The 55390-nt window shown below is 61.1% G+C and carries 60 protein-coding genes and 8 pseudogenes; 33 read left to right on the top strand and 35 right to left on the bottom strand.

The window, feature by feature from the left end; all coding sequences use genetic code 11:
• Window positions 1–271: 271 nt before the first annotated feature.
• Window positions 272–1119, bottom strand: a pseudogene (locus JMY24_RS36130) (IS3 family transposase); the annotation flags it as partial.
• 548 nt (window positions 1120–1667) lie between these two features.
• Here JMY24_RS36130 and nodC point away from each other — a divergent pair.
• From nodC to JMY24_RS36115, 3 genes are all read left to right on the top strand, one after another.
• The gene (gene nodC, locus JMY24_RS36125; protein ID WP_201703905.1) at window positions 1668–3026 is read left to right on the top strand and encodes a chitooligosaccharide synthase NodC; all 1359 of its coding nucleotides are present in this window, start codon (window positions 1668–1670) and stop codon (window positions 3024–3026) included.
• Window positions 3027–4094: 1068 nt separating this feature from the next.
• The gene (gene nodI, locus JMY24_RS36120) at window positions 4095–5009 is read left to right on the top strand and encodes a nodulation factor ABC transporter ATP-binding protein NodI (protein WP_128598615.1); all 915 of its coding nucleotides are present in this window, start codon (window positions 4095–4097) and stop codon (window positions 5007–5009) included.
• Window positions 5010–5012: 3 nt separating this feature from the next.
• Complete coding sequence (locus tag JMY24_RS36115; RefSeq protein WP_201703903.1) at window positions 5013–5801, top strand: ABC transporter permease; 789 nt, start codon at window positions 5013–5015, stop codon at window positions 5799–5801.
• Between the two features lie 63 nt (window positions 5802–5864).
• Here the strand turns inward: JMY24_RS36115 and JMY24_RS36110 are convergent.
• Window positions 5865–6478 (bottom strand): annotated as a pseudogene (locus JMY24_RS36110) (ATP-binding protein); the annotation flags it as partial.
• Between the two features lie 44 nt (window positions 6479–6522).
• Between JMY24_RS36110 and JMY24_RS36105 the strand changes: the two are divergent.
• Window positions 6523–7119: a Mu transposase domain-containing protein gene (locus tag JMY24_RS36105; RefSeq protein ID WP_413231303.1), complete on the top strand. Its 597-nt coding sequence runs from the start codon at window positions 6523–6525 to the stop codon at window positions 7117–7119.
• Window positions 7120–7352: 233 nt separating this feature from the next.
• Here JMY24_RS36105 and JMY24_RS36100 read toward each other — a convergent pair whose 3' ends face one another.
• From JMY24_RS36100 to nifH, 14 genes are all read right to left on the bottom strand, one after another.
• Window positions 7353–7856, bottom strand: a complete 504-nt coding sequence (locus JMY24_RS36100; protein ID WP_236597715.1) for a DUF2325 domain-containing protein — start codon at window positions 7854–7856, stop codon at window positions 7353–7355.
• A gap of 53 nt (window positions 7857–7909) precedes the next feature.
• Window positions 7910–8398, bottom strand: coding sequence for a globin family protein (locus JMY24_RS36095; protein ID WP_328809332.1), 489 nt, complete (start codon window positions 8396–8398; stop codon window positions 7910–7912).
• Between the two features lie 313 nt (window positions 8399–8711).
• A complete protein-coding gene (locus JMY24_RS36090; protein WP_128598513.1) occupies window positions 8712–9272 on the bottom strand; it encodes a nitrogen fixation protein NifQ in 561 nt (186 codons plus the stop codon).
• Window positions 9269–9595: a ferredoxin III, nif-specific gene (fdxB, locus tag JMY24_RS36085; protein WP_128598512.1), complete on the bottom strand. Its 327-nt coding sequence runs from the start codon at window positions 9593–9595 to the stop codon at window positions 9269–9271. Before fdxB ends, JMY24_RS36090 begins: the two co-directional genes overlap by 4 nt.
• A gap of 25 nt (window positions 9596–9620) precedes the next feature.
• Window positions 9621–9821, bottom strand: coding sequence for a CCE_0567 family metalloprotein (locus JMY24_RS36080; protein ID WP_128598511.1), 201 nt, complete (start codon window positions 9819–9821; stop codon window positions 9621–9623).
• Window positions 9822–9844: 23 nt separating this feature from the next.
• On the bottom strand, window positions 9845–10330 hold the full coding sequence (locus JMY24_RS36075) for a NifX-associated nitrogen fixation protein (RefSeq protein WP_128598510.1): 486 nt from the start codon (window positions 10328–10330) through the stop codon (window positions 9845–9847).
• A complete protein-coding gene (nifX, locus tag JMY24_RS36070) occupies window positions 10323–10736 on the bottom strand; it encodes a nitrogen fixation protein NifX (RefSeq protein WP_128598509.1) in 414 nt (137 codons plus the stop codon). Before nifX ends, JMY24_RS36075 begins: the two co-directional genes overlap by 8 nt.
• Before the next feature lie 22 nt (window positions 10737–10758).
• Window positions 10759–12135, bottom strand: coding sequence for a nitrogenase iron-molybdenum cofactor biosynthesis protein NifN (gene nifN, locus JMY24_RS36065; RefSeq protein ID WP_128598508.1), 1377 nt, complete (start codon window positions 12133–12135; stop codon window positions 10759–10761).
• A gap of 24 nt (window positions 12136–12159) precedes the next feature.
• Window positions 12160–13641 carry a nitrogenase iron-molybdenum cofactor biosynthesis protein NifE gene (nifE, locus tag JMY24_RS36060; RefSeq protein WP_128598507.1) on the bottom strand — a complete coding sequence of 494 codons (1482 nt, stop codon included), beginning with the start codon at window positions 13639–13641 and terminating at the stop codon, window positions 12160–12162.
• A gap of 335 nt (window positions 13642–13976) precedes the next feature.
• Complete coding sequence (locus JMY24_RS36055; protein ID WP_128598506.1) at window positions 13977–14192, bottom strand: hypothetical protein; 216 nt, start codon at window positions 14190–14192, stop codon at window positions 13977–13979.
• 273 nt (window positions 14193–14465) lie between these two features.
• Entirely contained in the window at window positions 14466–14615 is a 150-nt protein-coding gene (locus JMY24_RS38960; RefSeq protein WP_236597714.1) for a hypothetical protein, read from the bottom strand.
• Window positions 14616–14630: 15 nt separating this feature from the next.
• Window positions 14631–16190: a nitrogenase molybdenum-iron protein subunit beta gene (nifK, locus tag JMY24_RS36045; protein ID WP_128598505.1), complete on the bottom strand. Its 1560-nt coding sequence runs from the start codon at window positions 16188–16190 to the stop codon at window positions 14631–14633.
• Between the two features lie 62 nt (window positions 16191–16252).
• Window positions 16253–17716 (bottom strand): nitrogenase molybdenum-iron protein alpha chain, encoded by a 1464-nt coding sequence (nifD, locus tag JMY24_RS36040; protein ID WP_128598504.1) that lies wholly within the window; start codon window positions 17714–17716, stop codon window positions 16253–16255.
• A gap of 103 nt (window positions 17717–17819) precedes the next feature.
• On the bottom strand, window positions 17820–18701 hold the full coding sequence (gene nifH, locus JMY24_RS36035; protein WP_018423167.1) for a nitrogenase iron protein: 882 nt from the start codon (window positions 18699–18701) through the stop codon (window positions 17820–17822).
• 54 nt (window positions 18702–18755) lie between these two features.
• Between nifH and JMY24_RS39480 the strand changes: the two are divergent.
• From JMY24_RS39480 to JMY24_RS36010, 5 genes and pseudogenes are all read left to right on the top strand, one after another.
• Window positions 18756–19472, top strand: a pseudogene (locus JMY24_RS39480) (group II truncated hemoglobin); the annotation flags it as partial.
• A gap of 63 nt (window positions 19473–19535) precedes the next feature.
• Window positions 19536–20144 carry a hypothetical protein gene (locus tag JMY24_RS36025; RefSeq protein ID WP_201703911.1) on the top strand — a complete coding sequence of 203 codons (609 nt, stop codon included), beginning with the start codon at window positions 19536–19538 and terminating at the stop codon, window positions 20142–20144.
• 77 nt (window positions 20145–20221) lie between these two features.
• Complete coding sequence (locus JMY24_RS36020; protein WP_201703899.1) at window positions 20222–20785, top strand: ankyrin repeat domain-containing protein; 564 nt, start codon at window positions 20222–20224, stop codon at window positions 20783–20785.
• A 184-nt stretch (window positions 20786–20969) separates the two neighbouring features.
• A complete protein-coding gene (locus tag JMY24_RS36015; RefSeq protein ID WP_201703897.1) occupies window positions 20970–21320 on the top strand; it encodes a thioredoxin domain-containing protein in 351 nt (116 codons plus the stop codon).
• Window positions 21321–21384: 64 nt separating this feature from the next.
• Complete coding sequence (locus JMY24_RS36010) at window positions 21385–21621, top strand: FmdB family zinc ribbon protein (RefSeq protein ID WP_128598502.1); 237 nt, start codon at window positions 21385–21387, stop codon at window positions 21619–21621.
• Here the strand turns inward: JMY24_RS36010 and JMY24_RS36005 are convergent.
• From JMY24_RS36005 to JMY24_RS35930, 17 genes and pseudogenes are all read right to left on the bottom strand, one after another.
• Window positions 21618–21830: a hypothetical protein gene (locus JMY24_RS36005; RefSeq protein WP_128598501.1), complete on the bottom strand. Its 213-nt coding sequence runs from the start codon at window positions 21828–21830 to the stop codon at window positions 21618–21620. The genes JMY24_RS36010 and JMY24_RS36005 overlap by 4 nt on opposite strands.
• 1124 nt (window positions 21831–22954) lie before the next feature.
• Window positions 22955–23727 (bottom strand): annotated as a pseudogene (locus JMY24_RS35995) (SIR2 family protein).
• Between the two features lie 10 nt (window positions 23728–23737).
• Window positions 23738–24901 (bottom strand): DegT/DnrJ/EryC1/StrS family aminotransferase, encoded by a 1164-nt coding sequence (locus tag JMY24_RS35990; protein ID WP_128598664.1) that lies wholly within the window; start codon window positions 24899–24901, stop codon window positions 23738–23740.
• Complete coding sequence (locus tag JMY24_RS35985; protein WP_128598663.1) at window positions 24888–25166, bottom strand: hypothetical protein; 279 nt, start codon at window positions 25164–25166, stop codon at window positions 24888–24890. Before JMY24_RS35985 ends, JMY24_RS35990 begins: the two co-directional genes overlap by 14 nt.
• Before the next feature lies 1 nt (window position 25167).
• The gene (gene nifT / locus JMY24_RS35980; RefSeq protein ID WP_128598662.1) at window positions 25168–25386 is read right to left on the bottom strand and encodes a putative nitrogen fixation protein NifT; all 219 of its coding nucleotides are present in this window, start codon (window positions 25384–25386) and stop codon (window positions 25168–25170) included.
• 41 nt (window positions 25387–25427) lie between these two features.
• Window positions 25428–25610, bottom strand: a complete 183-nt coding sequence (locus JMY24_RS38955) for a hypothetical protein (RefSeq protein WP_236597713.1) — start codon at window positions 25608–25610, stop codon at window positions 25428–25430.
• Window positions 25607–26119 (bottom strand): aminotransferase class V-fold PLP-dependent enzyme, encoded by a 513-nt coding sequence (locus JMY24_RS38950; RefSeq protein WP_236597712.1) that lies wholly within the window; start codon window positions 26117–26119, stop codon window positions 25607–25609. Before JMY24_RS38950 ends, JMY24_RS38955 begins: the two co-directional genes overlap by 4 nt.
• Before the next feature lie 155 nt (window positions 26120–26274).
• Window positions 26275–26544 (bottom strand): hypothetical protein, encoded by a 270-nt coding sequence (locus tag JMY24_RS38945; RefSeq protein WP_236597711.1) that lies wholly within the window; start codon window positions 26542–26544, stop codon window positions 26275–26277.
• A 22-nt stretch (window positions 26545–26566) separates the two neighbouring features.
• Complete coding sequence (locus JMY24_RS35970) at window positions 26567–26938, bottom strand: DUF3024 domain-containing protein (RefSeq protein ID WP_128598661.1); 372 nt, start codon at window positions 26936–26938, stop codon at window positions 26567–26569.
• Window positions 26935–27183 (bottom strand): nitrogen fixation protein NifZ, encoded by a 249-nt coding sequence (locus tag JMY24_RS35965; RefSeq protein WP_128598660.1) that lies wholly within the window; start codon window positions 27181–27183, stop codon window positions 26935–26937. Before JMY24_RS35965 ends, JMY24_RS35970 begins: the two co-directional genes overlap by 4 nt.
• Complete coding sequence (locus JMY24_RS35960) at window positions 27180–27560, bottom strand: nitrogen fixation protein NifZ (RefSeq protein WP_128598659.1); 381 nt, start codon at window positions 27558–27560, stop codon at window positions 27180–27182. Before JMY24_RS35960 ends, JMY24_RS35965 begins: the two co-directional genes overlap by 4 nt.
• Entirely contained in the window at window positions 27553–28128 is a 576-nt protein-coding gene (locus JMY24_RS35955; RefSeq protein WP_128598658.1) for a 4Fe4S-binding leucine-rich repeat protein, read from the bottom strand. The genes JMY24_RS35960 and JMY24_RS35955 overlap by 8 nt, the downstream gene beginning before the upstream one ends.
• Window positions 28125–28706, bottom strand: coding sequence for a hypothetical protein (locus JMY24_RS35950; protein ID WP_201703909.1), 582 nt, complete (start codon window positions 28704–28706; stop codon window positions 28125–28127). The genes JMY24_RS35955 and JMY24_RS35950 overlap by 4 nt, the downstream gene beginning before the upstream one ends.
• A gap of 15 nt (window positions 28707–28721) precedes the next feature.
• The gene (locus JMY24_RS35945) at window positions 28722–29126 is read right to left on the bottom strand and encodes a HesB/IscA family protein (protein ID WP_128598483.1); all 405 of its coding nucleotides are present in this window, start codon (window positions 29124–29126) and stop codon (window positions 28722–28724) included.
• A 50-nt stretch (window positions 29127–29176) separates the two neighbouring features.
• Complete coding sequence (locus JMY24_RS35940; RefSeq protein WP_128598482.1) at window positions 29177–29371, bottom strand: 4Fe-4S binding protein; 195 nt, start codon at window positions 29369–29371, stop codon at window positions 29177–29179.
• 41 nt (window positions 29372–29412) lie between these two features.
• The gene (gene nifB / locus JMY24_RS35935) at window positions 29413–31008 is read right to left on the bottom strand and encodes a nitrogenase cofactor biosynthesis protein NifB (RefSeq protein WP_128598481.1); all 1596 of its coding nucleotides are present in this window, start codon (window positions 31006–31008) and stop codon (window positions 29413–29415) included.
• 136 nt (window positions 31009–31144) lie between these two features.
• Complete coding sequence (locus JMY24_RS35930) at window positions 31145–31384, bottom strand: sigma 54-interacting transcriptional regulator (RefSeq protein ID WP_128598480.1); 240 nt, start codon at window positions 31382–31384, stop codon at window positions 31145–31147.
• 141 nt (window positions 31385–31525) lie between these two features.
• Between JMY24_RS35930 and JMY24_RS35925 the strand changes: the two are divergent.
• From JMY24_RS35925 to JMY24_RS35870, 12 genes and pseudogenes are all read left to right on the top strand, one after another.
• A pseudogene (locus JMY24_RS35925) lies at window positions 31526–32329 on the top strand (IS5 family transposase); the annotation flags it as partial.
• Window positions 32330–32524: 195 nt separating this feature from the next.
• The gene (locus JMY24_RS35920) at window positions 32525–33217 is read left to right on the top strand and encodes an aminotransferase class V-fold PLP-dependent enzyme (protein ID WP_236597710.1); all 693 of its coding nucleotides are present in this window, start codon (window positions 32525–32527) and stop codon (window positions 33215–33217) included.
• A gap of 89 nt (window positions 33218–33306) precedes the next feature.
• On the top strand, window positions 33307–33681 hold the full coding sequence (erpA, locus tag JMY24_RS35915; protein ID WP_128598479.1) for an iron-sulfur cluster insertion protein ErpA: 375 nt from the start codon (window positions 33307–33309) through the stop codon (window positions 33679–33681).
• A gap of 568 nt (window positions 33682–34249) precedes the next feature.
• On the top strand, window positions 34250–35386 hold the full coding sequence (gene nifV / locus JMY24_RS35910; RefSeq protein ID WP_128598478.1) for a homocitrate synthase: 1137 nt from the start codon (window positions 34250–34252) through the stop codon (window positions 35384–35386).
• A gap of 154 nt (window positions 35387–35540) precedes the next feature.
• Window positions 35541–35867 (top strand): annotated as a pseudogene (nifW, locus tag JMY24_RS35905) (nitrogenase stabilizing/protective protein NifW); the annotation flags it as partial.
• 30 nt (window positions 35868–35897) lie between these two features.
• Window positions 35898–36746: an electron transfer flavoprotein subunit beta/FixA family protein gene (locus JMY24_RS35900; RefSeq protein WP_167375357.1), complete on the top strand. Its 849-nt coding sequence runs from the start codon at window positions 35898–35900 to the stop codon at window positions 36744–36746.
• Window positions 36743–37846, top strand: a complete 1104-nt coding sequence (locus tag JMY24_RS35895) for an electron transfer flavoprotein subunit alpha/FixB family protein (protein ID WP_128598476.1) — start codon at window positions 36743–36745, stop codon at window positions 37844–37846. The genes JMY24_RS35900 and JMY24_RS35895 overlap by 4 nt, the downstream gene beginning before the upstream one ends.
• Window positions 37847–37857: 11 nt before the next feature.
• Window positions 37858–39168: an FAD-dependent monooxygenase gene (locus JMY24_RS35890; RefSeq protein WP_201703895.1), complete on the top strand. Its 1311-nt coding sequence runs from the start codon at window positions 37858–37860 to the stop codon at window positions 39166–39168.
• Complete coding sequence (locus tag JMY24_RS35885; RefSeq protein WP_128598475.1) at window positions 39165–39464, top strand: ferredoxin family protein; 300 nt, start codon at window positions 39165–39167, stop codon at window positions 39462–39464. The genes JMY24_RS35890 and JMY24_RS35885 overlap by 4 nt, the downstream gene beginning before the upstream one ends.
• 11 nt (window positions 39465–39475) lie before the next feature.
• On the top strand, window positions 39476–39802 hold the full coding sequence (locus JMY24_RS35880; RefSeq protein ID WP_128598474.1) for a (2Fe-2S) ferredoxin domain-containing protein: 327 nt from the start codon (window positions 39476–39478) through the stop codon (window positions 39800–39802).
• Window positions 39799–40278, top strand: coding sequence for a hypothetical protein (locus tag JMY24_RS35875; RefSeq protein WP_128598473.1), 480 nt, complete (start codon window positions 39799–39801; stop codon window positions 40276–40278). Before JMY24_RS35880 ends, JMY24_RS35875 begins: the two co-directional genes overlap by 4 nt.
• 11 nt (window positions 40279–40289) lie before the next feature.
• Entirely contained in the window at window positions 40290–41027 is a 738-nt protein-coding gene (locus JMY24_RS35870) for an IclR family transcriptional regulator (protein ID WP_128598472.1), read from the top strand.
• 529 nt (window positions 41028–41556) lie between these two features.
• Here the strand turns inward: JMY24_RS35870 and nifA are convergent.
• Window positions 41557–43323, bottom strand: coding sequence for a nif-specific transcriptional activator NifA (gene nifA, locus JMY24_RS35865; protein WP_201703893.1), 1767 nt, complete (start codon window positions 43321–43323; stop codon window positions 41557–41559).
• A 468-nt stretch (window positions 43324–43791) separates the two neighbouring features.
• Here nifA and JMY24_RS39795 point away from each other — a divergent pair, with 468 nt between their 5' ends.
• From JMY24_RS39795 to JMY24_RS35850, 3 genes are all read left to right on the top strand, one after another.
• Window positions 43792–44076 (top strand): group II intron maturase-specific domain-containing protein, encoded by a 285-nt coding sequence (locus tag JMY24_RS39795; protein WP_413231302.1) that lies wholly within the window; start codon window positions 43792–43794, stop codon window positions 44074–44076.
• A gap of 663 nt (window positions 44077–44739) precedes the next feature.
• Complete coding sequence (gene ltrA / locus JMY24_RS35855) at window positions 44740–46062, top strand: group II intron reverse transcriptase/maturase (RefSeq protein WP_236597709.1); 1323 nt, start codon at window positions 44740–44742, stop codon at window positions 46060–46062.
• A 204-nt stretch (window positions 46063–46266) separates the two neighbouring features.
• On the top strand, window positions 46267–46494 hold the full coding sequence (locus tag JMY24_RS35850; RefSeq protein ID WP_128598550.1) for a hypothetical protein: 228 nt from the start codon (window positions 46267–46269) through the stop codon (window positions 46492–46494).
• 788 nt (window positions 46495–47282) lie between these two features.
• Here the strand turns inward: JMY24_RS35850 and JMY24_RS35845 are convergent.
• A complete protein-coding gene (locus JMY24_RS35845) occupies window positions 47283–48230 on the bottom strand; it encodes a LysR family transcriptional regulator (RefSeq protein ID WP_128598551.1) in 948 nt (315 codons plus the stop codon).
• A 385-nt stretch (window positions 48231–48615) separates the two neighbouring features.
• On the opposite strand from JMY24_RS35845, the gene JMY24_RS35840 reads away from it, so the two are divergent.
• The 9 genes and pseudogenes from JMY24_RS35840 (at window position 48616) to JMY24_RS35800 (ending at window position 55264) form a co-directional block, all read left to right on the top strand.
• A complete protein-coding gene (locus JMY24_RS35840) occupies window positions 48616–49263 on the top strand; it encodes a response regulator (protein ID WP_128598552.1) in 648 nt (215 codons plus the stop codon).
• Window positions 49264–49298: 35 nt separating this feature from the next.
• Window positions 49299–49892 (top strand): NodA family N-acyltransferase, encoded by a 594-nt coding sequence (locus JMY24_RS35835; protein WP_128598553.1) that lies wholly within the window; start codon window positions 49299–49301, stop codon window positions 49890–49892.
• Window positions 49889–50581 (top strand): chitooligosaccharide deacetylase NodB, encoded by a 693-nt coding sequence (gene nodB / locus JMY24_RS35830; protein WP_128598554.1) that lies wholly within the window; start codon window positions 49889–49891, stop codon window positions 50579–50581. The genes JMY24_RS35835 and nodB overlap by 4 nt, the downstream gene beginning before the upstream one ends.
• A gap of 20 nt (window positions 50582–50601) precedes the next feature.
• Entirely contained in the window at window positions 50602–51207 is a 606-nt protein-coding gene (locus JMY24_RS35825) for a glycosyltransferase (protein ID WP_236597716.1), read from the top strand.
• A 45-nt stretch (window positions 51208–51252) separates the two neighbouring features.
• Entirely contained in the window at window positions 51253–51807 is a 555-nt protein-coding gene (locus tag JMY24_RS35820) for a type I glutamate--ammonia ligase (protein WP_328809331.1), read from the top strand.
• A 661-nt stretch (window positions 51808–52468) separates the two neighbouring features.
• The gene (gene nifV / locus JMY24_RS35815; protein WP_128598555.1) at window positions 52469–53605 is read left to right on the top strand and encodes a homocitrate synthase; all 1137 of its coding nucleotides are present in this window, start codon (window positions 52469–52471) and stop codon (window positions 53603–53605) included.
• A gap of 42 nt (window positions 53606–53647) precedes the next feature.
• Window positions 53648–53878, top strand: a pseudogene (locus tag JMY24_RS35810) (nitrogenase-stabilizing/protective protein NifW); the annotation flags it as partial.
• A 120-nt stretch (window positions 53879–53998) separates the two neighbouring features.
• A pseudogene (locus JMY24_RS35805) lies at window positions 53999–54097 on the top strand (nitrogen fixation protein FixA); the annotation flags it as partial.
• Between the two features lie 681 nt (window positions 54098–54778).
• A complete protein-coding gene (locus tag JMY24_RS35800; protein ID WP_128598556.1) occupies window positions 54779–55264 on the top strand; it encodes a hypothetical protein in 486 nt (161 codons plus the stop codon).
• Window positions 55265–55390: the final 126 nt, after the last annotated feature.

Genomic DNA, 55390 nt, shown 5'->3' with positions numbered 1-55390 from the left:
AGCACCACCCTCATAGCGCATTGAAGTACCGCTCGCCACGCGAGTTCAGGCGCAGGAACGATTTATCAACTCAAGTGTGAGGCGGTGTCCGGAGGTACGGGGGCAAATCCAGTGGCATGCCGCCACGATAGCGCTTCATCACATGTCCAAGTGATGGCGCACCCGGCGAGTACATCGCCTCTCGCCCTGTCAACCGATACACCTGCTTTGCACTTCGTTCCATGCAACACCTCCTTGATCAAAGGTGTTGCGACGACCGGTTGAATCCGCCCTGACTGCCACGATCCGTGTGCTGTATCAGACCGGCCGGTGGTCGGTGCGACGCGACAGCGCGAAACAGCGCCTGCATTACCAGCTGTTTTGTCATGCGCTCGCTCATAGCATAGCCGACGATCTCTCCGCTATACAGATCCTTGAGGCCGGCCAGATACAGCCATCCCTCATCGGTTGCGATGTAGGTAATGTCACCGCACTAGGCTTGATTCGGAGCGCTTGCACTGAAGTCCTGGTCCAGAATATTGGGTGCGACTAGAAGGTCTTGCATCGAATTGGTCGTCGCTTTGAACTTACGCTTTTGTTTGCAGTGTAGACCAAGCTTTGCCCGTAATCGCTTGATTCGGTGGACGCCAATCTGGACGCCGTGGTTCGCCAGGTCCTTCTGTAGCCTTTTCGGGCCAAACGTTTCTCGAGTCCGTTCGTGAGCCGCTCGCACCTGCGCTTCGAGCCGAGGCTCTTGCTGATCGTGCAACGACAGCGGCCGTTTGCGCCAGGCGTAGTAGCCACTGGCGGACACGCCCAGGAATCGACACATCGGCGGCACGGGGTAATGTTGTCGCATCTGCTCAATTACGCCGTACTTCACCGCGACTCCTTCGCAAAGTACGTTGCGAACTTTTTTAAGAGATCCGCGCTCCATCTTCACTTCTGCCAACTCTCGCCTGACCCGGCTTAACTCCGCCTCGATCTCCGTCTGTGGTTTCTGAGTTTGCCCGACGTTCTCCAGCTTGCCGTCCCTTGCGGAACAAACCCAGTTCGCCAACGTCTTCATCGAAATCGACAATCGACGCGCCGCTTCGGCACACTGACGCCGTCGGTCATTGTCAGCTTTACTGCTTCCATTTCTCGACGTATCCGCGTTATAGATGAAAGGCATCAACACAATCGATTTTACAAATCAGTCTTTGTGTTGCACAGTGAGACCCGTCGTTGCGGAACTGGAAAGCGAAGTCGATTGATCAATACTTCACATTTATAAACTAAGTAGTACGACGGATTTAGGCATGTCGCCGTGATGCCCGCAGTTTTGGACGTATCTCTCGACACGCCGCCTAAGCTTATCGAACCCGTGCCCCTTACTGAATATGGACGGACGAAGTGGTCGCTGAAGCGACAAAGGCGGGGCTGGCGGCTCTTGACAGGTCGGTAGACCCGCGTGACTGGTTTCGCCCGGCGTCGATGCGATTGTCAGCACGGTGCTGGCCTCCGTCCGGCCGGGCGCAATTGTGCTCTTGAACGACGGATGTCCTCCCGGCGAGTCAGGCACGGTGCTTTCATGCTGGGCTGCGCGACCAGTCCCTCATGGCGTTTTCCCGCCTGATTTCAGCACTGCATGACCGCGGATTTGTAATCAGTTCACTACCCCAACCACACTGAACAAACCGACATCTATGAATGCCATTGCCACAATCAGCACTGCCCCGGTTTTGTTGTATGCACTACTCTCGACTGTTTACAAAAGCGCACAGGCCCTCCATGGCCTACCGACGAGTGGCCCGCCGAAGTCGCCCAATGCCGCCGACTCCAACCTTCTGCCGGCCGTGGACGTCATCGTGCCGTGCTTTAACGAGCAACCGCGCACACTCTCGGCGTGCCTGGAGTCCATCGCAACCCAGGACTACGCCGGAGAACTGCGGGTCTATGTGGTTGATGATGGTTCGACCAATCTCGACGCCGTAAGGCCGGTATACGATGCCTACACACGCGACCCGAGATTCAACTTCATTACGCTTCCCCAAAATATGGGAAAGCGAAAGGCACAGATCGCCGCGATACGTTCTTCGTCCGGCGAACTGGTACTCAACGTCGACTCGGACACGACGCTGGCGCCCGATGTGGTCAAGAAGCTCGTATTGACAATGCGAGACACGAAGATAGGCGCCGCCATGGGGCAGTTGACGGCCAGCAACCGGAGCGACACTTGGCTAACCAGCCTGATCGATATGGAGTACTGGTTGGCTTGCAACGAAGAGCGCGCGGCACAGGCTCGCTTCGGCGCTGTTATGTGTTGCTGCGGTCCGTGTACCATGTACCGACGGTCCGTGCTTATGTTGCTATTAGACCAGTACGAGACGCAGTTTTTTCGCGGGAAACCGAGCGATTTCGGCGAGGACCGCCATCTCACGATTCTCATGCTGACCGCAGGTTATCGGACCGAGTACGTTCCGGACGCCATTGCGGCGACAGTCGTTCCGGACAGACTGGGGGCGTATCTGCGCCAACAACTGCGCTGGGCGCGCAGTACTTATCGGGACACGTTGCTTTCGCTGCGCCTGCTGCCCCGTCTCGATCGCTACCTTACGCTGGACGTGATCGGACTGAATCTGGGCTCGCTATTTCTCGCCTTATCGCTTCTAGCGGGGCTCGCGCAGCTCGCATTGACAGCGACGGTGCCGTGGTGGACTGTTCTGATAATCGCATCATTGACCATGATCCGCTGTAGCGTAGCATCGGTTCGCGCTCGCCAGATTCGATTTCTTGGCTTTTCTCTTCACACACCAATTAACCTCTTTCTCTTGCTCCCGCTGAAAGCCTATGCGCTGTGCACATTGAGCAATAGCGATTGGCTGTCGCGTGGCTATTCAGGCAACGTATCGAACATTCGAGAAAAGCAGCCCGATACTCCGGATCCGATTACGAAGCCGAACATGACTTCAGCGTCAAGAGTGGCGACTCCGCACGGTCGACCGGATCACGCGTGTGAGTCCTCAACGTTAACAACGTCTGACGAAGCATTCGATGGCAACTAGTGTCCTGAGTTAGAAATTCGCATACAAGGTATGCGTCATGTTGTCCATCGGCACGTCGTCAAGATAGTCCCCTGCGGATCGCGCGAAGTGATCGAATTTCTGGTGGCGCAAGCTGCGCGATGGCGATCGCAGCAAGCCACGTCAGCTGCACCGGGCTCGAGTTTGAGGGGGAGACCCATGGAAAAGGCGGAGAAGTCTTTGCGTACGCTGGTCGAAAAATGGTTCGCGCCAACGCCGGCGATGCCGGTTCGCATAACCCGATTCAGTCGGACAAGCTCGAGTGCGAGAGGGTATATCTGCGTCGAGGCATCGAGACCTGCAGGTTCGTTTGCAATTTTCTTCTTCCGCCATCACGACGGCACTTGGTGCGTGTTCCCGCCTGAGCCCAAGCGTCCGGCGATGAGTGTTTCCTAGGAGTGCAGCCCGATTGAGGCATCTGCGGGTTGATCTAACACCTGGCAAGTCCAGGAATGAGTGGAGTTCAAAAAATGCCTGATCAGTCGGAACCGCTAACGCTCGAACACGCTCGGGAGCTGGAGGTGTGGACGTGTGCCTGGTACGATGCAGCCGTCGCAGCGAATCTTGTGCGGCCGCCGTTTCACCCTGATGCGACGATCATAAAACGTCTCCGAGGCTACTTCCACTGCGGCCTGTCGCCGGCTGAGGCCGCAGATGCGTGCTTTGGAGGGAACCACTGAAATGTCTCCGTTATCGCGTCCTCGTTGGACAAGGATAGTTATGAAACGCCAAACAGCGATCTGGACAATTCAACGAATTTCTAACTCATGACACTAGTTAATCGTACATATAGGACCTCGACCCTTGCGCCAACCCAGAACCGCCCACCATCGGCAGTGGTCCGCTTGAGTGCGATCGTCTCATGCAATGGCTCAATTGGCGCCTTCCCAACGCGTGTGCATTCACCGGAATCCTAGTACTCCATTGTGAGTAACTCGTCCGCATGGCAGGCAAGGATCTTCTATCGGCCAGGGCGTTTTCAATCGGGCCGCGGCGGCAGAACGGCTTCTTTTTCTCCAAGACGAACGCGTAATTTTCCTTCTTATCCCCATGTCCAAAGCAGCAATCAGCTTCGCTAGCGTAAGGAAGTCATATGGCAACAAGATCGTAGTCGACGGATTGTCGTTCAGCGTTGCGCCTGGAGAGTGCTTCGGCCTGTTAGGGCCAAATGGCGCGGGCAAGAGCACGACGGTGCGTATGGTTCTCGGCATGGCGCCGCCCGACGCAGGCAAGATCATCGTGCTCGGGGAGCCAGTGCCGGCTCGCGCTCGCTCGGCACGTATGCGCATTGGCGTAGTGCCGCAATTCGACAACCTCGAGCCGGGGTTCACCGTGCGCGAGAACCTTCTGGTGTTTGGCCGCTACTTTGGCATGAGCACACGTGAAATTGAAGCGGTCGTGCCATCGCTGCTCGAATTCGCCCGCCTCGAAAGCAAGGTCAACGCGCGCGTCACCGAGTTATCCGGCGGCATGAAGCGGCGGCTGATGCTGGCTCGCGCGCTGATCAACGATCCACAGTTGTTGGTCATGGACGAGCCCACAACGGGTCTCGACCCGCATGCTCGCCACCTGATCTGGGAACGGCTGCGTTCCCTGCTGGCGCGCGGCACCACGATCCTCTTGACCACCCATTTCATGGAAGAGGCCGAACGGTTGTGCGACCGACTGTGTGTGCTGGAGGAGGGTCGAAAGATCGCCGAAGGCGGGCCTCGCAGGCTGATCGCAGAACAGATCGGGAGCCACGTGGTCGAGATCCACGGCGGCAATCCGCATGAGCTGCGCACGTTGATTGCGCCGCACGCGCAGCGTATCGAGGTCAGTGGTGAGACCCTCTTCTGCTATGTGTCCGATCCGGAACGGGTGTGCATGCAGTTGCGCGGGCGAACGGGGCTGCGCCTTTTACAGCGACCAGCAAATCTCGAGGATGTCTTTTTGCAGTTAACCGGGCGCGGGATGAAGGAGTGAACGATGAGAGAGTTTTATACAGCGGCCCTGCCCACGAATTTGTGGAACTGGGTTGCAGTGTGGCGCCACAACTATCTGGCATGGAAAAAAGTCGCGTTTGCTTCGATTCTCGGTAACCTTGCCGATCCTATGATTTATTTGTTCGGTCTCGGCTTTGGTTTCGGGATAATGGTAGGTCGGGTCGATGGCGCATCTTATATCGCGTTTCTCGCGGCGGGTATGGTCGCGACGAGCGCAATGACCTCCGCGACCTTCGAAACGATTTACGCGGCTTTCTCTCGCATGCATGTTCAGCGCATGTGGGAAGCGATCCTCTGTACACAGCTCACGCTCGGCGATATCGTTCTCGGTGAACTGGCATGGGCCGCCACCAGGGCCTTTTTTGCCGGCATTGCCGTCATGGTGGTAGCCACCGTGCTGGGTTATGCAGCGTGGTCATCCATTCTCTACGCAACGCCTGCCATCGCCCTGACTGGCCTCGCCTTCGCGAGTCTGGCGATGATCCTCGCGGCGCTTGCACCCAGTCACGATTACTTCGTGTTCTATCAAACGCTCGTTCTTACGCCCATGGTACTCCTGAGCGGCGTGATCTTCCCGATCAGTAAGCTACCTGCCGTTTTTTGTGACCTAGCGCGCTTCTTACCGCTGGCACATTCCGTCGACCTTATCCGTCCCCCGATGCTCGGACGCCCGGTGAGCTCTGTTGCCCTGCATATTGGCGCTCTCTGCATTTGCACGGTGTTGCCGTTCTTCCTGTCAGTGGCGCTGTTACGTCGACGCCTGATGTCTTGATGCTGCTACGGCCGGTACGAATGAGTGGGAAAACACAATGTGTTATCAACCCGGACGGTCACTTCAAACTCCCGCACTTGTGGTGGCGCAAATTGCTCCATCAGCCAGCAGGACAAGGTTGTTTTTTAGCTGGCTTTGGTTTTGCGCGCAAAGGGTTTCGGCAGCTTCCTTCAGGCGGTAACTGCGGCCGTCGAATTCGAGCGAGTGCCAGTGGTGCATGAGTCGACCGGAATGGTGCTACTCATGGTGTTGTCGCCGAGATACGCGCCCCAGTCCTGCACGATGCGGTTGGACGTGACCATGGCGCTGCGGCGTGGTTTGTATCGTTGATGAACGAGGGTTTGCAGTAGCGCACCAGCGGCATCCGGAATCGATCGTGACAGAAACAGGTCGTCCAGAATCAGTAGATCGCAGTCGAGAATGTTGCGCAGACGTTTCTCCTGCTGGCCGGGCTGCCTGAAACTGAAACGCGCAAAGAAGTCGTCTGTCTACAGATACTGGCCCTTGTAGCCTTGCAGAACGGCCTTGTTGGCGACGGCCTTCGCGATGTGCGATTTGCCAGTACCCGGTTTGCCGATGAGAAGCGCGTTCTCGCCGGCCGAAACGAACGTCAGCGTTCACAACTCCAGACACGCCTGACGCGGAAGTTTCGGGTTGAAGGACCAGTCGAATTCGGCTTGCCTGACGTTGCGCCGGTGCTGGCTGTTGGAGCAAAGTCAAGGTGCATACGGACGGACACGTCGTCTACAGGAAGGCGCTGTACTCCGTGCCGTTCACGCTGGTTGGCGAGAGCCTCTGGCTCAGATCGACCGATACGGTTGTACAACTGTTCCATCAGCACGAACTCATCGCAACCCATCCGCGACTGCGCAAGGCAGGCGAGCGCCACACGGTGCGTGACCACCAGCCGCCGGCGGCGCAGGCGTGGCTCGAACACGACCGGCAGTGGTGCCTGGCTCGTGCCAAGGAGATCGGGCTATCCTGTCCCGCGCTGGTTGTCGCGATGTTCAACGACACGGTGCTGGTGAACCTGCGTGGCGCGCAGGGCATCGTTCTATGCGCGAGAAGTTCGGCAATCAGCGACTGGACGCCGCGTGCGAGCGTGCGCTTGCATTCGCGAGCCCGAAGTGAGTCGCGTGCGCGGATGCACGAACCGTTCGCGTTGATCCCGGGCGGTCACCTGGACTCCTCCGGGTGTGGTCACTTCAAACTCCATGCGCCGACAATATCTCCGCAGCCCGATATGGCAACGGAAACGAGTCGCGATGTGGGCGCGAACAGCAGCGCTAGCGCGCTGCTGTTCGCGTACGACCTGTAGTTATGCCCGGCGAGTCACACCTCGTGGTAGCCGAACGTTCGGGCGGTCGGCGCGTTACGCACCGTTTGCGTCAGCGCATCGCGCGCGTCGCCGTCGGGGTCCTCAACGTTGAGGAAAAGACCGTAGCGTTATGCGGAATCCGACATGGCAGGCTCTCTTGTGGAAAGACCGAAAGACCACGTCAAAGGCAACTTTTGCGCCCACATCTCGCGACATGCAAAGTCATGACGACGTCAGCCATGCCTCAGGCAGAAACGCGACGCTGCGACCACTCCGCGTGCCTGGGCAGACCGAGCCCGCAACACACCCGCAATGAAGCTCGTCACGCTTGACGAACGCAAGGCGGACCACGGCGTGCGGTGACGCGCGCACAACCGCCGCAGCGCGACCAGCGAGTCCGGGTCGATCAGATCCAATGGGCACAGCACCCGGTAGGCGCCTGGCAGCAAAGCCTCGAAGCCTTCGGCACGGCCATCGTCGTCGATAGTTCCGGTGTGATGAGCGAACTCGCCTCCGGCCGCGTCCACCAGCGCACGCAGCACGGCGTTGATGCTTGGCCGCCCTCCTACATAAACCCATCGACGCCCGCTCAATGCACGCGTCAATGCGCGGCCATCGAGCAGCGCCTGCTCAACCGCGGACAATTCGTGCTGCAGGCTCGCGACATGTGCCCGTGCGCGTTCGAGCGACAGGCTAGCACTGCTGTCGGGAAGGCATGTGCCGCGGTTCTGATTCATGACGGGCTGGGCTTCGGATCGCATCTTCACGGCAACGGCAGGCCGCATGGGTTTCATGGCGAGCGCCTCGTGGCATGGCCCGCGAGGCGTTCGCCCGCTGCCGGCCCAAGAAACGAGCTACGCACCGTGTCGTACGTGTAGCGGGTCCGGCCGGCATGACGAGCGTGCGGCGCCAGCCGACGCTCGGACAGCGAGTCCGCCCCGCCCCGGAAGTCGGCGCGCAGCGCGGGCGGGAAACCGATGTCGTTGAACGCGTGCCAAGGTTGAACCAGCCAAGGTTCGCGGCCCTCTTCGTCAAGCAGCAACGGCGGCCCGGAGTCCGCCTGCAGATGCGCATGCCGCTCGCCGCAATACAGCGGCCCGCCCCAAGGCTCGACCACGAAGTCGGCCACCCGCGACGCGATACAATCGAAGCCGTGACCGACGCGTGCAACCAGCGGCATAAGCCTGAGGCCCTGCAAATGGTACAGCGCCAGATCGCGCCACCGCGCTTCGTCGCAGATCGCGAGTAACGGGTGCGGCGGTTGTGGCAGCGCGGGCACGCAGGCGGGCGGCAATGCCCGGGCGCGCGGCCCTTGCTGCTGCGACTCCGCAACGGGCCATTGCAGCGTCAGGCGGCAAGCCCGGGTGCACGGTGTACAGCGAGGGCGGGGCCCCGGGGACGCAGCAGGTCGGACCGAATCCATAGATCTGTAAGGTTTGTGGTTTGATTTTCTCGGTTGAATGCCTGGATACATAACGATGAGCTTCCGTACGCGAGTCCCGCGCCTTCTCACTGTAAATCCACCGAAGAAGCTTGGCGAAGCGGACCGGCGACGCACCTGCTCAACGGGGGCCCGAGCCGGGCATTGTTGCCTACTCCGCTCCAAAGCAAAGCGCATGGTCCGAACAGACGCCACAACTCGGCGCCTTGCAGCGGAACAGGTCCTCGCGCTCGCACAGTTGCTTGTAGAAGAACTTCTTCCACTTCATGTCACGCGTATTCATCGCGGCCAGCCGCGGAAACCAGTGGCCAATCAACGCTGACAGCTCGCGCCGCGATGGCAGAAGCAGGTCTTGCCAAAGGTGGTTTTGTCCAAGGCTCGCACAGGCCAAGGCATGGGCGACGCAGTTCGCCTCGTCTGCGGGGCCGGCGCGCGGATTGGCATAGTGATTAAGCAAGGCCACCAGATCTTCGAGTTCGTCATCGCGCGGCATCGTGGCGGGCGACAACGCACACCTAAGACCGAGCGCCGGCTCGGCACCCGGGAACCAGCGCGCGAGCATCGCGCGCGTCTGATCGGTGTCCAGTCCGCGCATCGGTAGCACATCGACGCCGTGGTGCTCGAACCCGCTTGCCAGCACGCCGGCCAGTGCCAGCACGGTGGGATCGCCCGCATCCACCGCGCACGCCATCAGGGTTGTATAGGCGTTCATCGCGTCATCTCTCGGAGAAAGGCCGCCGCGTGCGTGTAGCACTTTTTCGGGCAAATCTTCGCGCACGCGCTGCAGCCGACGCACAGTTCCCGATGCGCGATAGTCATCACCTTCTTCTCGTACTCGTCGTCTCCGTCTTGGTCGTCGCCGTCCAGTGCGATGTACGCGCCGTCCTCGTCAAGCCCGACGAGTTGCAGCACGCCACGCGGACAGACACGGAAACAGCGTCCGCAACCAATGCATTTTTCTTCGTCGAGCCTGGTGACGAAGGTCGGCGTCCAGGTGGCGCCGCTCGGCAGCGTAACGCTGAAGGTATCGCTCATGGTGTGGCTCCGTGGCTTCACTGGCTCAGGCCTCTGCTGCAGCGGCACGCTTGCGGGCTGCCATCAGCGCGGCGTGGGCGTCATGGCAGCGCTGGGCGACAGCGAGAATGTTCTCCCAGTTAGTCGGGAGTTCCTCTGAGAGGTCGTGCAGGTCCAACTTCGCCTGGGTCGCTTGCGCGTTGAGTTTCTTCAGGTGCGCCTTGAGTTCATCGGCATCGGTGCTCATCGTCTCTCCCCCTCACAATTCATTCAGGCACTGTACTGTGCGACGGCGGGGTACGTCCGGATCAGCTCGACCGCTTCGCCGAGAAGCTTTGCGCCAGCCTCGGCGAGCTTCTCCAGCGAAGGGAAGCCGAACCGGTGTACGTCGCGCAACTGCTTGTTGACGACAACGAGCCGCCCCGCGAGCAACACCATGCGGCCGAAGCCCTCGTTGCTCATCTTCATCATCGGCGAAACCATTTGGCCGGTCTCACGCTCGATCGCCACCGCAGTCGCGCTATAGAACAGCTCGAGCCGCCACAGCGTTTCGGGGTCGGGGTCGCCCACGATCGGAACCGCGCGGCGTTCCTCGGGCGTGTGGATGTACGGCTTGAGCAGTTGCAGGTCGGTCTTTCCGTCCCACACGCCGTGGGCATCCTGCGCGCGCAGTTGCCTTACGAGGTGCTGCACGAACGGTGCGCGCAGCAACATTTCGTCGCTGGCCTCGGACGGAATTGCGGATGATTCAGTCATGGGATACCTCATCGTCTTCAAAGTCGTATACTCGTTCGCCATCTTTCGCCAGCGCCTTGCGCAGCCACGGCGGCGGCGTGCCCTTCAGCACCTGTTGCAACTTGCCGAGAATCTCCTCGATGGACTCGGGCCGCAGCACCTTGATCGGGTGAATTTTCAGCGCAACCACTCGCGCCGCGGCCGAGCCGCCGATTGCGGCCACGTACAGGATCGCGCAATCCTTGACGGCTTCGAGCTTGGGCGCGAGCTTGTCCTCGTCGCCGTCCTCCTCCAGCTTGCCACCAAAGTCGAACACCTCGACGAACTGGTAGCCGTCCGGTTTGACGTTGTAGGTGACGATGCCCCTTGCCCAGCCAAAATGCGCATCGACGAACTGCCTGCCCTGGGTAGCGAACGCGATTTTCATACTGTGTGCTCCTTTAGGTGTGTCAGGCAGGGATGTTCGCTTTTCGCGTCGGACCGCGCGCGGCCAGATCGATAGCGGCCTGCGGCAACGGCCAGTCGCCCGGATCATGATGCGGAATCTGCTCGATCATCAGGTTCGTGATCTCAAAGATCAGGTTCATCGTGCCACGGTAGCCGACGTAGCGTCGATGTGCGTTTCCAACGCGGTCGAAGACCGGAATGCCGATCCGGAAGAGAGGCTTTTGCAGGTGCTCCGCCATCTGCCTGCCGTGCGAATGGGTGATCAGCAGGTCGCAGTCCGCCGCGGCGCGCTCCATGTCTTCGAGATCGCCGATCACGACCTGATCAGCGGGCAGCAACGCGTGCGCGGGCGATCGGGTCGTGCTGATGCAGCAGCGCAACTGCGCGCCCATCTCGTGCAGCATGCTGCCGACCGAGAACAGCAAATCGGGCTCTGCGCCAATTGCGACCCTGATGCCTCCGGTGTAGAAATGGGCGTCTAGCATCGCATCGAGCAATTGGCTGCGCTGACGCCGGTATTTCGCGGGAACGGGTCGTCCTGAGCGCTGCGCAAGCAAGTGCAACAGACGGTCGTTGGGTTCGAGTCCGGTGAGCCGCCCGAACACTTCGAATGGTGTGCCGGCGATAGCATGCAATGCCTCGGCACCGTCGCGCGTCTGCTCGCCCACACCTATCGTAAATGCCGATGCACCCGCGGCTCGGATCTCCGCGAGCGTGGTACCGCCCAGTGTGGTGCCGCGCCAGTCCGGCGCGATATGGCCGTCGAGCGAGCCGGAAATGTCGGGCAGCACAATGACATCAAAGCCGAACGCTTCGATGATCTCGCGAAGTTCGTCGATGTCGCCAGGCGACAGATGGCTGCCGGGCAGCAGCGTCACCTGATTGGCCACCGTTGGCAACGCCTTGACCAGCGCGGTGACGATGCCGGTAATCGCATGCCGGTAGCCGTCTTCGAATGCGCCGACATAGTCGGGGGTCGACACATAGACGATCTCAGTGTCCTTGAGTTCGGGCTTGCGTTTGCGCACGGTAACGAGATAGCCGTCCACGTCGTCGCCCTCGGTCTCGGTGAGGCCTGTTGAACAGATCGCGATGACCTTTGGCGCAGCGCGCTCGCGGATGTTGAGCAGCGCGGCCTCTATGTTCTCGTAGCCGCCGACCACCGCGCTGACTTCGTCCATGGCCGTCGTCTGCAGCGGGATCGCCTCCCTGAAGTGGCGCACCAGCAGCACGAGGCCGAACGACGTGCAGCCCTGCGAGCCGTGCATCACGGGCATGCAGGCATCGAGCCCCAGGAACGCGAGGCTCGCGCCCAGCGGCTGGCTCAGCTTTAGCGGGTTGACCGCACAGGCTTTCATAGATTCAACGACATCGGCCATGGAATGTTCTCGGGTTCAGGGGCATCAGGTCGGCATACCGGGTTCGAGGCTCATCGCCCACGCCGCGACGCTCGACAGCGGGCGCGCGGCTTGCGTCTGGACCACACCGAGCGCTCCCCCGTCGTCAGCCCACGGAGCAGGGATGCGCACCTGTTGCCACACCGGGTTGTAGATCGCGCGGTCGATCTCGTGCACTAGCTCGACCATCCCCTCGTAGCCGCCATAAGGGTGGTGGCGTTCCTGGTTGATGTCGAGCCACGGTATGCGGGCCTTCAGTGCGACGAACTGTGAGCGGCCACCCGACAGCATGATGTCGGCCCGCGCGTCCTTGAGCATCGCGTACATCTCGCGCGGCGTCATGCCGTCGATCATGTGGGCGTCGTCGCCCATGATCTCCTTGATCTTGTCCTTGTCTTCCTTAGTGCTCTTCTTGACGCTGGTGCCGACGATTTCGAGCCCTGCTTCCTGCAGCGCGGAAACCACCGACCAAGACTTCACGCCACCTGTGATGAGCAACACCCGCTTGCCGGTAAGGCGCGCTTTGTAGTGCGCGATGCGCTCCCACGCGCGCGCTTCCTCGACGGCGATCAGGCGCTCGGTCCGCTCGGGCAGATCGTCTGGCGCGCCCTGCTGCACGAGCAGGCTGGCGATACGGCGCAGCGTGTCGCTCATGTCGCCGATCCCATAGAACGAGCCCTCAAAGTAAGGGATGCCGTAGCGCCGCTGCATCTTTGTCGCGATGTTGATCATCGACTTTGAGCAGACCATCATATTGACCTTGGCGCGATGTGAACTTGCGATCTCGTTGTAGCGCCCGTCGCCGGAGATGCACGAGAGGATACGGATGCCTAGCGCGTCGAGCAGCGGCTTGCTCTGCCAGAGTTCGCCCGACAGGTTGTATTCGCCAATGACGTTGATGTCATACGGCGTCGTGTAATCGGGCTCACGCGTGCCGATCACATAGTTCAGGATCGCCTCGCCGCCAAGCTTGTTGCCCAGATTCTTCGGCCCGGCGAAACCGGGGGAAAGTACCGGAATCACCGGCTTGCCAAATTGTTCGGTTGCGCGCTTGCAGACTGCCTCGATGTCGTCGCCGATCAGCGCAGTGACGCAGGTCTGGTAGACGAACACTGCGGGCGGATCGTATTTCTCAATGATTTCGCGCAGGCTCCTGAACAGGCGCTTCTCGCCGCCGTACACGACGTCGAGTTCGTTGATATCGGTGGTGAATCCGGTGCGATAGAGTTGCGAATCGGACGAAGCGGCGTGCCGGTTGTCCCACGAGTTACCTTCACAGGCAATCGGCCCGTGCACGAGATGTGCGACGTCCGCCACCGGCTGCAGAGCGATCTTCGCGCCGTCGAACGCGCACCCTCCTGCGGCCGACCCCGGCGAAAGCCGCTTCGTGCAGCCTCTTTTGCGGTCCTTCTCGCTCTTGCCTTGATTCTTGTCGCAACCCGGCTCGTCGAAAACCTCGGCGATTTGGGCATTGAGCGAAGCAGACATGACATGCTCCTGATGGATGGACGTCTCTCTATTGGCAAGTTCCATACCACCCGGAAAACGCCTCGAAAACGAGCCGATTGACGCTGAAGCCCGTCGCTCGCGCATTGCCATGGCGGGTTTGAACGGTTTGCGACAGACGGTTCGCGACACGGAAAACGACAAAAATGCGTTCAGCGCCTCCTTGCCGTTCCGTACGGAGCAGAACCGGTGCGATCGCGTTCGCGCGCGCCTGCTCACATATCCTGTGCGCTGTCCCAGAACGTGTATGCGCCATTCGGGCCGCCTGCCCCGCTGGGCGGCCCAGTCGTCGTCGCCCAGCACTTCGAGGCCACCAGCTACTCATACTCGTCGCTAACCGCGCAGATCGACGGGTACGCTGCCCGTCCGTTCGGATCGGAATCGTGATCGACCAGCAGTCCGCGCGACGTTACCTCACCATGGATCTCCGCGGGGCTCAACGGGTCGGACGCTGCCACCTGGTGCTCAAGGCCGTCGCGGACGAACGGCGCACGCGGCGGCACCGAGTCAGACTGCTCGACTACATACATCATTCCCCGCCCCCTCGCTGAGGTTGGTCACGCAGGCTAGCTGCATACAGCGCAGCAGTTTCGTTTTTAGCTGTGCCCCGCTACTCGACATCCTTCGCCGCAATCTTCACCCACACCGCACGAGATAACCGCGGCTCGATGTCCGCCGGGCCCGCGTCGAACTGCCGCGGGGCCGCCGACATCGCACCCTGCTCAATTCGAATCTCCTCGTGCGTCAACGGCAACCGGCGGCCACATGCGCGGCCCCCGGCAGCACTTGGGCAATCACCTGCCGGTTCAGGCGTTCGAGCTGCGGGACGAGGTGATCGACTCGCCCCCACCGGCCAGGCAACCCCAGCCGTTGAAGCCCTCGACCTTTCGGCCGGTCTGCGTCATCTTGACCAGAAGTGCATCTACCGCGCCCGATGCATCTGGTGTGTCTGCCATGGCCACGCTCTCCTGTCACCGAATGATGTCGTAGCTGTAGTCGGTCTTCGCCACGTCCATCGTGTTGGCGTCGAGCGCTTCGAAGAACTCATCCAGCAGCGTGACCAGCACCCGCAACGCACCTTCATAGCCCCAGGTCGGGAAGCGATGGTAATGGTGGCGATCGAAGATCGGGAACACCATGCGTATCAGCGGCGTTTTGGTATCGCGTTCGAGATATTTGCCGTAGGTGTTGCCGATCACGAAATCCACCGGCTCGGTAAACAGCAGTGAGCGCATGTGCCACAGATCGCGTTTCGGATACACTTTGCAGCCGGCGCCGTAGGGCGACGCGTCGAACAGCGCCTGCACCTTTGCAGCCCAGGTTTCGTTGCCGTTGGTCGCCAGCACGTGAGCCGGCTCGGCGCCGAGTTCCAGCAGGAACTGCGTGTAGCCCAGCATCTGGTCCGGGTCGCCGTAGAGTGCAAAGCGCTTGCCGTGCAGGTGAGCCTGGCTGTCGGCCATCGCATCGACGAGCTGCCCGCGCTCCTTCTCCAGTTGCTCCGGAATCGGCTTGCGGGTCACGCGCGAGATTTCCATCAGGAACTGATCGGTGCCCGCGACGCCAACCGGGGAGTTCAGCACCACCACTTCCTGGCCATGCTCGCCAATAAACTTGCTGGTCTTCTCGCAGCAGTATTCCTGGAACACAAAGGTCGCCTTCGCGTTCAAGGCACGCTCGACTTGCTCCTTGGTCGTGCCGCCTTCGTACATCCGGAACTCGCCGTCGGTCGGCGTATTCCACGTTTCGGATGGGTCGCAGATGATGTTCACCGTCACGCCGAACAGATCGAAGATGCGGCGAATTTCCTTCATGTTGCCGACCACGTAGCCGTCAAAGCCGCCGATGAAGTTGACGCTCTCGTCGGACACCCGCTCAAGCGGCGTCGCTGTGCCGGCCTTGCCGTCCCAGAAGTGTTTGAGGATGCCGAGGAGCGCGTTGTCGTAGCCGGTCACGTGGCTGCCGACGAAGGCCGGCGTGTGCGCGAACGGCACGTCATAGTCTTCGGGCACGCTGCCCTTCTGCTTGCTGTTCTTAATGAGTGCATCCAGGTCGTCGCCGATCACTTCCGCCATGCAGGTCGTGGAAACCGCGATCATGTCGGGCTTGTACAGGTTGTACGCATTTGCGAGGCCGTCGATCATGTTGTTCATGCCGCCGAACACCGCCGCGTCCTCGGTCATCGACGAGCTGACGCACGACGTCGGTTCCTTGAAGTGACGCGAGAAGTGCGAGCGGTAAAACGCTACACAGCCCTGCGAGCCATGCACAAAACTGAGCGTCTTATGAAAGCCGTTGGCGACGTACACTGCGCCGAGCGGCTGGCAGGCCTTGGCCGGATTGATGGTGAGCGAGTCGCGAGCAAAGTTCTTTTGCCGGTAGTCTTCGCTCTTGGTCCACTCGACGATCTGCTTGACCTGCTCGTCTGAATGGTTGAACTCGAAATTTTCCTTTTTCGCGCGGAAAATCTTCTGGTACTCGGGCTCACGGAACAGGAGTTCCTGGTCGAGAATCTGGTCTGCGGATTGGGGCAAGGGATGCTCCTAAAATTCAATTCAATGGCCTGCCGGCCGGTGATCAGTGCGGTGGCCGGCGCCTAGGTTTTTTCCTTCCATGGCGCCTTGGCGAGCCCCCACACCGGGCTGGAAATAGCCATATCCATATCGCGCGCGAAAATGGCGAAGCCGTCGTAGCCGTGATATGGACCAGAATAGTCCCAGCTGTGCATCTGGCGAAACGGCACGCCCATCTTCTGGAACACGTACTTTTCCTTGATGCCGGAGCCGACCAGATCGGGCCGGACCTGTTCGACGAACCTCTCGAACTCATAGCCGGTCACGTCGTCGTAAATCAGTGTGCCGTCCTTCACGTAGTGCGTGGTGCGTTGATAGTCGTCGTTGTGACCGAATTCGTAGCCGGTGCCGACCACGTTCATGCCGAGGTCTTGGTAGGCGCCGATCACGTGGCGCGGACGCAGGCCGCCGACGAACAGCATCACGGTCTTGTCCTGCAGGCGCACTCTGAACTTCGCGTTCACCGCGTCGACCAGGGGACGATACCTGGCGATCACCCTCTCCGCGTTGGCTTTGATGGTGTCGTCGAAGTGGCTAGCGATCTCGCGCAGGCTCTTCTCGATCATCGACGGGCCGAAGAAGTTGTACTCCACCCACGGAATGCAGTACTTCTCTTCCATGTGCCGACTGATATAGTTCATCGAGCGGTAGCAATGCAGCAAATTGAGCTTGGCCTTGGGCGTGTTCTCAAGCTCGGCGATCGAGCCGTCCCCCGACCATTGCGCGATCACGCGCAGGCCGATCTCTTCGAGCAGAATCCGGCTCGACCAAGCATCGCCGCCGATGTTGTAATCGCCGATGATCGCAACATCGTAAGGCGTCGAAACAAATTCGGGCCGCTTGTCCGGATCGGACTTGTCGAATATCCAGTCTCGAATCGCATCGTTAGCCAGATGGTGGCCCAGCGACTGGCTGACGCCGCGAAAACCTTCGCAGCGCACTGGCACAATGGTGTGCTCTTCATACTGCGCACTCTTCTTCTTCGAGACGGCCTCGATGTCATCTCCGATCAGGCCGATCGGGCATTCACTCTGGATCGAGATGCCCTTGTTCAGCGGAAAAAGTTCCTGAATCTCGTCGATAAGCTTGTCGAGCTTCTTGTCTCCGCCGAAAACGATGTCCTTTTCCTGGAAGTCCGACGTGAACTGCATCGTCACGAAGGTGTCAATACCCGTAGTCCCGATGTAGTAGTTGCGACGCGCGGCCCACGAGTACTGGCCGCAACCAACCGGACCGTGACTGATGTGGATCATGTCCTTTATGGGCCCCCAGACCACGCCCTTCGAGCCGGCGTACGCGCAACCGCGAATCGTCATCACGCCCGGCAACGACTTGATGTTTGATTTCACGCCACAGTCGGGCTTGCCGTCCTCGAAGGTGCCCAAATGCTTGGCGCGCCGTTTGGCCATCTTCTCCGGATAGGCCTTCAGCACTTCATCGATCAGGGCCTTGTTCGCGGCCTTGCGCTCTTCAACAGTGACGCTCATGGGAATGCTCCATAGGTTGAGTATCAAGCTTGGCAGCGGGTGGCCGGCGCGGCCCGGTTCATCGCGTGAAGAAGAACACCGGGCCGCGAGCAGCGGCGTTCGCTCAGGCGGTCAGTTCCGCTGCAGGCTTGCCGACTTGCGATTCGTCGATGGACGTCATGATTCCGTGCTCCATTAACAGGTCTTCCAGTTGATCCATCGTGATCGGCGTCGGGATCGTGCCGTTGCCCGCGTTGTTGTGCACCTTGGTGGCGAGCTGGCGATACTCTTCCGCCTGTTTGGATTCGGGCGCGAACTCGATCACCGTCATGCGGCGCAACTCGGCGTGCTGCACGATGTTATCGCGCGGCACGAAGTGGATCAGCTTCGAACCGAGCATCTTCGCCAGCGCTTCGGCGAGTTCGAGTTCCTTGTCGGTTTGACGCTCGTTGCACACGAGCCCGCCGATCCGCACACCGCCGCTGTTCGCGTATTTCAGAATGCCCTTTGAAATGTTGTTGGCCGCATACATGGCCATCATTTCGCCGGACATCACAATGTAGATTTCCTGCGCCTTGTTCTCACGAATCGGCATTGCGAAACCGCCGCACACCACGTCGCCAAGCACGTCGTACGACACGTAGTCCACGCCGTCATAGGCGCCGTTTTCTTCGAGGAAGTTGATCGACGTGATGACGCCACGGCCCGCGCAGCCGACGCCCGGTTCCGGACCGCCGGACTCCACGCAACGGATGTTGCGGTAACCGATCTTCATCACGTCCTCGAGTTCGAGGTCCTCCACCGAACCGGCTTCGGCCGCTAGCGACAGGATGGTGTCCTGCGCCTTTGCATGCAGGATCAGACGGGTAGAGTCCGCCTTGGGATCGCAGCCGACGATCAGGATCTTCTGCCCGAGTTCAGTCAGGGCGGCCAGGGTGTTCTGCGAGGTGGTCGACTTGCCGATACCGCCTTTACCGTAGAACGCGATTTGCCGAAGTTTAGACATTGCATTTCTCCATTCAGGAAGAAGGGTTGAAACCAGGGTTGCGTAACCGCGACCATGTCAGCCTGTCGTGCCTGTATGGGTCTTCTTATATCGAGTCACGCATCGGCCGGACCTGTGTCCGCGCTGCACTCCAGATGCAGCTTCTGTGCCACGCCACTAGCGGTACTGCGTCGCGTACGCCCCGCCGCGCTGCGGCGGTTGGTTCGGGACTTTTGTGGACTCCCCTCTGTCCTGTCGATTTCGCGACAAACCACATTAACTTCGTCGCCAATGAAACGTTTCGGGCGCGTTTGTCGTGCGATTTCTGTCGCATTGGCCTGCGTGCAGCCGGACAATGGCCGAGTTGCGGCCTGGTTCGGTTATTGCATTGATCACGCCATGGACGCATCAGCCAACCAACCTTCGCGACCCGTGCCGCGCGAGACGGACTTCAACCGTCTAGGCGGCGAGACCGCCGTCATCCGCCTGGTCGACGCGTTCTATCGGCGCATGGATACGCGGGCCGACGCGCAGCGCATTCGCGCGATGCATCACCCGGACCTGTCTTCGACGAAGGCCGTGCTGGTGCTTTATCTGTGCGAATGGCTCGGCGCCGACAAGCGGTACTCGGCACAGCGTGGCCAACCACAACTGCACATGCGTCATGCCCCATTCGCGATCGGCACCGCCGAACGTGATGCGTGGCTAGCTTGCATGTGCGCCGCGTTCGAGGACACGGGTGTCGCTCCGACGCTGCGCGACGAACTGATGCAGGCCTTTTTCAAAATCGCCGACCGTGTGCGCAATACGCAGACGGGAATCCCTTTTCAACGCTGTTTAACCCAAGGATCTGTGATGACCGAAAGGCTCGCCCACAAGGAGATCGACGACACCGCGTTCGCCCGTCTCGAACACGAAGGCCGTCTGCTCAACCCGGTTCTCAAGGGGCTGACGAACAAGTTCGGCCGGGTCGGCTTCCGCGGCGAACTTGCGCTGCGGTTTGCCCCAAAGCTCGCCGACGAAGCGCGGCCACCGGAGCTGACCTGCGATCAGGTGATGGCATGCGCCACGGTCGGCCATAGGCACTTGCCGTTCTTGGCCGGGTACCTGTTGAGCTTCGAGCATCTGAAGGACGTGGCCGAGGTGCTCAGCGACACCCTCTCGGCGGGTGGCAAGTACTTTCTTTTTTGCGACAACATCGATCTGAGCAAGCGATATCAGGTGCCATACAAGAACGCGATGTTCTATGTGTTGCCGATTTTCGAGTCCACCGTCTACAACGAGATGCTCGAGCTGCTGCATCTCGAAAAGAACGAATTGAAGAAGAAGGACTCAGGCGGCAAGCTGGATGCGGTAGCGGACGTGGCCATCAAGTTCGACGCGACCTTTGACATGATCACCTACAGCGAAGGACTTGTATTGATGGGGCCGGTGCGCAACCCCAACGAGAACCGGCCCGTCTGAAGCGCGGGTCCCGACGGCTGCCGCCCGCGCCGCTGCGCCAACCGATGTTCCCTTGCACCCGAAGGCGACCAATAATCATGCATACCGACACTGCTTTCGTCGTCCGCGAATGCCTGGCCTCGCGCGTTGACCGGAACGCCGATTCACACCTTGAAAAGGTCGTGCCCGCCGCACTTTCCGCGTGGCTGGCGTCCCACGGCTTCCCCGATCCGCATTCGCGGAGCGTGAACGGCGAGACCCCGTTGATGCGCGCCGCGCAACATGGCGAGGACGCGGTGGTCGAAGCGTTGCTCGAACTCGGCACACGCGCCGACGCGCTCGATGACAACGGCAACCATGCACTCTGGTTCGCGTGCCTGCACGGCGGCCCCGCGACCATCCTGCGGCTGATCGACGCGGGCGCGCCGATCGACCATGTGAACGACGAGGACATCACCTGCCTGATGCAGGCAGCCGCGAGCGGTCGCCTCTGCGTCCTGCAGATGCTGCTTGCGCATGGGGCGAAGGCAGAACTGTGCGCACCGGATGGCCGCAGCGCGCTCGACATGGCAGCCGACCTCGGGCTGCAGTTGCTGCAAACGGCCCGCCAGATGGAAGGCGCGGGCACGCAACGTATCCTCGCGGCACCGGTCCTCCCCTGAGATGTGGGCCATCGGTCAACGAGCCCATCGGCAGGGAACCCGGTACGGCCGGCATCGTCGACATGAGATTGCAGGATGACGGGCCAACGCGTGTTTCGTCGCCTCACGTTCGACGATGCCGCGCGTGACTGGCGCGACGGCCAACCTCGGCTGCCTGCACTGCGTCAAACCTGGGAACCCGGCAATGGGCCACCTCATCCAAAGAAACCGGGCTGCTCGACGTGCGCAACTCACTGAACTGGCCCTGGACCGTCGAACGCCGCGGGCCTTCATGGCGCCGCGGCCGGTCAGCGAGTGGTTCTACCGCGCGGAACCGCGCGTCAAGTCGAGGGAAGCGGTGCCGGAAACGATCGACGCCGATGTGACGCTGGCGCTGTTGCTGGCCGAGCCGCTGCTCATCCGCCGGCCGCTGATGTCAATCCGACGAGCGTTGCATAGTCCGCTCCAATGCGGCCACGGTGCACGGCTGCATCGCGCTCGGCGCGCACGCACCGGCCCCGGACATGCCGCTCGAAGGCTGCGCCGCAGTGACTGACAACAGCTTGCACCAACGCGCGATCCGCTGCGCCCTATCCACCTGAAACGGAGATCAGATCACCATGCCCCTGTACGACTACCGCTGCGCGGCCTGCGGCCACGCATTCGAAACGCTGGTGCGCGCCGGCCACACTCCCGTCTGCCCGCAATGCGGCGGCACTGCGCTGGACAAGCAGGTCAGCGCGCCGGCCTCGCCGGGCAAGAGCCGTGCGATCATCTCCTTGGCGCGGCGTCAGGCGGCCCGCGAAGGGCACCTCAGCCACTATTCACCGGCCGAGCGCTGCAAGCTGCTGCGCTAAGCCGAGCGGGGAATCGCGCTTTCGATGTATGTGAACTTCGAGGGCGCCTTCCTGATAGCATTCAGTCTCACCGTCGTCATGTGGCCGGCATGCCGGATCAGGCCACTGCCGACGGCCGGCTGGAACGCGCGAAGGGCACCTGCTCCTATCTCGACGCTATCCCGATCCACGCCTTCGATAGGATCATCGCCACGGGCGTTGAGGGTCATGCCGGCACCGCCGGAGGATCGATGTCCGGACACGCAAGCACGAGACGCGCGTTCAATTCGAGCGCGATCGCACGTAGCAGAGCCGGGTCCGGCTGGTGCTCGCCAGGGAAGTCGACAACGCAGGACGTGTTGTTGAACGCCAGCGCCGCGCTCAGCAGGGTCGGTGCGGCCGCAAGCGCGTCAGCAAGCAGCGCGGGCAGCGGCGGATCGAACCCGACATGCTCCGCCCGAGCCGCCGCGGCAACGCAAGTCCAGCCCGGCGGCCACGCAGCACGCGTGTCGCAGCGCTACTTCCGGTTTGCAGCTCGAGCCAGGCGCCGCGCTCGCGCAGCCTCAGCAACGCGCTGCCGGTCCGCACGTAGACTGCCGGGAGCGCAGCAGCCCGCGTATCCACCAGACGCGCGGAGCCCCCTGCGATGCGGCGCGCCCCGGCATGCGCCCCACGCGGCCGCTCGCCCCGCTGCGGTTCGCGGTTCGGAGCGGTGAGCCAAAGCGCATGGCCGGGGTCGTGCTCCAGCACCCTCGGCATACCAGTTCGCGTTCGTCGAGCAGCGCGCCGATGCGCGGCTCGACATCTGGCCAGAACTAGGCCGGACCTCGACCCAGCGTCTGGCCGGGGCCTTGGCAACCTTGCGTCAGCACGGCCGCCCTCGCGCGCTTCGATGACCACGACCTAAACGCCCTGCGCATGCCGTACGCGCGCCAGCGCGAGGCCGCGTAGACCCGCGCCGATGATGGCCACGTCGACCACCAGCGATTCGATCGTGGCCATCTCGCCGCCCAGACGAAGTGAGCAGCTCGATGGTCACCGGCGCTTCGGCCAGCATGGCTTGACGGGCGAGGCGGGACTTGTAGCCATGCCGACGAGCGTATTGAGCTTGTCGTTTTCGAGCCGCTGGACCTTCGATATGCTCTTGCGCCCTTTCTGTACGAACAGGTGGCACGATCCGTAGTCGGCCTTGCCGTTGCACTAAATGCTCTCGCCTACGGCGAGCAGTGTCTGCAGCAGGGTCGCGTCGGCGGCAACGTCGTAGATCTTGCCCGAAGGCAGAACGGTCAGTGCGGTCATGATGGCGAACTTGATAAAAGGCTACCGATAAGGAACGCTGGATAGCAGCCACGCTTCACGCGGCCAGTGCGGGTTGCAAGGCATCCACCAACGCTTCGGCGAACCCGCCCAGCGGCATCGCGATGCAGGTAATGCCCTGCTCTTCGAGAAAGCGCGCCTCCATGCGCGTCGGTTCGGGTCGTCAAAAGGGCAGCCCAGAAACAAAAAACTTCGACCACCGCGCCACGCCTGCACGGCAGGCGGAATGGGCGTTTGGATATCGATCTCGCTCATGACTTCGACGAAGTCGCTGTCAGAGACCAGATAGTTAGAGGCTGGCGCGTGGCCGCCAATCGGCTTGTAGAGTAGCGGGCCCGAGGCCGGCACGGCATCCACCAACGCGCCGTCTGCGCTATAGGCCGCGAACCAATGGCCGAAATGCTCGGCCTGCGACAGCCCCTGCAACTGCGCCCAGCCGCCCCGCGGCCGCGCCTGCGCGAGCGCGCGGGCGAAGGTGTCGTCGTACCAGCTGTCGACAACCAGCCTGGCGCCGATCGTCGCCAGCGCGCGATGCAGGGCCGATGGCGTCGACGTCATGGCGAAGGCCTCATTCATGACGCTCACCAGCGACCTGCGATGCTTGAAGTTTTCGATTAACTGCGCCGCTAGTGTCAGCCGGGTGCGGATCTTGTGCAGCACGCTGACCTTGGCCGCGAGGATTTCGGCGAGCGCGAGCGGCGTAGCAGGGACCGCCGTATCGGGGCACAGCGCGAGCAGTGCTGGTCCCAGGTACGGAATGACGCCGCCCGCACACAGGCGTTCGGCGATGGTCTGGACCGAGACGGTCATGAAATGTCCCTCACAGATAAATGGCGGCGCCGGCGCCCACGTTGGTCGCGGTGTCTTTCAGCGTCTTGACGATATACTTGACCTGGTCGGTGTCGAGCAGCGTGTGCAGCGGCAGCGCCAGCGCGCGATCGCCGATGCGCTCGGTGTCGGGCAACAGGCCGCTCTTGCGGCCGATCGCATCGCCCGCGTTCATGTAGTGGAACTGCCGATGCAGCGGATGGCTGTAGGCCACCGTCTCAATGCCACAAGATTTCATGTCGTCGATCATCTGGGCGCGCGCGCTCTGCGTAAAACGCTTGCCCAAATGCACAACGTAGAGCATCCAGTGCACTTCTTCGACGTCCTCGGCCACGTAGGCCGGCTTGATCCCTTCGAAGCTTTGCATCTCTTCGTGATACCAAGTCTCGACCTGCTTTCGCTGCACGAGGCGCGCGTCGAGTTCGGCCAATTGTGCGAGACCGAGAGCGGCGGTCAGATCACTGATGCCCGCCTGCAGCGGCACCCACGAGCCGACCGAGACGGACGCGCGGTCTGTGACGCGCCGCTCGCGCAGATAGCGCAGTTCATGGACGAGTTCGTCATCGTCGGTGACGAGCATGCCGCCCGCTCCTGTGCACAGCGCGGACGGGCTGGAGAAGTCGAACACTGATACGTCGCCGAAACAGCCGACGTTGCGGCCCCGGTAGCGCGAGCCCAACGCCTCGGTACTGTCTTCGATCAGCCGCAAGCGCTGCGCGTCGGCCAGTTCGCGCAGCAGCGCCCACGCGGCCGGATGGCCGTTGGTATTGCCGGCGAGGATCCCGCGCGTGCGAGGGCCGATCTTCTGCGCGACTTTTTCGACGCTCAGACAACCGCTCCAGTAGTCGATGTCGGCGAATACCGGCACGGCCCCCGCCAGCGTGATCGCATGCGCCACCTGATGCCAGGTGTGGGACGCGCAGACCACCTCGTCTCCCGGGCCGATCCCCATCGCGCGCAACGCAATCCAGGTCGCGAGCGTGCCGCTCGCGACCGCGACCGCATACTCCCGGCCAACCCAGCGCGCAAACGCGCCCTCGAACGAAGCAAGCATCGGCCCGTGGCTCCAACGCGAGGATTGCAGCACAGCGTTGACGAAATCGATCTCGCGCGCCGCGCAAGCCGGTTCGCTCAGCGCGATCTCATCGATTTCCATGCGCCTCGTCCTCGGTCAGGATCAACGCATTGGCCTCTTCAGGCCGCTGCGTGATGGACCTGCAATGCCCGGCCGACATCGCAAAATAGATACTGCGCACACCGAACCGAAGCGTTGCTATATCGTCGCGCATCACCGATGCGCTGACATGCATTGTGGGCACCTCGGGATAACGTTCGTGCCATCGCGTGGCGGCGTCTCGTAGCGTCGGTGCAGTGCGGAGCAGGTCCGCAGCGAAGTTTAATTGCTCGGCGTTCAGGCTCATCTCACTCCTCCACGCCCGCAATGCGCCGCGCTTCGACCGTGATGGGCAGCGGCGTATCGTCGGCCATCGCGGGCAAGTCGAGTTGCCAGCCGTTCGCGAGCGTGACGAGACCGCCCCACATCCCGGGCTGAGCCATCGCGACAATGGGCTCTTCCAGGTCCTTCTTTGGCAGGTAGGCGCTCAGCGCGCCCTTGCTGTCCTTGCGGATCATGACTTTCATGGTTGTGGACTCCGGAGATTGATGACAGGTTCAAATCACGTTCATGCGGGATGCGTTGCTTCCTCCTGCAGTGGACGAAGCAACGGCGGCGGATAGGCGAGCACGTACTCAATGTCGTGCGCAGTAGTGGTTTCGCCGAGCGACAGCCGCACCGCCGCCAGCGCCTCATCGCGCGGCACATCGCGGCAAGCACGTGCGACGGCTCGCTGCCCCCGGACGATCATGCCGAGCCTGAGGACGCGGCAACGCCGAGCAGTTCGAGCCGCTGCAACATGACCTCGGCGGGAACCTCGCCGAAGCGCAGGTAGCTGGTGCCGGGCAGACGCGATGCCTGGGCCGAGAACACGTGGACGGCCGGCAGCGCGCACCGCAGCCTCTGCTCCAATGCGTCACACAGCGCGGCCACGCTCGCCGTTTCGCTGATACGCTCGGGCGCCGCTGTAAAACCGGCGATGGCTGGCAGGTTCTCTGTGCCACCGCGCCGATGCCGCTTCTGCCTGCCCTGCGCCTGCGGCACGCCGTGGCGCACGAGCAGCTCACCGATGCCCTTCGGCCCGCGCAGATTGTTGGCCGAGAGCGACACCGCATTGATCCCGCTCTGCTCGAAATGGAACGGCATCCTGCCGGTGAACCGCGCCGCATCGACATGGAGCCGCGCGTGGGCCGAGGGCACGAGATCGCGCACGTCGGCGACCGGCGTCAATACGCCCGTCTCGCTGTTGGCCGCGATCACGAGACCACCGGACGTCAGATCTGATCAGCGCGGCGGCGCTGTCAAGGTCCAGCGTCCCGTCGGGCCGCACCGGCATGCGGTCGACCGCAACGTCGCGTGCAGCTAGCGCACGCGTCAGCTTCAGATGCGCCGCATGTTCGACCGCCTTGAATACGCTACGGTGCCGGCCCTCCAGCGCTACCGCGTGTGGCCCGCACACGCCCAGTGATTGACTTCGGTGCGCCGCTAGTGAAGGTCAACTCTGCGGGCTCGCAACCGAGCGCTCGCGCGCTCGCCGCGCAGGCCGCAGCGAGCGTGCCCGTCGCCTGCTGCCCGACGGCATGGTGCGACGACGCGTAGCCCCACCCATACGTCAGGATGGACAGCATCGCCTGCGCCACGGCGCAGGCTGGCGGCATGATCGCGTTGTGGTCGAGATAGATCATCGCCCGGCTCCGTTAGTTTGTTTCACGGCCAGAACACGCATTTGCGATCGATGGACAGCATGTCCAGCAGCTCGGCCAGATCGGTGCTCTCATGCTGGGGCATCCATCGGTGCGACGTATGATCGCGCGCGCTCAGGTGCCACATACCGTCTTCATTGCGCGTAAGCCGCGCTATGTCGATCAGCCCGCCATTCACGTCGACATTGCGGGAGCAGCACGGGCTCTCGACACGGAAACCCTGCCCATCGCGCAGCACGCGCGGCAGCACATAGCGGTAGCGCGTACGCTCGCGCAACGCTTGCTCGATCTGGCGCTGGGTCAGGTCGAACAGGCGGCCCGCGCGCAAACCGTCGCGCGGCGGCGCCGCTCTTGGCGAGCTCGCCTGAACCGTCATGACACGGCTCCTTCTTCGGCTAGCAGGCCGTCGACTGCGGGCGCAGTTTCATTCTTCGTGCATCCGACGACACAGTTGCCGCTCTTAACCACCTCGCCGACGTCGACGATTTCGCAGACCGTACCCGCCCCGGCCAGCCAATCGTTCTCGCCGCGCTCCGTAAAGCTGCCGTCGTTGCACAGGTCATCCAGCGCGATCATGCGCATGCCCCACTGGTAAGCAGGCTGAACCGGTTCGATACTCATGCTGATGGCTCCTGCGGCTGCGACGGTTCCGGCTGGACCCGCGTGCCGATCTTGTGCAGCGCTTCGGCCCGCTTGCCCAAGCCTTGCAGCACGTCGTCCGGCAGGTTGTCGAGCGTACATAGCTCTTTCGCGCGCATGCCGACACGGTGGCCGCTCTCGACGAAATCCACAGCGTAGATATAGAACTGCTGAAGGAAGGTGTCGATGCTGGTAACGTAGCCGATCTCGCCCTTGTTCACCAGCACTTCGCCGATGTCCTTGCCGTTGTATGTACCGTCGTTGCGGATAACCGAGCGCGCGATCACGCGCTCGCCGTAGTTGAAGCGAGGTGGAAACGCGACCTCGATCAGGTCGTCGTCGCGGTTGATGTCAGCCATGCTTCACTCCTGCTGATCGTTGCGTCTGTCCAGTGGTCATCAGGTTCGCGACCTCGCCCGACTGCCGGCGCTGCCGCACGAGCGCGCGCACCTCTTCGTCCGCGTCATCCGCCAGCGACGCCACGATTTCGCCAGCGGCGCGCCGCGCGAGTTGCCAGCGCACTCGCCAATCGGGACCGGACGCGAGGCCTCGCGACGCGCATCGTGGATCAGTCGCGCCAGGTTGCGCCTGCGGCAGTCGCAACGCGAGCTCCAGCTGGCCCACCTCGTCCTGGTCGCCGAGCAATGGCGGCAGACAAAACACATCGGCGTGACTCGCAACGACTGCGCGCACCTCGAAGCACGGATGCGCAAGCTGCTCGTTGGTCACTTCGGGATGCGAGCGAAAGAAGCGCTCGATGCGTCGCGCGTACCCATCCTGCGTGCACTCGTGATCTGGCCCGCAATCGTGCTGCGCCGGCAACTCGCGGAATCGCACGTAGCCGCAGCCGGCGCAGTCGAGCGAGCCGCCCTGCCAGTGGCGCGGTGCAATGTCGCCGCCTGGTACGCGCACGTTCTGTGCGCTCATCGTCGCGTCCCTGTCCAGCCACGCGTTGGATACGCACTGATCGCATACATTGAATCGTCGGACCCGGCGCCGGCCTCATGACGATCCAAGACATGCGAAAGCAGCGCGCCCCCCACCCGATCTTCGGGATCGAGCCGGCGCAAGTCGCGCAGTAGCATGCGCGCTTCTTCAAAGTCGCCGAGACGCATGTTGAGATACACGAGGCCCTTCAGCGTGAACAGATAGAAACGCGCGGCCGCGTCATAACGCGTGGCCACGTTCGCGGGCGCAAACGGTTCCTCACCGGCATCTGAGCCCAGCGCGGTGCGGGCGACCGCCAGCGCGTCTTCGCCGATCGCACGCGCCTGCGCCAATTGATGGCCGTAGAAGTAGAAGCGGTACAGCGCGACCAACGGCGCCAGATGGTGGGGCGCGGCGGCGCGGGCGCGTTGCAACAGCGCGAGCGCCTCGTCGGGGCGCTCGCGCAACCGACCCGCCTCGGCGATCAATGCATTGACGCCTGACGGCAAGCCGCCGCCAATCGCGCTCTGCGCAAACGCGGTCATTGCGTTGTCGAGGGCACGGCCGCCGGACTCCATCGTCATCGCTCCCCTTCAGGAGATCTGACGCGGCAGCGGCGGCCGCCCGAGACCAATCGCGCTGACATCGATTGTCGCCTCGCCCGGCGGCACCGACTCCGCACTGCTGCAACCACAAGCGGCCCGATTGGGATTCACGAAGATCAAGCCGGACCGGGTTGGCGTGTCGGCGAAATCGATCGTTATGCCTTCGAGCATCAGCCGACTCACAGCAGGCAGGAATTCGCGCAGGCCATCGATGTCGAGTTCCTGTTCGCCGGGTTGAAGCGCCGGCTCGGCGGTGAATTCCGCGGTATGGCCGCGGCAGCCGCCGGCGCTCATCACCAGACGAAAGCCGGCGCCAGCCGGCAGCCCCGCAAAGCGCACGACACGGCGCATGAAATTTTCGGCGGCGCTCGTAATAGTCACGTTGGACAGCATGATGCGTACTCTCCTGATGGATGAATGGCCAGCCCGGCCACGAGCCAGACTCAGACCTGAACGATGCAGCCGTCCACGGGACACACGGCGACGCACTGCGGGTCGTCGAAGTGGCCTTCGCATTCGGTGCATTTCTTGGGGTCGATCGCGAACACGCCGCCTTTCTCATTGATCGCGACATTGGGGCACTGCGGTTCGCAGGCGGAGCATCCCGTACAGGTGGACGCAATAATCTTCAGCGGCATGGAGGCTCTCCGGTTGTCCTGTCTGGCAGGGTGTGGGGTCGTCACGCCGCTGAGGCTGACGAGGTGTAAGCGCCCTGGCGGATCGAAGCATCGCCGCGGTCCCAATGCACGATGGCGCCGCTGGCGATTCGACTGCGGTAGTCGTTGAACCAGGCAAGGACCGCTGTTTCGATAAATTCGCCGACGTACTGATCGACAGGCTCGATGCCCGCTTGCGCCAGTTCGTCTTTGGGGCAGGCGCCGATCTTCGCGACAAGCACCGCGTGACAGTCGTGGAGCGCGCGCACGACCGACGGTAGTTGCTCGTCGTCGCCGTAACCGCCCCGGCAATACAGGTCCACCCGGCGATGGCCGACGAACAGCGCTTCGGTTGCCGACACCTCGAATATCTGAAACTCCGTGACGTGGCCAAAGTGCTCGTTGACCCGGCCGCCGCCCTTCGTTGCGACCGAGACCAGCACCTTCATGTCGTCGGCGACGTCGATCTCGCGAGAGACAGCCAGCGCATCTTGCTTCGCATCGTGCTGCGCTTGACGCTCGGCTTCGACGCGCTGCTGGTATTCACGGCGGCGGTCGAGGTCGTAGACCACTTGCATCTGCTCGATCTTGTCGAGCATGAATTCCTCGCTGCGGTCCTCGCCCAGCAGGCCAACCGCATCCGCGCGACACTGGCGGCAATGACGCATCAGGCTCGCGCCGCCCATGCAGGCGTCCTGCACTGCCTTGAGTTCCTGCGCAGTCGGTCCGCGCTGGCCGCTCAGGCCAAAGTGAGTGCCGTGCTCGGGCTCGGCGATCAGCGGCATGATGTTATGCAGGAATGCGCCGCGTTTCTTCACCTCGCGGTTGACCTCGCTCAGGTGCTCGTCGTTGATGCCGGGAATCAACACCGAATTGATCTTGGTTAGCACGCCGCGTGCGGTGAGCATCTCGAGACCCTTCATCTGCCGGTCATGAAGGATGCGGGCTGCTTCGTAACCGGTCACGCGCTTGTGCTGCCAGAAAATCCACGGATAGATTTTCTCGCCCACCGCCGGGTCGACCATGTTGATGGTAATTGTCACGTGGTCGATGTTGTACTTGCAGATTTCGTCCACGAGGTCGGGCAACGCCAAACCATTGGTTGAAAGGCACAGCTTGATGTCCGGGGCGTGTTCCTGCAGCATCCGGAACGTCTCGAAGGTCTTCGCCGGGCTCGCCAGCGAATCACCGGGACCGGCAATGCCAAGCACCGTCATCTGCGGAATCTCGCTTGCGACGGCCACGACCTTCTTCACTGCCTGTTGCGGCGTTAGCTTCTGAGAGACCACGCCAGGGCGCGACTCGTTCGAGCAGTCGTATTTGCGGTTGCAGTAGTTGCACTGGACGTTGCAAGCCGGCGCCACCGCCACATGCATGCGCGCATAGTGATGGTGAGCTTCTTCGGAGTAGCACGGGTGATTCTTGACCTTTTCCCGGATGTCCGGCGGCAAGTCGTCGAGACTACCCGACCCGCCCCAACCGGGGTTACCCTCACCACCGTGCGTGCCACAGCCGCCGCCGGTGGACGGGTCTTCGATCTTCACGCCAAGAGGTTTAAGCCGCCCGATGCCAATATATGCCGCTGCCGGCAAGTCGCTCGCATTTGAACCCGTTTGCATGGATATCTCCTCGCAACCGACGGCGGCCGCGCGCAAGCCATAAAGCCAGATCCATGCCACTCGACAAGAAAGCCAAGAATCAACGTGTTAGGGGATGTTTCGCAGTTCTGTATGATCCGGCGCGCGACGTATCTGTTCAATTTTGTTGCGTCATGTCGATGTTGCGACAAATCTCACACGACCTGGAACGCATGCGCCGGACCAGCGAGTCGCTGCTACGCGGCGACAACTCGTGGATCGCATGTGCAATGACTTCGTTGCCAGTGCCACTCTCGTCGCGCAACAGCAAGGTGGTACATGCGGGGGCGAGCTGATGAACCTGAGCGAACACTTGCGCATCGCATCCGCTGCCCAAGATCATGAACACGATATCCATAACGCCCGTGCGTCAAACCCCGTCTACACAGGACTCAATTTCAAGCCTGCCAGGGTCCTCCTTCAATTGGCCGGTGTAAGTTAGGTCGCTGGTGAATGACGCGTTGAAACGACGGGCAAGCTGGAGGACTTCGTCCCGGCAGATCACCCGTGGGACCACTCGGTGTTCTCGAAGAACCGCGACCGGTTGCTGGAGCATGAAGTCGTTGAAGCGTTCTTCACCGAAGTCATGACCCTAGCGGGCAAGCGGGCCTTGCTGTCCAAAGACCATTTCTCCGTGGACGGCACGCTGATTCAGGCGTGGGCCATTCACAAGAGCTTCCGCCGCAAGGACGGCCCGGACGATGGTCCGCCAGCCGGCGGTGGCCGCAACGCCGACATTGACTGGAAAGGCGAGCGACGTAGCAATGCCACGCACGAGTCGACTACTGATCCGGAGGCGCGAGTTCATGAAGAGCCACAAGAGCCCGGCCATCCTGTGCTGCCACGGGCACATCCTGATGGAGAATCGCTCGGGGCTGGTGGTCGGCGCCGTGGTCAGTCACGCGGATGGTTTCGCCGAGCGGGCCAGCGCGTTGCAATTGCTCGATTGCGTACCAGGCGCTCATGCGAAGACAGTCGGCGCCGACAAGGCGTATGACACCCGCGACTTCGTGAACGAGTGCCGCGCTCGCAACGTGACACCGCATGTCGCGCGCAACGATGAGCGTTTGGGCGGCAGCGCAATCGACGGTCGCACTTCGCGGCATGCGGGCTACCGGATCAGCCAGATCATCCCCAAACGAATCGAAGAGCATTTCGGCTGGGGCAAGACCATCGGACGGATCGGCAGACGGTCTATCGCGGCATCAAGCGCGTCGGTCAGCACTTCAAGCTGACGATGGATGCGAGCAATCTGACCCGCATGGCTCGAATGCCAGGTATGGTGCTGCAAGGAGCGACGCGATCAGCCGCCACGGCGCGAAGACTGCGCGCCAGAAGGGCTGCATGCGTGCGCATGCCCCGCGCAGATCGCGCGGCGAACCGGTAATTCAGCGGGAATTGCACGCGCAAGGCTCCTGAACATAGCTTCGGTCGTCATCACGGCGCGCTTTTCAACAGCCTGCTGGAGCGTGAGAACTCCATTGGCATGAAAGTTGCCATGAAGTTCGCGCTACCCCGCTTTCAGGAGCCTGCGATGTCGGATTTCCAACACGTCAGTACCAGCCCGCGAGCAGATCAGCTCGCTCGTCAGCACGGACCCGCGCGAGATGGTCTGGACCTCCGGAGCGACGGAATCGAACAACGTGGCGATCAAGCGTCTCGCGCACTTTCATCGCACCACAGGTGTGACGCTCTCGGCGCGATGCTCGAACTTGATCGCGAAGGCTTCGAGATCATAGTGTCGCCAGTCCAGGAAAGCGGCCTCGTGGAGCTCGCCGTATTTAAGGCAGCGCTCCAGCCGGGGGCCGTGTTCGCATCGGTGACGTTCGTCGACAAAGACACGCGCGTGACCCAGGACATCGCCGCGATCGGCGCGCTCTGCCGCGCCCGGGACATCCTGCTGCGCGTCGACGCCGCGCATGCTGCCGACAAGATATCGATCGATCTCGCCGCTTTCCCGGTCGATCTGATGTCGTTCGCCCGCTCACAAGATCAACGGATCCAAAGGCATTGGCGCACTGTATGTGGGGCTCCGCCGCGCATGCGGATCGGTGTCAACTGCACGGCGGCGTCCACGCATCAGGTCGTCAAGGAACTGCTATTGCCCCGGTCGAGATCCACTGCTCGATTCTCGCCGAGGACGCGATCAAGACGGACATGTCTGACTTTCGCTCGCGCCAGACGATTCTAGGCGCAGCAGCCGACGACCAGTAACTCGCCGAGCAACCGACCTGTTCGTCTAACCCGAAGTAAGGCCATTCAAGCCTGAGAGGAACCTTCATGGAAACGCTCACCCAACCGGCTTCCCCCGCACCCGGCGTCGTGCTCTGCCCGCTAGAATTCACGCCCCGGGCCGCTGCGAAAGTGGCCTCACTGATCGAGGAAGAAGGCAATCCCAACCTGAAGCTGCGACTGTATGTGTCGGGCGGCGGCTGTTCGGGCTTCCGGTACGGCTTCGCGTTCGACGACCAGGTGGCGGACGACGACATGCAGACCGTCACGGACGGCGTCACGCTACTGGTCGATTCGATGAGCCAGCAATACCTGCCCGGCGCGCGCGTCGACTACGAAGACGGCCTTGAAGGTTCGCGCTTCGTCATTCACAACCCCAATGCGCAGAGCACCTGTGGCTGCGGCAGTTCGTTTTCCGTTTGAGGCGATCATGAAAATCTCACTGACTGGCGCCTCCCGACGACGAGCAAAACAACTAGTTCGACAATGCGTGAGGCCTTGACGTGCAATCCCGTCTCGCGTGCTGCGTGAAACTGCGCGACGCCGACCGGACGATCGAACTGCCGCCACATATGCGCGACCTCGCGCCCGAGCATGAGGGAGTGCGTCTTTAGCGCTGTGCGGCTTCTTCAAGCGCCGTAGCGCTCATCGCCGAGAGCGCATAGCCGCGCTGATGGCCGCCGCCTGTGTTTATCTTCCCGCATCGCCGTTGCTATGGATAGCCCATCCCTACAGCGTTTGCATCGCGCCGACCGCGTCCGCACATCCTGGCTGACCATGCCCGTCGCATCGCGCATCGCTTTCTGCAGCGCCGTGTTCATCCCTACATCTGCTGTTCGAAACAGGACATTGGCGACAGTTCTTCGTTGGAACCGCTTCATCACAACGCCAGCGAACATCGGAAAGCCCCGCGGCAAGCGGCTATTCGCACTAGCCGCGCTTGGCGCAGTACTTGCAACCCGTATGATCAAATGGCTAAGGATAACTGCCCGTGTCGAATCCGATCATCAATGACACCACACTGCGCGACGGCGAACAGACCGCTGGCGTCGCATTCACGGTTGCCGAAAAATGCGCGATTGCCGAGGCGCTCTCAAGCGCCGGAGTACCCGAACTGGAAATCGGTATCCCCGCGATGGGCGCCGAGGAAATCAATTGCATCCAGACCATCGTCGCGCTGAACCTCGACGCCGATCTGATAGTCTGGGGCCGTCTCACCGACACGGACCTGCCGTCGGCCTTGTGCTGCAATCCCGACATCATTCATCTGTCGATTCCCGTGTCCGATATCCATCTTCAACACAAGTTGCGCCAGCCGCGCTCATGGGTGCTCGCGCAGGTGAGTCGCGTGATCGGCGCCGCCGCCAAAAGCGGCCGCAGGGTTTCGCTGGGCGCGGAGGATGCCTCGCGCGCGGACCCCTCGTTTCTTGCCGACGTGGCGCGGCGCGCGCAGCAGTGCGGTGCGCAACGCATCCGATTTGCCGACACGCTTGGCGTCCTCGATCCTTTCTCGACCTATGATGCGATTGCGCGATTGCACGACGCGGTCGACCTGGAAATCGAAATCCACGCGCACAACGACCTCGGGCTAGCGGCCGCGAACACCCTTGCCGCACTGCGCGCCGGCGCAACCCACTGCAACACGACCGTCAACGGTCTCGGCGAACGCGCCGGAAGTGCCGCGCTGGAGGAAATCGTAATGGGCGTGCGTCATATCATGGGTCGCAACACGGGCGTCGACACGACCGCGCTGTTGCGCATCTCGCGGCTTGTCCAACGGGTTTCAGGACGCCCGGTCGCGCTGAACAAAAGCATTGTCGGCGCCAGCGTATTCACGCACGAGTCCGGCATCCATACAGCCGGGCTCGCCGAAAATGCATCGAGCTATGAGGGCTTCGATCCCGCCGAACTCGGTCGCGAATGCTCGGTCGTGCTCGGCAAGCATTCGGATTCGCAAAGCGTGCGCCGGGCTTATGACACGCTCGGCCTGCCCGTCAGCGAAAGGCTGGTCGTGCTGCTGCTGAGCCGTGTCCGCCACCATGCCACTCAGCACAAGCAAGCGCCCAGTGCCGCCGACCTGTTTCGCTTCCTGATCGAGTTGCGCTACTCCGCCGGAGAATTGTCGTGAGTGGCGCTGTGGTCGGCTTTACGAAGTGCGTCGTGCGACCCGATCAGTCGAGCACGACGCCGCGGTGCGCCACCAGCCACGCCTGCGACAAGTACTTCGCCGAGCCGACGTTCTGTCCGCACCTATCCTCATCCGCTTGCAAGGAGTAAACGCGATGAAAAGCTTTGTCCAGCAACTCAAGGCACTGTCCTCAGCCGAGGAATTTCTGCAGTTCTTCGGCATTCCGTTCGACCAGAAGATCGTCAACGTGAGTCGGCTGCACATCCTCAAGCGCTTCTTTCAGTACATCCAGCAACAGGACGCGTTGCCGGAGAGCGACGAAGCCGCGCTGTTCGCGTCATATCACGCGCTGCTGCTCAAGGCTTACGGCGACTTCGTCACGTCCACGCCGGCCCAAGAAAAAGTGTTCAAGGTGTTCGGGGACAAAAATGGGCGGCAGCACGTTTCACTCGACAGTCTGCGCGCGTCGCTGCCCCCACGCGCACCGTTGCCTGACAGGCGGAGCAAGGCCATGCACATCGTCGTCTGCATCAAGCAGGTCCCGGACTCGACACAGATCCGCGTTCATCCGGTCACCAACACGATCATGCGCCAAGGTGTTCCGGCGATCGTCAACCCTTATGACCTGTTTTCACTCGAAGAGGCCCTGCGACTGAAGGACCGCTTCGGCGGCAAGGTCACGATGCTTTGCATGGGTCCGCCGCAGGCCGAGGAAGCGTTGCGCAAGTGCATCAGCTTCGGTGCGGACGACGCCGTGCTACTCACCGACCGCGCATTCGCGGGCGCGGATACGCTCGCTACGTCGTACGCGCTGGCAGCAGGTATCCAGCAGATCGCGAAGGATCAGGCGGTGGACATCGTGTTCACTGGCAAGCAGACGATCGACGGCGACACCGCGCAGGTCGGCCCTGGCATCGCCAAACGCCTCGGTCTGCAACTGCTGACCTATGTGTCGCGCATCGTCGAGACCGCTCTCGATGCGCGCACGATCACCGTCGAGCGGCGCGCTGAGGGCGGCGTGCAGGTGCTCAGGACTGCGCTGCCGTGCCTGATCACAATGCTGGAGAACACCAACGAACTGCGCTTCGCGACGCTGCCCGCGATGATGCATGCAGCCGGCTGTCCGGTGCGCAAATGGAACTGCGAACAGGCCGGCATCGAAGACCTCAGCAAAATCGGCCTGAAGGGCTCGCCGACAGTGGTCAGCAAAGTCTTTGGACCTACGCCGCGCAGCGAGAAAGCGGAGATTCTCGACCTCGACGCATCGAGTCTTTGCGACGTGTCGGTGAACCTGCTGCGAAAGATTTTCACGCGCCATCCCACCTTGGAAGCTGACCTGCTGATGAAGGAGGGGTCATGAACGCACCCGCATCCCCCGCGAAGAAACCTGCCGGCCGCGCACGACGCAACCTCGAACTACCGGAACACCTGAAGGCCTACAAAGGCGTCTGGGTCTTTATCGAGCACGACCGCGGACACGTGCACAGCGTCTCGTGGGAACTGCTCGGTGAAGCGCGCAAACTGGCCGACACGCTCGGCAGCCGAGTGGGCGCCGCAGTGCTCGGCGGCGCGACCGAACCGCTCGAACAGTTCGCCGCAGAAGCCTTCACTTACGGCGCGGACGATGCGTACATCATCCACGACCCGGTCTTGCAAGGCTATCGCAACGAGCCATTCACGAAAGGGCTGACCGACCTCGTCAACCGGCATCAGCCTGAAATCCTGCTGCTGGGCGCGACGTCGATGGGGCGTGACCTCGCGGGCTCAGTAGCGACGACCCTGCTGACCGGGCTGACCGCCGATTGCACCGAACTCAACATCGATCCCGCGTCGCGGGCGCTCGCGGCCACGCGCCCCACCTTTGGCGGCTCGCTGTTGTGCACGATCATGACGCTCGCGTACCGTCCGCAGATGGCGACGGTGCGCCCGCGCGTGATGCCGATGCCGCTGCGCGACGCCGAACGCACTGGCAACATCGTCCATGGAACGCTGGGGATGATCGAGACGGACATCGTCACGAGGTTGCTTGACTTCATCCCGGACGCTAGCAGCGACCGGATCAATCTGCCCTATGCCGATGTGATCGTGAGCGGCGGCAAGGGGTTGAAGAGCCCGGAGAACTTTCAACTGGCGTTCGAACTGGCGAACGTGCTCGGCGGCGAAGTGGGTGCGACCCGGCCATGCGTGCAGGCCGGCTGGGTCGACGGGGAGCGCCAGGTGGGACAGACCGGCAAGACGGTGCGGCCCAAGCTCTACATCGCCGCCGGCATATCCGGCGCGATCCAGCACCGCGTGGGCATGGAAAGCGCGGACGTGATCGTGGCGATCAACACCGATCCCAACGCACCCATATTTGATTTCGCGCACTACGGCATTGTTGGCAATGCGTTGCAAGTCTTGCCCGCGCTGAAGCAGGCTTTTGCGGAGCATTTGTCGCGGCGCCGCAAGCACGCTGCCTGAGGAGAATCACGATGAAAAAGCTCTCACACTTCGATGCGATCGTGGTCGGTGCCGGTCCGTCCGGCAATGCTGCCGCTTACACGATGGCCAAGGCAGGCCTGGAAGTGCTGCAGATCGAGCGGGGCGAATATCCGGGCAGCAAAAACGTTCAAGGTGCGATCCTGTACGCGAAGGCGCTCGAAGAGATCATCCCGGACTTCCGCAACGATGCGCCGCTGGAGCGCCACATCATCGAGCAGCGAATTTGGATGCTCGACGACACGTCGTTTGTTGGTACACATGTGCGCAGCGAGGATTACAACAAGCCGCCCTATAACCGCTATACGATCATCCGCGCGCAGTTCGACAAGTGGTTTTCATCGAAAGCGCGCGAAGCTGGCGCACTGCTGCTCTGCGAGACCACGGTGAAGGAACTCATCATGGACGGCGACCTAGTGGTCGGCGTGCAGTGCGACCGCGAGCACGGCGATGTGTATGCCGACGTGGTGATACTTGCCGACGGCGTGAATTCGACGCTCGCGCGCAAGGCGGGCTTTCATGGAGAGATCGTGGCCGGCAACGTTGCGCTCGCCGTCAAGGAGATTCTCTTCATGCCCGAGGAGACGATCCGCCAGCGCTTCAACGTCGGCGAAGACGACGGCGTCGTGATCGAGATGGTCGGCAGTATCACCGACGGCATGATGGGCACTGGCTTCCTCTATACCAACAAGGAATCGCTCACCATAGGCGTGGGCTGCATGCTGAGCGACTTCAAGAAAAACCCCAACCGCACGAGCCCCTATGTGCTCCTCGAAAAGATGAAGCAGCACCCGTCGATCGCACCGCTGATTGCGGGCGGCGAGATGAAGGAGTATTGCGCGCATCTGATTCCCGAAGGCGGTTTCCACGCAATCCCGCAGCTCTACGGCAACGGCTGGATAATCGTTGGCGATTCAGGCGGTTTCGTGAACGCCGCGCACCGAGAAGGATCGAATCTTGCAATGACCACGGGACGCCTCGCCGCCGAAACGGTGATCCACGCGAAAGCCGCAGGACACGGCTACCGCGCCGGCACGCTCAAGGCCTACAAGGCCGCGCTCGATCAGAGCTTCGTGATGAAAGATCTGCACAAGTACCGCGACATGCCAGCAGTGCTGCATAAAAATCCGCAGTTCTTCACGACCTACCCCGACCTCGTGGCGCGCGCCGCGCGCACGATGATCACGGTCGACGGTAAGGACAAGAAAAGCAAGGAGCGCGAGATTTTTTCGAGCTTCCGCAAAGCCCGTTCGCTTTCTGGCATCGTGGGTGACGCCTACAAACTGCTGAGGGCCTTCCGATGAGCAACCTACCCGTCAACGTAGAGGAAAAGCTGTTCCAGAACCGTTACCGCGTCGACGCAGGACGGCCGCACGTCCACATCAAGGATGCCGACGTCTGCCAGAGCGAATGCAACACGAAGAGTTGCACCTTCGTCTGCCCGGCCTCGTGCTACAAGGCCGAAGGCAACGGCGCGGTGACGCTTATCACCGACGGCTGCCTCGAATGCGGCAGTTGCCGCATCATCTGTACCGACCACCAGAATATCGAGTGGGACTACCCGCGCGGTGGTCACGGCATCCTGTTCAAGTTCGGTTGAGGAACATCGTCATGGCAAGACTAGAACGACATGTGTTTGCTTGCACCCAGAACCGGTCGCCGCAGCATCCGCGCGGCGCCTGCGCAGGCGGCAAGGGCTCGCCCGCGCTGCTGAAGGCATGCTGGGCGGACCAGCAGAAACGCCAGGCGCCCGATACCGTCGCGATCACGTATTCAGGCTGTCTCGGCCCGTGCGATCAGGGCGCGAACGTGCTCATCTATCCCGACGCGGTGCTATACAGCGGCGTGACGATGGCCGACGTGGAGAAAATCTTCACGCGTCAACTCGAAGGCGGCGAACCGGTGCAGCGCCTCATCGTCGCGGAGACGGTGTGGTGAACCTGCTGACCGGGGTCGAGTCGAACGAACTGTTCGGAGGCGAGGTGTCGGCCGCCGTGCGGCGTCTCATCGAAGGCCTGCATGGCGCGCCGGCCGAGCAGATCGTCGCAGTCCTGTGGAGCGTCACGCTGACCTCTCCGCAAAGCCTTGCCGCCTACTATCTGCTCTACAAGTTCCATGCCGGACGCCGCGAGTTCGATGAGGCAGAGCACGCGGCCCATCTGGGACTAAAAGCAGCTGCGCATGCCGCCGGATTGAATGAGGACTGGCAGATAGTACAAGCCGGCGATGCGAACTTCCACGCGCCCGGTCCCGCCCGCTTCTGGCTGTTCACGCTAAAGGCGCTCGCCTTCATCGGCCTGCGGCGCGGCGAACGCGAAACCGCCACACAGTTGATCACACAACTACGGCAGCTCGATCCGGCAGATCACCTCGGCTTCGGCGTAGTGGAAGCGTTGCTGCAACGGTCCGGCTGAGGAGAGGCACGATGTCCAAACCGCCCGCCATCGCATCGTTGGCCGACGACAATCTGGCAGCCGGAGGCGTGGCAGCAGTCGACCGTGCGCTGACCCTGCTGGCTGCCTTCGGCAACGGCACGCCCGTGCTGTCATTGAGCGCGCTCGCGGAACGGACGCGCCTGTACAAGAGCACCGTGCTGCGCCTGCTCGCGTCGCTGGAACATGCGCATCTCGTGGTGCGCCGCGCCGATGGCTGCTACGTGTTGGGGTCCGGCGTCGCAAGGCTGCATGCCATCTATGCTCAATCGTCCTCCAGCGAGTCGCTGGTGATGCCCGTGCTGCAGGAACTGGTGGCCGCAACCCGTGAGAGCGCCGCGTTTCACGTACGTCAAGGTGCGCAACGGCTATGCCTGTATCGCGTCGACTCGCCACAGCCTGTGCGGGACCACATCCGCGCGGGCGAGCTACTGCCGCTGGATCGTGGCACTGGAGGCCGGGTGTTGCAAGCCTACTGCCACGAGGGCGACGAGGCACTCGGTCAACACATCCGCCGCCAGCAGGTCATCGCGCTAGCAGGAGACCGCGATCCTCAATTGGCAGGCATCGCCGCGCCGGTGTTCGGCCCGTCCGGGCAACTCGCCGGTGTCGTTACGCTGACCATGCCCCGCGAGAGACTGGCCCCCGCTTGGGCGGAGATAGTGAGGAATTCTGGGCGAATTCTCACACGATACCTTGGCGGAATCGAGCCGGGCCGGGCAGACGGGTAGTGATGCGTGAGGAACGAACTCGGGTTGTTACTTGCTTTTACTGAATGTCTTAATGTTGGCCATTGCGGCCAGCCGCGGTCGATCCCAACTTCGACTCAACGAATGTAGTACATGGACACCTTCAGTATGCCAATTTTCAATCGGTGATGATGGGTAGGTAGATTGCAACCGTGCATTGGGTACTTTTAATGTGGCTGTGCCGCTGTGCCTGACGGGGTTCGCTGATCGGTTCCCCGTCGCTTTCGCGCACTCGACGGTGCTCGGACCGGACATTGCCGGGCCATGTCGAGCGCGACACGGTCGGCGAACCGGCGATGACAGCGCCGCGTGCGCACCGCCTTAGTGGAGATACCGACCGCCCTGAGGTCGGCCGGGCTGTTCTCGACGATTACCGAATTGGCGCCGACGCGGGGCCACTTCCGATCGTGATCATGTCATGGTCCGCGCCAAACCCCGGCTTGACTTCTCTGAGCTATTCGCATCAGTCGCGATGTCGCGGCCCCGACACGCCGCAAGTCAGACAGTGCTTTCAGAAACGCTTGATCTCGACACTGTATTTCCTCAGCGCGTAGCCAATCTGGCGCGGCGTCAGTCCAAGCAGTCGCGCCGCCCTTGCCTGCACCCACCCGGACCTTTCCATGGCGGCGATCAGACGCTCGCGGTCGGAAATCTTCGCACCGCTTCCGAAGGCTGCGCCGCCGGGCGCGAGCGAGGCCTGTTTGCTGCCGACAGGCGGGACCGCAACTGCGCCAGACATAGCAGCCTCGGCCTGAGGCGTACCCGGTTTCGCTTGCACCGGTACGATTGGCCCAGGCTGCAGCGCCATCTCGTCCGGTCTGCTCTTCCATAGCATCGCGGAAAGGCACTGGCCTTGGGAGCAGGCAAAGTCACTTGTCGTGATCGATAGTCCGGGCGCCATGGTCGCAGTCCGCTGCACGCAATTCTCGAGCTCACGGACATTGCCGGGAAATCCGCAGTTCATCAATACTTCAATCGCGCTCGCATCGAAGGTCAGCGTACGGCCGTTCTCGCTGTTGAAGTTCTTGAGAAACTTCACGGCGAGCAGCGGGATATCACTGCGCCTTTCGCGCAACGGCGGCAGCAGCAAGGGAACCACGCTGATGCGATAATAAAGGTCGGCGCGGAACTCGTTCCTTGCCACCGCGTCTTCCAGGTTCTTATTCGTGGCGGCAACCACGCGAACATCGACCTTAATGGTCTGGTTGCTGCCGACGCGCTCGAATTCTTGCTCCTGCAGGACGCGCAGCAGCTTTGCCTGGAACGAGGCCGAGATCTCGCCGATTTCGTCAAGAAACAGCGTCCCCTTGTCGGCGAGCTCGAAGCGCCCCTTGCGCGAATTGAAGGCGCTGGTAAAGGCACCCTTCTCATGACCGAACAATTCGGATTCCAGCACCGTCTCAGGGAGCGCCGCGCAATTGAGCTTGATGAAGGGCCGCTTGGCTCGCGGCGACAGCTCGTGAAGGGCCTTGGCGACCAGCTCCTTCCCGGTACCGGATTCGCCGCGCAACAGAACTGTGCTGTTCGATTTGGCTACCACCGCGATCTTCTCGAGCAGGCCGCGCAGCGCCGGGCTGTCGCCAATGATCCCCTCGACCTGAGACTTCTTACGGCCCTGCGCAGGGTAGTTGAGCTCGGACAATTGTTTTTGCAGCCCGTCCCTCCCCTCCATCAGTCGCTCGCGGTCGCTTTTGAGTAAGCGATGCAGCTTCACCGTCTGGCCCATCAGGTTGGCGACCATGGTGAGCAGCCGCACGTCGCAATCGAGCCGGAAGTTCGACCCATTGCCCACGACGCGGTCGATGGTCAGCGTCCCCACGACCTTCGCGTCGATGCGAATAGGGACACCGATGAACGACACTCGCATGTCGTCGGAAGCACCGAGCACGCCCATGTCGGCGGCACTGAAGCCCGAATGCACCGCCACGTTCTCGGCGACGAGCGGGCTGTCCGTCGCCATGATCTGGTCAATGGCCTTCTGCGGCAGGCGCATCCGGTAGCGCTCATCGGTGCCTTCGCTCCAGCCGGCGCCAACGGTAACGTCCGGTACGCCATCATCGTCGAAGAGAGAGACGATACCGAGCCGCATCTGCACAAACGATTGCAGGAGATCGACGACGCTGGCCAGCATGACTTCGAGCCCGCAGGGGCCGGTAAGCACCTTCGATATTTCCAAGATGCCGGTAAGCGCGCTCTCGTACCATTGCACAATAGGGATCGCGTGGCCCGTCTCGGACTTTGAGCTAGGTCTTTCGCGTGTGGAAGCGATATGCAGCATAACAACGTCTCCGTTGTTGTGACCATCCTGCCTGTCACTGTGTTCGGATTTACGAGTATTGTGTTGCATTATCATCCTCGATTTCGCGCCCCATTTCATGGGCTGACTTCAAGAGATAACGCCTTTTCATGGCAGGACCGTGAAACTGTAGTGCATTGATTTACTTATTTTCTCCTTTTGCGATCTCGCCGCGCGTATTCCGCCGGGAACGCGAGTTCCATTGACCTGGCTCAAATCAACTACGATTTGTCTACTCCAGGTGCAGCCGATTACCGGTCTCGTCCATCATTGATTGCTACCTCACTCTGGTGAGCTATGCCGATGACTTCGCGATCACCGGTTACTCGAAAGAGGTGCTGGAAGACGAGGTCGAGCCACTGGCCGGGGTCTTTCTGCAGGAGCGCGGACTGACGCTCTCCCCCGGAAGAGAACAGGATCGCGCACATCTCGCCAGGGTTCGACTTCCTCGTGCAGAACGTCCGAAATTATCCGAACGCCAAGCATCAAGCCATAAAAAAAGAATGTTCAGACCTTTCTGCCCAAAGGGCGCGCAGTCATCAACGACAATGCATCGGCCAAACAGCTCAATCTCACCGGCCTGCTCAACCCGATCATCGATGTCTGGTCGACTATCATCGATACGTGGCCTGGAAAGAAGTCTACACCGCAGTCGACACTGCCATCTGGCAGGCATTGTGGAAGTGGTGCTGCCGGCGGCATCCGTGCAAGGGGGCACGATGGATCAAAGCGTGAAGCATTCGTCGTGCGGACGGAGGATCGACTGCGCGGGCCAATCTCGTCATGGTCCGTCATGTCTGCTACCAACGGATCCATAGTTGTGGTCTAACAGCGAGGAAACCGCCTCCCATTCGGGGGCTTTGAAAGGCTCGATCTGTGTATTAAAGGTACATGCACGGTTGTGCGTCCAGCTAAGGCTGGCATGTTCAGCAGGAGTCAGTCCTGCCGGAGTAGGAGTCAGAGGCCCCGTAGCTAGGATAGCAGGGTGGCGGGAAACCAAGACTCTGAAGCCTATCGACAGGCATTTCCTTGGGGAATGCGCGAGTCATCGGGTCGTAACAAAAGTGAACGTAGATGTGGCCTCGAAAATGAAAAGCTCCGAGGGCCGAGCCCACAACCGTGAGGGTGAAGGCAGCATGGGTAGCCGAATTCTGACCGATACGGCTATTCCACTTCGGCGGGGTGGAAGCGACGGCACGATGACAAGGACATGCTGAGCAACTGGAGAAGCCCTCCTCGCCCCTGCGCGAAATCGCCGGAGCAAGGTAGGTTCTATAACCGGCGAACCCGGGAAGTGAACCGAAGGCGAGAGGGTGGCGGATGGGCTCGTAGTCGCTGTGAAGCCGGGTAACGCTGGTGGAGCGAAGGGGCCCTGCTGTTTGTAACTTCCTCGACAACATGGGAGGCAAGGACGAGATGACAAAGGCGTCCAGCAGTTTGCAGGACCTGAGGCGAGGAATATACGTCAAGGCGAAGGCTGAACCGTCCTGGCGTTTCTGGGGTTTGTACGTCCATGTCTGCAAGATGGAAACGCTGCGCGAAGCGTATGCGCTGGCCAGAAAGAACAACGGCGCACCGGGTATCGACGGGGTGACGTTCGAGGTCATCGACGCGCAAGGCGTGGAGGCGTTCCTTGAGCGGAGACGGGACGAACTGATCGGGCGTGCCTACGTACCGCTACGATCGCGGCGGCAGGAAATACCGAAGGACGGGGGCAAGGTCCGTGTTCTTTCGATTCCGGCTATCCGCGACCGGGTGGTTCAGGGTGCGCTCAAGCTCATATTGGAGCCGATCTTCGAGGCAGACTTCCAACCGGGGTCGTACGGATATCGTCCCAAGCGTACCGCGCATGAAGCGGTGCATCGGGTGGCGACGGCGATTGTTCAGTGCAAGACCCGCGTCATAGACCTTGATTTGCGCGCCTACTTTGACACAGTTCGGCATCATCTACTGCTTGAAAAAGTGGCGCGTCGGATCAAGGACGACGACGTAATGCATCTGCTGAAGCTGATGCTGACGGCGTCGGGCAAACAAGGCGTTCCGCAAGGCGGGGTGATTTCACCGTTGCTCAGTAACATCTATCTCACTGAGGTAGACCGTATGCTGGAGCGGGCGAAAGAAGCCACGCGCCACGGGAAGTACACCTACGTCGAGTATGCCCGATTCGCTGACGATCTGGTGGTGCTGATCGATGCCCATCCGCGCCATGCGTGGCTGCTGAGGGCGGTGACCACGCGACTTCGGGAAGCGTTTGCCAAACTGCAGGTTGAGGTCAATGAAGAGAAGAGCCGCACCGTTAATCTGGACCGCTCAGAGAGCTTCGGCTTTCTGGGATTCGACTTCCGTCGACTCCGCAGCGTACAGAGGCAGGTGTGGCGGGCGCACTATACGCCAAAGCTGAAGAAGCGCACGGCGTTATTGCGCAAGCTCAAAGAGGTGTTTCGGCGATACCAGTCGCAGCCGGTAGATCGGGTGGTAGAACTGATCAATCCGGTGCTACGCGGTTGGGTGAATTACTTCGCCGTTGGACATTCCAGCGAGTGCTTCAGCTTCATCAAAGACTGGGTAGAAAAGAAGATCAGGCGCCACATGGGGCGCTCCCGGAATCGACGCGGCTTCGGCTGGAAGCGGTGGAGTAGGCGTTGGCTGTATGAGGAACTGAAGCTGTTCAACGGCTATCGTGTTCGTCGTGCTGCCGCACCGAAAGCGCGCCCAGCATGATAGGTCCCATAAATCTTGACATGAAGCAAACAGGAGAGCGTAGTGCCGGAAATCGGCCCGCTGCGTTCGACGTGGCGGGAGCTGGAAACGTGACCATGGTTGCCGGATTGCGGGCCATCGCGAAAGCGGTGGAATCACCACCGGCGCCTACCGGTGCGCGCGCCAGTTCTCGACCCTACCTGAGCGGGGCGCTATGCAACAAATATGTCGCGGCTATCCGACATGGCGTCAAGCGGTCACGCGACCACGGCGAAACAAGGACTGATCGTCGGCGCACGGGCGTTGGCAGGCAACCCATACGACGGCCACACGCTGGCCGAGCAACTCGAACAGAGCTCCATTCTGTCGCAGTATCTGCCGGGTACGCCGCAACCGAAGGCCGTGCTGGTCGATCTCGGGTTCGGGACGTCAATGCCAAGGTGTCATCAGTAAAACTGATTCATCCCGCAAACGCAAGACCCTGACCAGCACGCAGCGACGTTGGCTCAAGCGACGGCACGCGATCGAACCGATCATCGGGCATGTGAAGGACGACCGCGGCATGCGGCGTCGTTGGTTCAAAGGGCAAACCGGCGATGCGGAGCCTGTCAGAATTTTAGTGTGCCGAGGTTACAACCCGCGCGGGTTGCTGCCCACCATCGTCCGTCTGAGCCTGGGGCCTGATGTTTTATCCTCGCGGTGCTGCATGGGCTCGCCAATGTCACGCTGCAGCCGAGCGCTTGCTCGGCACAACCGCTTTCGATGATCTGATTCCTGTTCGCCGACAGGTAACGAGCCAAGCCACGGGTGCGCCTCGCAAACTGAATTCTTCAGGATCGACTGTCTACCCGCACTATGTCTTTGATTCGTGGATAGAGCGATGGCGGCGTCGCCGCGCGCAGCAGGGGCCCGGCTTGAGGTGGAGATACTGCCGCACATCAGCGCTCCTCGAGAGTTATGGGGCCGAACTCCTGCAAGGCACCTCGTAGCGCATGGCTTTGCACGTGCGTACATTCGATAAAGAGACTGCGTCGCAAGGAGGGGTTGCGTTGCGACCAGAAACTCAAATTAAAGGCACCATCAAATTGACACACAGCTCGCCGGTCGCGCCGAACCTGCTCGATCAGGTGTTTGCCGTCACTGCGGCGAATCAGGCCTGGCGTGGCGACATGGATATGGCCACAAAACCCTCGAAACCCCAAAAATCCATTCCGCAAAACCTGCTGAAGGATCCCAATTTCCTAATTTGGGTGGGTTGGTTTTCGCGTGGTCTCACGCGGAGCAACCATGCATGACGCCTCATGCAATATTATCTCCCGCATCCAGTTGCTTGCCGGATCACTGCTGTGAAGGGCAGACCATTGGACGGCCTCAGTGAATGCGGGAAGTGGCAGCGGAAGTTCGACCATCCGCAGAGGCATCGTCTTTTCGAAATGCTTGACCAGCCTTAAAGGCATCGTCCCTATACGGTCAGTGTTTAATAGCATAGGAGGGATCATACTGAAGCTCGGCACGATGACCTCGTTCCGTTTCTTGAGACCGTGCTCAAGCAAAAACCACTCCTCGATGGAGGGCCGCCGCGTACGTCCGAACCTCACCGAAACGTGCCCCATCGACATGTATCTCTCGAATGTAAGCTGCCCTGATAGCTGCTTGTTCGTGCGGCAGCCTATGCACACGAGTGTCTCCTCGAACAGCTTCGCCTTAGGATGCACGCTCGACATAAACAGTTCCGGCAAGATAAGAAAATCGGCTTCGCCGCGCCGGAGAACCTCATCGGGGTCGTCGGCAAGTGGTAGCAATTCGAAGCCGACGGCGGGAGCTTCCCGTGCAATACGCTCCACGATCTTTCGAAAAAATACGAGTGCCATGAAATCGGAAAGGATGATCCTGAAGCAGCGATCCGATTTGGCCGGGTTGAAGACGTCCCGGGAAATAACGGAGAGCTGGATGTGCACCAGAGCCTCGCGGATCGGAGCGGCGAGCCCTTCAGCACGCGGTGTTGGGACAAGTTCCCGGCCCCTCATCGTAAATAGTTCATCGCAGAAATAGGTGCGTAGCCGGGCGACGGCCGCGCTCATGGCCGGCTGGCTCAGGTTGATGCTGCGTGCCGCCGCGGTGAGGTTACGCTCGGTCATCAGAGCATCGAGCGCGACGAGGAGATTTAGATCGAGGCCCTTGAAACGCATGATTCCACCTTATCCGTAGTGTGGATGTGTTCCATCAATACAATCGATTTTACGAATTGTACAGCATGGAGCATAGTGTTCCTGGTACTGAGCGAAGCCTAGGAATGACGTTGCAGCAGTTGTCGATCAATCACACGCATCGGGACACGCGCACGCGAGCGCGGCCCTGACGCTGCTCGGACACAGGATCAAGCGCAACTTCACTGCCGAGCAACTCGACGTGCGCGGGCAGTCGGTCTGTGACTGGCTCACGCATGGCGCAACAGCTAATGCACCACTGGCGACGCTTCATCACCTGCACGAAGGAAACGCCGATGCCGAACTCGCTGAACGTTCTCGGCAGATACGGCACCAAATTTCAAGTCAATTTCTCGTGGACGCTCTCATGAATACCGTAGCAATACGTCGGGCCGGAGAAATAGAATTTAGGCATATCAAGATGGTTGTCGATCTTTGCCCTGACTTCGAGAAAAATCCTCAGGTGTACGTCGAGCATCCACCGAGGCACATGCCCAATGCGGCCACGGCCTACGGCGGCATGGGCGAGCTGCATCGCGCCGACACGACGCGACAAGCGTCTGGCAGGTCGCGTAGGCGCTTACTACAGGCAAACCTTCGCAAAGTTCTCCAAAGCCTTTCTATATCGGCCGCTTATCTTCGTACAGTTGAGGCAACCCTCGACTTCGCCTTGGCTTCGCGACGAATCGGGAGCAGCCGATTGCAGGTGCCAAATGCTTCAGCGACCCGGCCAAATGGATCTCGTCTCAATCGCGGTCAGATCGTGCGGAAGATGCGGGGGGAGTCTTTGGTAGATCTGGTACGAAAGGCACGCGCACTCGATGTACTCTCCATCGTCGATGAGGTTCGATCGGTCCGTGAAGCGTTGACGGAAATGCTCTTTTCTTCGGGCTTCATCCCAGAACTGTTCCAGAGTGCAGATGATTTCTTGAAATCGAACCGCTTTCCCAGCAAGTCCTTCGCGCGCGTCAGGTCCACCCTCAAAGGCCGGACGGCGCATAGGAGGCAGTCGTGAATTTGGCCGTGTCCACAGCTAGAGGACCTCTCTCCATGCGCTCTCAGGTGCGGTGGAGGCTGGTTTGGGAAAATGAGTTGCAACTCGCCGACCACATCGAACTGTCCGAGTTCTTCCGAAAGACCTACGGGCCGACCGGGGCGTTTAATGCAAAACCATTCGAAGGCAATCACAGTTGGGCTGGTGCGAGGCCAGAGTTCCGTGCAATCGGCTACGACGCGCGCGGCGTAGCGGCTCATATCGGCGCACTGCGTCGTTTCATCAAGGTTGGCGCAGTCGATCTACTAGTGGCCGAACTAGGATTGTACGCGGTACGTCCGGATCTTGAGGGACTCGGAATCCCTCATTTAATGCGCGTGATGTATCCCGTGTTGCAGGAACTTGACGTTCCATTCGGCTTCGGCACGGTTCGACACGCGTTGCGGCAACATATTGCAAGGCTGCTCGGCCGCCCCGGTCTGGCGACTATTGTGTCTGGAGTTCGCGTGAGGTCGACCCTTCGAGAAGTGCATCTCGACACGCCGCCCACGCGCATCGAGGACGTACTCATTGTCGTCTTACCGATTGGACGGTCAATGAGCGATTGGCCGACCGGAACGATAATTGACCGGAACGGGCCAGAGCTGTGAGGCACTGCTTATCGGAAGCGCTCAGCGAGTGCGCTGACACCACCGGACGTCGCAGCGTTTATTTGACGTTTGACGACGGCCCTAATCCGCTTTGCACACCGGACGTCCTCGATGTGCTGGCGGAACACCGGGTGCCAGCAACGTTCTGCGTCATCGGTGCGTACGTAGAGGACCAGCCGAAGCTAATCCGACGAATGATCGCAGAAGGGCACGAGGTCGCAAACCACACGATGACTCATCCGGACCTGTCCAGATGCGAACCCACCGAAGTACAACAGGAAATACTAACGGCAAGCAGGGTCATCAGGATGGCGAGCCCCCAGGCTTCGCTGCGGTATATGCGTGCCCCGTATGGCACGTGGACCCAAGCAGTGCTCACTACGTCAGCGAGCGCTGATCTGGCGCCCCTCCACTGGTCGGTAGACCCGCGAGACTGGTCTCGTCCCGGCGTGGACGCGATTGTCAGCGCAGTGCTGGCCTCTGTCCGGCCGGGTGCAATTGTGCTCTTGCACGACGGATGCCCTCCCGATGAGTTGGGAGGATGCACTCACGCTGCTCTGCGCGAGCAGACCCTCACGGCGCTGTCCCTCATGATTCCAGCATTGCATGACCGAGGGTTTGCAATCCGATCGCTTCCTCAACCTCACCGGACGAATCAGACACCCTATGAACGTGCTTGCCGCAACTAGCACTGTCGCTGTCTCGTTTTATGCGCTGCTCTCGACTGTCTATAAATGCACTCAGGCGCTTATGCCCAGCCGACAAACATGTCATCGCTGTCGGCCGGATTGGTCGACTCCGACACTCTGCCGGGCGTGGATGTCATTATTCCCCCCGCTTCAATGAGGACCCCGGGAAGCTCTCCGCATGCCTGGAGTCCATCGCAACCCAGGACTGCGCCGGAGAACTGCGGGTCTATATGGTTGATGATGGTTCTGCGAATCTCGACGCCGTGATGCCGGTATACGATGCCTACACACGCGACCCGAGATTCAACTTCATTACGCTTCCCCAAAATATGAGAAAGCGAAAGGCACAGATCGCCGCGATACGCTCTTCATCCGGGGAACTGGTACTCAATGTCGACTCGGACACGACGCTGGCGCCCGATGTGGTCAAGAAGCTCGTATTGACAATGCGAGACACGAAGATAGGCGCCGCCATGGGGCAGTTGACGGCCAGCAACCGGAGCGACACTTGGCTGATCCGCCTGATCGATATGGAGTACTGGTTGGCTTGCAACGAAGAACGCGCGGCACAGGCTCGCTTCGGCGCTGTTATGTGTTGCGGTTCTTTGACGTTGGTGGTGGTATGAGACGGCGTTTGTAGCGACGAGTGATCGGCACGCCACTTATCTTAGATGCTGTGGGACGGCCGTGTCAGTCGCATGTATTTTGCGTGCTCCTTTGGAGAAGGGCGGCAAAGCGTTTGCACCGCATCCGCATATAAACGTCTCAATCTGATGCACCTTAACCTTGGGGGACTGCTGAAATATTCAAAGAACATCACTCTCTTTCTGGTGCCCCACATCAACTCCTACAAGCGATTCCAGCTCGGTACGCTCATGCCGACCAAGGTCGCAGGGAGCCAAGACAATCGGACAGTCGGTTTCGGCCTTTGCGGCGAAGGCTCGGACGCCGTCCGCGTGAAGTGCCGCATCTGCGGTGCGGATCTGAATCCGTATATCGCTTTTGTGGCGCTAGTTGCAGCGGGTCTTGCGGGCATCGACGCGAACTGGTATCGCAGACCCGATTGTCGGCGACGCTTATCGGGATGCGAGCTACCGGAAATTCCGAAAACGCTGCGGGACTCCAGCGACATCAGTTCGAATTCGACAGGGGCTGGGCGAGGTGTTGGGGAACGAGGTCGTCGATCACTACGTGCACGCCGCCCGATGGGAGCAGTTCGAATATGATCGGCGGGTCACGGATTGGAAGTTGGTCAGGGGATTCGAGAGACGTTGCCTCGCCACGGCGCTGTCACGTTAAATTGCTCGCGACGCGATAGTGGTGCCCTTCTGCGCAGAAAGCTGCCAAGAACAATTTTCAAACTGACTCATGAATCGCCGACATGTCCCTCCTGCACCTCGTCAGGACGGTGATGTTGTTGTAGTCGAATTTCCGGGAACAACCGTTTTGCAATTAATACAGAGTCTATATATCGTAGCATCCATCGGGGGCATCAGTTCCCCAAGCTGGCTGTGTCGCAACTCCACCTCGGCACATTGATGTGGTTCAGTCCTAGGAACCCTCAAGCGCGTCACCTTCTCCGGACGGAGGACGGTGTCCATTCCGTCGCGACCGGCTTACGTCAACATTGCTTTGTTTGACTAATTGTTTCGAGTATGCATCAAGCGAACAGTTCGTCATTCTGCCCGCTAGCGGACAGAACCGATCGAGCCAACTGCAGCGCGGCTGTATTGTCCGGAACGTAACATTCGCGACACGAACAATCGGATGATGCACCGCCATAACCCGACATTGGGCCGGTCAACATTCCGCAAATTGAACTCCGACTGTAGATGCTCGCTTGGCACAATGCTTGCGGTCCATCGGCGACAACTCAAGAGACCTGACATGCTCTATCCGATCATCAATGACACGACACTTCGCGACGGCGAGCAGACCGCTGGAGTCGCGTTTCGCACTGAGGAAAAATGCGCAATCGCCGCCGCACTGTCGCAAGCCGGCGTGGCCGAACTCGAAATCGGAATTCCTGCCATGGGCGAAGACGAAATGGCGTGCATCGCTGCAATCGTCGACCTGAACCTCGACGCCCGCCTGATGGTTTGGGGGCGACTCACCGACGAGGATCTCTCTGCGGCATTGCGCTGCGATGCCGATATCGTTCATCTCTCCGTTCCCGTTTCGGATATTCATTTGCAACACAAGCTGCGGAAGTCGCGCAGTTGGGTACTGGCGCAGATCGCGCGCGTCGTCGACGAGGCGGCGAAAAACCATCCCAGGATTTCCCTCGGCATGGAAGACGCCTCGCGGGCGGATCCCTCATTTCTCATAGAAGTGGCGCAATGCGCGCAGCAGCACGGCGCCCAGCGCGTCCGCTTTGCCGACACTGTCGGTATGCTGGACCCCTTTAAGACCTTCTACGCCATTGCAGCGCTCCGCGTTGCCGTCGATCTGGAAATCGAAATTCATGCGCACGACGACCTCGGGCTCGCCACAGCCAACACATTGGCCGCCCTTGGGGCCGGCGCGACCCATGCAAGCACCACCGTCAACGGGTTGGGTGAGCGCGCCGGCAATGCGGCGCTGGAAGAAGTCGTGATGGGCGCACGGCACCTGTTGCGACGAGACACCGGCGTCGACCCCAGAGCGCTGTCCGACATTTCGTCGCTGGTCGAACAAGCCTCAGGCCGCGCAGTTTCCTTCAACAAGAGCATCATCGGTAGGAGCATCTTTACCCACGAGTCTGGCATTCACACCGACGGCCTCGCAAAGCACCCCGCGACCTACGAGGGATTCGATCCGGCAGAACTCGGCCGGCAAAGGTCGACGATACTCGGGAAACATTCTGGATCTCAAAGTGTGCGTGAGGCCTACGACGCTCTAGGCGTGAGGGTGCCGGAGCGGCTCATCCCGCTGCTGCTTGCGCGCATCCGCTCCTTCGCCACGCAGCACAAGCAGGCGCCGAGTGCAGGCGATTTGCGTCGCTTCCTGACCCAAACGCGCAGCACGCGGTTGAAAGTGTCGTGAATGTGATCATGGCGGCCAGGCTTCTCGAATAGAAGTAACGACATGCAAGAAGTTATCGAACAACCGCGTCGTCTGTCGTCGACCGAGGATTGCCCGCGATTCTCCGACATCGCATTCGACGCGAAAGTGTTGAACGGAGCGACCTGCACCCTCAAGCGCTTCTTTCAGCAAGTTGACCAACAGAAAGAATTGTCGTGTAACAACGCAACGGCCGTGCTCGCCGTCTATCGATGCTTACTGCAGAAGTCCGACAACGACTTCGTTGCATCCGCGCGCGCGGAGCAGAAAGTCTTCAAGGTTTCTCAGGAAGCGGAGGGACAGCGTCTCGTGTCAGTTGGAGAACCTGTGCGGGTCGCTGCCGGCACGCGGCGGCGCCTGACTTTGAGTACCTCAATGCATATTGTCCTCTGCATTAAGAAGGTCCCAGGTTCCGCGCAAGTCCGGGTTCACCCTGTCACCAACACGATCATGCGCCAAGGTGTTTCGGCGATACAGTTCTTTACAAGACACCCTCATCTCGTCGCTCTGTTTCAGAACCTCTGCCGCGTGGACGTTGGGCGACGCACGTACCCATCAAAAAGCTATGAAGTCTGCACCAATGACTGTTCCGAAAAAACCGCACGTTCGTGTGCCCAGTTTCCTGTTATCGGGAGGAGAGCAAGGGCTCGGTCAAGCAAATTGCCGGCGGCTGCCTGGAATGCCGTAGTTGCCGCATTCTGTGTATCGTGCGCGTCATATCTGACGTCGTCGAGCGCTAGCCCGGGTTAAGGCGCGAGCTGCCCATGAACCATTCGACGCCAGTGAATGCCGCCGTTGCCGTGGCAAAGATATCCCTATTGAGTCAGCGTTGCCGGCAACGCCGCAGCAGCCCAACTGCGTTACCGGGTGGGAAGTCGATAATCACCATTATTTGGCCGCTTTCGTATGCAACATCAAACAAGCGTCACACGCGGTCGCGAACAGCGATTTGCGGATATTGTCTGGCTAGAGAACGTGATTTTCGGGTTAGTGGCCTGGCGGTGGAAACGCGGACCATCACAACCTCGAATGGGCGTATCTGCGCGGCGGGCATGGCATCCAGTTCAAGTCCGGGTAGACAAACACATCCATCGTCACATCGGCTTCCGCGCGCCGCAATAGCGGCCGGACGCCTCACCATGTCGGAGCAAATTGATGGATCTCATTATTGGTATCGAATCGACCGATCTGTTCGGCGACAAAGTCCCCGCCCCCGTGCTACAGCTGATCGAGAGAACCCGCGGCGGGAGCAATGACGATGTGGCCCGCGCGTTGTGGACTGCGGTCCTGTCGTACCCGCGCTGCCTGCCACCCTACTATCTGCTGTATAAGTTCCATGCGAACAGGGGCGAACTTGGCGAGGCGCAGGAGGTGGCGACCAAGGCTTTGGCGGTCGCCGCCCAGCAAGCGTCGCTCGACAGCGACTGGTGTGCGGTACAGCCGGGCGACACCGACTTCACCATTCCTGGTCCGGGCCGCTTCTGGCTCTTCACACTGAAGGCACTTGCCTTCCTTAGTGTGCGGGGCGGTGAGCGCGCCGTTGCATTGAAGCTGATCGCCAAGCTGCGCAGGCTTGACCCGAGCGATTGCATAGGCTTGGACGTCGTGGAAGCCTTGCTCGTTCAGTCCGCGTCCCGATAATCGCCGCCGGAAGATCGGTCGCGGTAGGGACGATGGTTACCCATCGCCCCCCGCACGGATCCGTACGTGCAGAATTACTGCATACGGCTCTTACCAAAGGTGTTGACGCGAAACCGCTCAGTCGGG

Source organism: Paraburkholderia kirstenboschensis (assembly GCF_904848585.1).
GTDB classification, from domain to species: Bacteria; Pseudomonadota; Gammaproteobacteria; order Burkholderiales; family Burkholderiaceae; genus Paraburkholderia; species Paraburkholderia kirstenboschensis.
Note: the sequence above shows the minus strand (reverse complement) of the source record. Positions and strands in the feature narration are given on the sequence as shown.

Bases quoted from the DNA above. Each gene is read 5' to 3' on its own strand.
- JMY24_RS36015 (WP_201703897.1), top strand. From the start codon at position 20,970: ATGGGCCACCTCATCCAAAGAAACCGGGCTGCTCGACGTGCGCAACTC.
- JMY24_RS35835 (WP_128598553.1), top strand. From the start codon at position 49,299: ATGCGCTCTCAGGTGCGGTGGAGGCTGGTTTGGGAAAATGAGTTGCAA.
- JMY24_RS36080 (WP_128598511.1), bottom strand. From the start codon at position 9,821: ATGAGCACCGATGCCGATGAACTCAAGGCGCACCTGAAGAAACTCAAC.
- JMY24_RS36090 (WP_128598513.1), bottom strand. From the start codon at position 9,272: ATGAACGCCTATACAACCCTGATGGCGTGCGCGGTGGATGCGGGCGAT.
- JMY24_RS36005 (WP_128598501.1), bottom strand. From the start codon at position 21,830: ATGACCCTCAACGCCCGTGGCGATGATCCTATCGAAGGCGTGGATCGG.
- JMY24_RS36010 (WP_128598502.1), top strand. From the start codon at position 21,385: ATGCCCCTGTACGACTACCGCTGCGCGGCCTGCGGCCACGCATTCGAA.
- erpA (WP_128598479.1), top strand. From the start codon at position 33,307: ATGGAAACGCTCACCCAACCGGCTTCCCCCGCACCCGGCGTCGTGCTC.
- JMY24_RS38945 (WP_236597711.1), bottom strand. From the start codon at position 26,544: ATGATCTATCTCGACCACAACGCGATCATGCCGCCAGCCTGCGCCGTG.
- JMY24_RS36075 (WP_128598510.1), bottom strand. From the start codon at position 10,330: ATGACTGAATCATCCGCAATTCCGTCCGAGGCCAGCGACGAAATGTTG.
- JMY24_RS35960 (WP_128598659.1), bottom strand. From the start codon at position 27,560: ATGGCTGACATCAACCGCGACGACGACCTGATCGAGGTCGCGTTTCCA.
- JMY24_RS35880 (WP_128598474.1), top strand. From the start codon at position 39,476: ATGGCAAGACTAGAACGACATGTGTTTGCTTGCACCCAGAACCGGTCG.
- JMY24_RS35825 (WP_236597716.1), top strand. From the start codon at position 50,602: ATGCGCTGCTCTCGACTGTCTATAAATGCACTCAGGCGCTTATGCCCA.
- fdxB (WP_128598512.1), bottom strand. From the start codon at position 9,595: ATGAGCGATACCTTCAGCGTTACGCTGCCGAGCGGCGCCACCTGGACG.
- nifA (WP_201703893.1), bottom strand. From the start codon at position 43,323: ATGCTGCATATCGCTTCCACACGCGAAAGACCTAGCTCAAAGTCCGAG.
- JMY24_RS35970 (WP_128598661.1), bottom strand. From the start codon at position 26,938: ATGACGGTTCAGGCGAGCTCGCCAAGAGCGGCGCCGCCGCGCGACGGT.
- JMY24_RS38955 (WP_236597713.1), bottom strand. From the start codon at position 25,610: ATGATCGTCCGGGGGCAGCGAGCCGTCGCACGTGCTTGCCGCGATGTG.
- JMY24_RS35950 (WP_201703909.1), bottom strand. From the start codon at position 28,706: ATGGAGTCCGGCGGCCGTGCCCTCGACAACGCAATGACCGCGTTTGCG.
- JMY24_RS35900 (WP_167375357.1), top strand. From the start codon at position 35,898: ATGCACATCGTCGTCTGCATCAAGCAGGTCCCGGACTCGACACAGATC.
- JMY24_RS35930 (WP_128598480.1), bottom strand. From the start codon at position 31,384: ATGGATATCGTGTTCATGATCTTGGGCAGCGGATGCGATGCGCAAGTG.
- JMY24_RS35940 (WP_128598482.1), bottom strand. From the start codon at position 29,371: ATGCCGCTGAAGATTATTGCGTCCACCTGTACGGGATGCTCCGCCTGC.
- JMY24_RS35870 (WP_128598472.1), top strand. From the start codon at position 40,290: ATGTCCAAACCGCCCGCCATCGCATCGTTGGCCGACGACAATCTGGCA.
- JMY24_RS35985 (WP_128598663.1), bottom strand. From the start codon at position 25,166: ATGAGCCTGAACGCCGAGCAATTAAACTTCGCTGCGGACCTGCTCCGC.
- JMY24_RS35840 (WP_128598552.1), top strand. From the start codon at position 48,616: ATGAATACCGTAGCAATACGTCGGGCCGGAGAAATAGAATTTAGGCAT.
- JMY24_RS35955 (WP_128598658.1), bottom strand. From the start codon at position 28,128: ATGAGCGCACAGAACGTGCGCGTACCAGGCGGCGACATTGCACCGCGC.
- nifH (WP_018423167.1), bottom strand. From the start codon at position 18,701: ATGTCTAAACTTCGGCAAATCGCGTTCTACGGTAAAGGCGGTATCGGC.
- JMY24_RS35990 (WP_128598664.1), bottom strand. From the start codon at position 24,901: ATGGAAATCGATGAGATCGCGCTGAGCGAACCGGCTTGCGCGGCGCGC.
- nodI (WP_128598615.1), top strand. From the start codon at position 4,095: ATGTCCAAAGCAGCAATCAGCTTCGCTAGCGTAAGGAAGTCATATGGC.
- JMY24_RS36025 (WP_201703911.1), top strand. From the start codon at position 19,536: ATGACCGAAAGGCTCGCCCACAAGGAGATCGACGACACCGCGTTCGCC.
- JMY24_RS36115 (WP_201703903.1), top strand. From the start codon at position 5,013: ATGAGAGAGTTTTATACAGCGGCCCTGCCCACGAATTTGTGGAACTGG.
- JMY24_RS35895 (WP_128598476.1), top strand. From the start codon at position 36,743: ATGAACGCACCCGCATCCCCCGCGAAGAAACCTGCCGGCCGCGCACGA.
- JMY24_RS35920 (WP_236597710.1), top strand. From the start codon at position 32,525: ATGAAGTTCGCGCTACCCCGCTTTCAGGAGCCTGCGATGTCGGATTTC.
- nifD (WP_128598504.1), bottom strand. From the start codon at position 17,716: ATGAGCGTCACTGTTGAAGAGCGCAAGGCCGCGAACAAGGCCCTGATC.
- nifN (WP_128598508.1), bottom strand. From the start codon at position 12,135: ATGGCCGATGTCGTTGAATCTATGAAAGCCTGTGCGGTCAACCCGCTA.
- JMY24_RS38960 (WP_236597714.1), bottom strand. From the start codon at position 14,615: ATGGCAGACACACCAGATGCATCGGGCGCGGTAGATGCACTTCTGGTC.
- JMY24_RS35965 (WP_128598660.1), bottom strand. From the start codon at position 27,183: ATGAGTATCGAACCGGTTCAGCCTGCTTACCAGTGGGGCATGCGCATG.
- nifV (WP_128598555.1), top strand. From the start codon at position 52,469: ATGCTCTATCCGATCATCAATGACACGACACTTCGCGACGGCGAGCAG.
- nifX (WP_128598509.1), bottom strand. From the start codon at position 10,736: ATGAAAATCGCGTTCGCTACCCAGGGCAGGCAGTTCGTCGATGCGCAT.
- JMY24_RS35945 (WP_128598483.1), bottom strand. From the start codon at position 29,126: ATGCTGTCCAACGTGACTATTACGAGCGCCGCCGAAAATTTCATGCGC.
- nodC (WP_201703905.1), top strand. From the start codon at position 1,668: ATGAATGCCATTGCCACAATCAGCACTGCCCCGGTTTTGTTGTATGCA.
- JMY24_RS36020 (WP_201703899.1), top strand. From the start codon at position 20,222: ATGCATACCGACACTGCTTTCGTCGTCCGCGAATGCCTGGCCTCGCGC.
- nifE (WP_128598507.1), bottom strand. From the start codon at position 13,641: ATGTCTGCTTCGCTCAATGCCCAAATCGCCGAGGTTTTCGACGAGCCG.
- JMY24_RS36055 (WP_128598506.1), bottom strand. From the start codon at position 14,192: ATGATGTATGTAGTCGAGCAGTCTGACTCGGTGCCGCCGCGTGCGCCG.
- nifB (WP_128598481.1), bottom strand. From the start codon at position 31,008: ATGCAAACGGGTTCAAATGCGAGCGACTTGCCGGCAGCGGCATATATT.
- JMY24_RS35885 (WP_128598475.1), top strand. From the start codon at position 39,165: ATGAGCAACCTACCCGTCAACGTAGAGGAAAAGCTGTTCCAGAACCGT.
- JMY24_RS35845 (WP_128598551.1), bottom strand. From the start codon at position 48,230: ATGCGTTTCAAGGGCCTCGATCTAAATCTCCTCGTCGCGCTCGATGCT.
- JMY24_RS35850 (WP_128598550.1), top strand. From the start codon at position 46,267: ATGTCGCGGCTATCCGACATGGCGTCAAGCGGTCACGCGACCACGGCG.
- nifT (WP_128598662.1), bottom strand. From the start codon at position 25,386: ATGAAAGTCATGATCCGCAAGGACAGCAAGGGCGCGCTGAGCGCCTAC.
- JMY24_RS35800 (WP_128598556.1), top strand. From the start codon at position 54,779: ATGGATCTCATTATTGGTATCGAATCGACCGATCTGTTCGGCGACAAA.
- JMY24_RS35820 (WP_328809331.1), top strand. From the start codon at position 51,253: ATGCTGTGGGACGGCCGTGTCAGTCGCATGTATTTTGCGTGCTCCTTT.
- JMY24_RS36100 (WP_236597715.1), bottom strand. From the start codon at position 7,856: ATGAATCAGAACCGCGGCACATGCCTTCCCGACAGCAGTGCTAGCCTG.
- ltrA (WP_236597709.1), top strand. From the start codon at position 44,740: ATGGGAGGCAAGGACGAGATGACAAAGGCGTCCAGCAGTTTGCAGGAC.
- JMY24_RS35890 (WP_201703895.1), top strand. From the start codon at position 37,858: ATGAAAAAGCTCTCACACTTCGATGCGATCGTGGTCGGTGCCGGTCCG.